The organism is Acinetobacter celticus (assembly GCF_001707755.1).
Taxonomy (GTDB): domain Bacteria; phylum Pseudomonadota; class Gammaproteobacteria; order Pseudomonadales; family Moraxellaceae; genus Acinetobacter; species Acinetobacter celticus.
The window spans coordinates 230,685-288,355 of record NZ_MBDL01000008.1 but is presented as its reverse complement, the minus strand read 5'-3'; the positions used below and the strand labels follow the sequence as shown (position 1 = coordinate 288,355).

At 39.3% G+C, this 57,671-nt stretch carries 42 protein-coding genes and 6 pseudogenes (2 of these 48 cut by a window edge); 34 read left to right on the top strand and 14 right to left on the bottom strand.

Annotated elements, in window-relative coordinates; translation table 11 throughout:
- The 3 genes from BBP83_RS05485 to BBP83_RS05475 form a co-directional block, all read right to left on the bottom strand.
- Positions 1-429 carry the 5' portion of a 2,4'-dihydroxyacetophenone dioxygenase family protein gene (locus BBP83_RS05485; protein WP_068886777.1) on the bottom strand. It extends 48 nt beyond the left edge of the window, so 429 of the gene's 477 nt are visible here — the first part of the coding sequence; it begins with the start codon at positions 427-429; its stop codon lies beyond the left edge, outside the window.
- Positions 430-483: 54 nt separating this feature from the next.
- Complete coding sequence (locus BBP83_RS05480; RefSeq protein WP_078055404.1) at positions 484-1,446, bottom strand: TauD/TfdA dioxygenase family protein; 963 nt, start codon at positions 1,444-1,446, stop codon at positions 484-486.
- Positions 1,447-1,723: 277 nt separating this feature from the next.
- Positions 1,724-2,770 carry an AraC family transcriptional regulator gene (locus BBP83_RS05475; RefSeq protein ID WP_068886396.1) on the bottom strand — a complete coding sequence of 349 codons (1,047 nt, stop codon included), beginning with the start codon at positions 2,768-2,770 and terminating at the stop codon, positions 1,724-1,726.
- A 102-nt stretch (positions 2,771-2,872) separates the two neighbouring features.
- On the opposite strand from BBP83_RS05475, the gene BBP83_RS05470 reads away from it, so the two are divergent.
- The 7 genes and pseudogenes from BBP83_RS05470 (at position 2,873) to BBP83_RS05435 (ending at position 10,195) form a co-directional block, all read left to right on the top strand.
- Entirely contained in the window at positions 2,873-3,913 is a 1,041-nt protein-coding gene (locus BBP83_RS05470) for an alpha/beta fold hydrolase (protein WP_078055403.1), read from the top strand.
- A 125-nt stretch (positions 3,914-4,038) separates the two neighbouring features.
- Positions 4,039-5,667, top strand: a complete 1,629-nt coding sequence (locus BBP83_RS05465; protein ID WP_068886395.1) for a long-chain fatty acid--CoA ligase — start codon at positions 4,039-4,041, stop codon at positions 5,665-5,667.
- Between the two features lie 149 nt (positions 5,668-5,816).
- The gene (locus BBP83_RS05460) at positions 5,817-7,115 is read left to right on the top strand and encodes an MFS transporter (RefSeq protein WP_068886394.1); all 1,299 of its coding nucleotides are present in this window, start codon (positions 5,817-5,819) and stop codon (positions 7,113-7,115) included.
- An 11-nt stretch (positions 7,116-7,126) separates the two neighbouring features.
- Positions 7,127-7,441 carry a Rieske (2Fe-2S) protein gene (locus tag BBP83_RS15450; protein WP_068886393.1) on the top strand — a complete coding sequence of 105 codons (315 nt, stop codon included), beginning with the start codon at positions 7,127-7,129 and terminating at the stop codon, positions 7,439-7,441.
- Positions 7,434-7,774: pseudogene (locus BBP83_RS14940) on the top strand (putative sulfate exporter family transporter); the annotation flags it as partial. The gene BBP83_RS15450 and the pseudogene BBP83_RS14940, both read left to right, overlap by 8 nt.
- Positions 7,775-7,874: 100 nt before the next feature.
- Positions 7,875-9,019: pseudogene (locus BBP83_RS05440) on the top strand (IS3 family transposase).
- A 252-nt stretch (positions 9,020-9,271) separates the two neighbouring features.
- Entirely contained in the window at positions 9,272-10,195 is a 924-nt protein-coding gene (locus tag BBP83_RS05435) for a LysR substrate-binding domain-containing protein (protein WP_068886390.1), read from the top strand.
- 131 nt (positions 10,196-10,326) lie between these two features.
- Here the strand turns inward: BBP83_RS05435 and BBP83_RS05430 are convergent, their stop codons facing one another.
- Positions 10,327-12,036, bottom strand: coding sequence for a BCCT family transporter (locus tag BBP83_RS05430; protein ID WP_078055402.1), 1,710 nt, complete (start codon positions 12,034-12,036; stop codon positions 10,327-10,329).
- A gap of 332 nt (positions 12,037-12,368) precedes the next feature.
- Between BBP83_RS05430 and BBP83_RS05425 the strand changes: the two genes are divergently transcribed.
- From BBP83_RS05425 to BBP83_RS05400, 6 genes are all read left to right on the top strand, one after another.
- Positions 12,369-13,559, top strand: a complete 1,191-nt coding sequence (locus BBP83_RS05425; protein ID WP_068886389.1) for an aromatic ring-hydroxylating oxygenase subunit alpha — start codon at positions 12,369-12,371, stop codon at positions 13,557-13,559.
- A 1-nt stretch (position 13,560) separates the two neighbouring features.
- Positions 13,561-14,991, top strand: coding sequence for an aldehyde dehydrogenase family protein (locus BBP83_RS05420; protein WP_068886388.1), 1,431 nt, complete (start codon positions 13,561-13,563; stop codon positions 14,989-14,991).
- A gap of 27 nt (positions 14,992-15,018) precedes the next feature.
- Complete coding sequence (locus tag BBP83_RS05415; protein ID WP_068886387.1) at positions 15,019-16,374, top strand: FAD-dependent oxidoreductase; 1,356 nt, start codon at positions 15,019-15,021, stop codon at positions 16,372-16,374.
- 11 nt (positions 16,375-16,385) lie between these two features.
- On the top strand, positions 16,386-17,702 hold the full coding sequence (locus BBP83_RS05410; RefSeq protein WP_068886386.1) for an NAD(P)/FAD-dependent oxidoreductase: 1,317 nt from the start codon (positions 16,386-16,388) through the stop codon (positions 17,700-17,702).
- Positions 17,703-17,715: 13 nt separating this feature from the next.
- On the top strand, positions 17,716-18,069 hold the full coding sequence (locus BBP83_RS05405) for an ethanolamine utilization protein EutQ (protein ID WP_068886385.1): 354 nt from the start codon (positions 17,716-17,718) through the stop codon (positions 18,067-18,069).
- A 206-nt stretch (positions 18,070-18,275) separates the two neighbouring features.
- On the top strand, positions 18,276-19,448 hold the full coding sequence (locus BBP83_RS05400) for a hypothetical protein (protein ID WP_068886384.1): 1,173 nt from the start codon (positions 18,276-18,278) through the stop codon (positions 19,446-19,448).
- Positions 19,449-19,571: 123 nt separating this feature from the next.
- On the opposite strand, the gene yddG is transcribed toward BBP83_RS05400, so the two are convergent.
- The 4 genes from yddG to BBP83_RS05380 form a co-directional block, all read right to left on the bottom strand.
- Complete coding sequence (gene yddG / locus BBP83_RS05395; RefSeq protein WP_068886383.1) at positions 19,572-20,474, bottom strand: aromatic amino acid DMT transporter YddG; 903 nt, start codon at positions 20,472-20,474, stop codon at positions 19,572-19,574.
- A 404-nt stretch (positions 20,475-20,878) separates the two neighbouring features.
- The gene (locus tag BBP83_RS05390) at positions 20,879-22,159 is read right to left on the bottom strand and encodes a tyrosine-type recombinase/integrase (protein ID WP_068886382.1); all 1,281 of its coding nucleotides are present in this window, start codon (positions 22,157-22,159) and stop codon (positions 20,879-20,881) included.
- A gap of 618 nt (positions 22,160-22,777) precedes the next feature.
- Positions 22,778-23,776 (bottom strand): ABC transporter substrate-binding protein, encoded by a 999-nt coding sequence (locus tag BBP83_RS05385; RefSeq protein ID WP_068886771.1) that lies wholly within the window; start codon positions 23,774-23,776, stop codon positions 22,778-22,780.
- A 3-nt stretch (positions 23,777-23,779) separates the two neighbouring features.
- Complete coding sequence (locus tag BBP83_RS05380) at positions 23,780-24,367, bottom strand: ANTAR domain-containing response regulator (RefSeq protein WP_068886381.1); 588 nt, start codon at positions 24,365-24,367, stop codon at positions 23,780-23,782.
- A gap of 511 nt (positions 24,368-24,878) precedes the next feature.
- Here BBP83_RS05380 and BBP83_RS05375 point away from each other — a divergent pair.
- The 14 genes from BBP83_RS05375 (at position 24,879) to cysG (ending at position 42,115) form a co-directional block, all read left to right on the top strand.
- A complete protein-coding gene (locus BBP83_RS05375; protein WP_068886380.1) occupies positions 24,879-26,258 on the top strand; it encodes an MFS transporter in 1,380 nt (459 codons plus the stop codon).
- Between the two features lie 35 nt (positions 26,259-26,293).
- The gene (nirB, locus tag BBP83_RS05370; protein WP_068886379.1) at positions 26,294-28,840 is read left to right on the top strand and encodes a nitrite reductase large subunit NirB; all 2,547 of its coding nucleotides are present in this window, start codon (positions 26,294-26,296) and stop codon (positions 28,838-28,840) included.
- Positions 28,841-28,889: 49 nt separating this feature from the next.
- A complete protein-coding gene (gene nirD, locus BBP83_RS05365; RefSeq protein ID WP_068886378.1) occupies positions 28,890-30,524 on the top strand; it encodes a nitrite reductase small subunit NirD in 1,635 nt (544 codons plus the stop codon).
- 70 nt (positions 30,525-30,594) lie between these two features.
- Entirely contained in the window at positions 30,595-33,387 is a 2,793-nt protein-coding gene (locus BBP83_RS05360; RefSeq protein ID WP_068886377.1) for a nitrate reductase, read from the top strand.
- Positions 33,388-33,434: 47 nt separating this feature from the next.
- Positions 33,435-34,115, top strand: coding sequence for a molybdenum cofactor guanylyltransferase (gene mobA / locus BBP83_RS05355; protein WP_068886376.1), 681 nt, complete (start codon positions 33,435-33,437; stop codon positions 34,113-34,115).
- Positions 34,116-34,261: 146 nt separating this feature from the next.
- Positions 34,262-35,374, top strand: a complete 1,113-nt coding sequence (moaA, locus tag BBP83_RS05350) for a GTP 3',8-cyclase MoaA (protein ID WP_068886375.1) — start codon at positions 34,262-34,264, stop codon at positions 35,372-35,374.
- Between the two features lie 2 nt (positions 35,375-35,376).
- Positions 35,377-35,628: a MoaD/ThiS family protein gene (locus BBP83_RS05345; protein WP_068886374.1), complete on the top strand. Its 252-nt coding sequence runs from the start codon at positions 35,377-35,379 to the stop codon at positions 35,626-35,628.
- 2 nt (positions 35,629-35,630) lie between these two features.
- The gene (locus BBP83_RS05340; protein ID WP_068886373.1) at positions 35,631-36,158 is read left to right on the top strand and encodes a molybdenum cofactor biosynthesis protein MoaE; all 528 of its coding nucleotides are present in this window, start codon (positions 35,631-35,633) and stop codon (positions 36,156-36,158) included.
- A 93-nt stretch (positions 36,159-36,251) separates the two neighbouring features.
- Positions 36,252-37,175, top strand: a complete 924-nt coding sequence (gene moaCB / locus BBP83_RS05335; RefSeq protein WP_068886372.1) for a bifunctional molybdenum cofactor biosynthesis protein MoaC/MoaB — start codon at positions 36,252-36,254, stop codon at positions 37,173-37,175.
- Complete coding sequence (locus tag BBP83_RS05330; protein ID WP_415502323.1) at positions 37,172-38,473, top strand: molybdopterin molybdotransferase MoeA; 1,302 nt, start codon at positions 37,172-37,174, stop codon at positions 38,471-38,473. Before moaCB ends, BBP83_RS05330 begins: the two co-directional genes overlap by 4 nt.
- A 50-nt stretch (positions 38,474-38,523) precedes the next feature.
- A complete protein-coding gene (modA, locus tag BBP83_RS05325) occupies positions 38,524-39,282 on the top strand; it encodes a molybdate ABC transporter substrate-binding protein (RefSeq protein ID WP_068886371.1) in 759 nt (252 codons plus the stop codon).
- Between the two features lie 46 nt (positions 39,283-39,328).
- Positions 39,329-40,012 (top strand): molybdate ABC transporter permease subunit, encoded by a 684-nt coding sequence (gene modB, locus BBP83_RS05320; protein ID WP_068886370.1) that lies wholly within the window; start codon positions 39,329-39,331, stop codon positions 40,010-40,012.
- 4 nt (positions 40,013-40,016) lie between these two features.
- Positions 40,017-40,676 carry an ATP-binding cassette domain-containing protein gene (locus BBP83_RS05315; RefSeq protein ID WP_068886369.1) on the top strand — a complete coding sequence of 220 codons (660 nt, stop codon included), beginning with the start codon at positions 40,017-40,019 and terminating at the stop codon, positions 40,674-40,676.
- Positions 40,677-40,693: 17 nt separating this feature from the next.
- A complete protein-coding gene (gene cysG / locus BBP83_RS05310; protein WP_068886368.1) occupies positions 40,694-42,115 on the top strand; it encodes a siroheme synthase CysG in 1,422 nt (473 codons plus the stop codon).
- 258 nt (positions 42,116-42,373) lie between these two features.
- Here the strand turns inward: cysG and BBP83_RS14935 are convergent.
- Positions 42,374-42,783: pseudogene (locus tag BBP83_RS14935) on the bottom strand (IS5 family transposase); the annotation flags it as partial.
- 6 nt (positions 42,784-42,789) lie between these two features.
- On the opposite strand from BBP83_RS14935, the pseudogene BBP83_RS15155 reads away from it, so the two are divergent.
- A pseudogene (locus tag BBP83_RS15155) lies at positions 42,790-42,918 on the top strand (IS256 family transposase); the annotation flags it as partial.
- 141 nt (positions 42,919-43,059) lie between these two features.
- On the opposite strand, the gene BBP83_RS05305 reads toward BBP83_RS15155, so the two are convergent.
- From BBP83_RS05305 to BBP83_RS05295, 3 genes and pseudogenes are all read right to left on the bottom strand, one after another.
- The gene (locus BBP83_RS05305) at positions 43,060-44,418 is read right to left on the bottom strand and encodes an amidohydrolase (RefSeq protein WP_171258049.1); all 1,359 of its coding nucleotides are present in this window, start codon (positions 44,416-44,418) and stop codon (positions 43,060-43,062) included.
- A gap of 284 nt (positions 44,419-44,702) precedes the next feature.
- Positions 44,703-44,981: pseudogene (locus BBP83_RS05300) on the bottom strand (tyrosine-type recombinase/integrase); the annotation flags it as partial.
- Positions 44,982-45,207: 226 nt separating this feature from the next.
- Positions 45,208-45,894 carry a Crp/Fnr family transcriptional regulator gene (locus BBP83_RS05295; protein WP_068886366.1) on the bottom strand — a complete coding sequence of 229 codons (687 nt, stop codon included), beginning with the start codon at positions 45,892-45,894 and terminating at the stop codon, positions 45,208-45,210.
- Positions 45,895-46,172: 278 nt separating this feature from the next.
- Between BBP83_RS05295 and BBP83_RS05290 the strand changes: the two genes are divergently transcribed.
- Positions 46,173-47,558 (top strand): hypothetical protein, encoded by a 1,386-nt coding sequence (locus tag BBP83_RS05290; protein WP_068886365.1) that lies wholly within the window; start codon positions 46,173-46,175, stop codon positions 47,556-47,558.
- A 52-nt stretch (positions 47,559-47,610) separates the two neighbouring features.
- The gene (locus tag BBP83_RS05285; protein ID WP_078055401.1) at positions 47,611-49,587 is read left to right on the top strand and encodes an alkyl/aryl-sulfatase; all 1,977 of its coding nucleotides are present in this window, start codon (positions 47,611-47,613) and stop codon (positions 49,585-49,587) included.
- Positions 49,588-50,434: 847 nt separating this feature from the next.
- On the opposite strand, the pseudogene BBP83_RS15640 reads toward BBP83_RS05285, so the two are convergent.
- Positions 50,435-50,613, bottom strand: a pseudogene (locus tag BBP83_RS15640) (IS982 family transposase); the annotation flags it as partial.
- Positions 50,614-50,721: 108 nt separating this feature from the next.
- On the bottom strand, positions 50,722-51,519 hold the full coding sequence (locus BBP83_RS05270) for an undecaprenyl-diphosphate phosphatase (protein WP_068886363.1): 798 nt from the start codon (positions 51,517-51,519) through the stop codon (positions 50,722-50,724).
- Positions 51,520-51,835: 316 nt separating this feature from the next.
- On the opposite strand from BBP83_RS05270, the gene kdpA reads away from it, so the two are divergent.
- The 4 genes from kdpA to BBP83_RS05250 all read left to right on the top strand — a co-directional run.
- Positions 51,836-53,560, top strand: coding sequence for a potassium-transporting ATPase subunit KdpA (gene kdpA / locus BBP83_RS05265; protein ID WP_068886362.1), 1,725 nt, complete (start codon positions 51,836-51,838; stop codon positions 53,558-53,560).
- An 11-nt stretch (positions 53,561-53,571) separates the two neighbouring features.
- Positions 53,572-55,614, top strand: coding sequence for a potassium-transporting ATPase subunit KdpB (gene kdpB / locus BBP83_RS05260; protein WP_068886361.1), 2,043 nt, complete (start codon positions 53,572-53,574; stop codon positions 55,612-55,614).
- A 20-nt stretch (positions 55,615-55,634) separates the two neighbouring features.
- On the top strand, positions 55,635-56,267 hold the full coding sequence (gene kdpC, locus BBP83_RS05255; protein ID WP_068886360.1) for a potassium-transporting ATPase subunit KdpC: 633 nt from the start codon (positions 55,635-55,637) through the stop codon (positions 56,265-56,267).
- Positions 56,268-56,515: 248 nt separating this feature from the next.
- Positions 56,516-57,671: the 5' end (the start) of a sensor histidine kinase gene (locus BBP83_RS05250; RefSeq protein WP_068886765.1), read on the top strand. Its footprint extends 1,496 nt past the window's final position; only the first 1,156 of its 2,652 coding nucleotides appear in the window; the start codon lies at positions 56,516-56,518; the stop codon falls past the right edge of the window.

The window sequence follows — 57,671 nt, the reverse complement described above, 5'->3', positions numbered from 1 at the left end:
GTAGGCAAGATAACGGTCTAGTGAAGTTTTCCAGTTTTCTGAGGCAACGATATTCTCATTGTCATCGAGGAACAAGAGTTCACCACTCACTTGAACCAATGTCGTTACATAGCCACTTTCACCTACTTCTAAGACTTCAAATGTATGACTTGATGCAGCCGTTTCATATACGAGGCTACCTGCCCCTGCGACCCAATCGTGTTCTATATATTTCCATTTACCTTCAGTCGTATAAACCACCACTGTTCCAGTATGATGATGCTTGGGCATGGATACGCCAAACGGCACTCGCATGAGTACGATCCATTCGCCTCGAATTGGATCGAGCTTGAAATATTTCAGTAATATTTTGTCTGAAAAGGGAATTAATGGTACCCAAGGCAGTGACTCACCATCGATAACGGCAGTTTCTATTTGTTGGTATAGCATATCTATCTCCATTGATTTGCTTAAGTTCTTTAGGTTGAAAGTGGTTAAATATGCTTAGACTAGTGGTTTACCTACAAGGGTAGCGCGTAACATTTTTCGAGGTGCATTGCCATAGTCCGCCACTGCGTAATGTTGAACTTGTAGGTTGTCCCACATAGCAACTGTATTGGGTCTCCATTTCAAGCGGACTTGGTATTCAGGAATCATGGCTTGTGAGGTCAGATAATTCATGAGTCGTTGTGCTTCAGGCATAAAATCCTGCCCATATCGAATATCCTCAAAATTGAAGAAATTCGAAAAATGGGTGGTGAATGCAGAATTGACGAATAATACCTTTTCGCCTGTTTCAGGGTGGGTAAGTACTACAGGATGCTCGGATGCTGGAGACTTTTCGGCCATTGCAAGGCGCTCTTCACGCGGTAATTGTGCACCAAAGGTTTGTTCAGCACCGTGTTTTGCATATAGACCATCGATGCGTTGTTTAATGGCTTGAGGGAGATTTTCATAGGCCATCACCATATTTGACCATATAGTATCCCCACCACTTTCTGGGCCCATTTCGCAGCGTAAGACTGCACCGCGTGGTGGTGCCTTTTTATAGGTCACATCAGCATGCCAGATATTTTCACGACTGGCTTTTTCGACATAATTTTTTGGTTTACTCGGATCAAGATTTCGGTACAACATCAATAATTTATCGGCCTCTGGATGGCTAGGAGCAAGTGGATGGGCTTCTAGTTCCGCAAATTGTGCAGCAAAATGTTGCTGTTCCATTGGAGTAATATCTTGGTCACGAAAAAATAATACTTTGTGTTTGAGCCAAAGTGCACGGATTTCAGCGATCAATGCTGGATCTTGCGCTGCATCAGCTAGACTGATGTTACTAAGTTCGGCACCAATGGTGGGGGTACAAATTTCGACTTTAAACGAGTGTTGAAGAACTGATGGTCGAATAATTGCTGGTGCCACAGATTTTGACTGTGGAATAGTATTTTGCATTACAGCGTTAGATGTCATGGATATCTCCGATTTGTTATTGTGCGCTGGCGAGCGATATGCGCGTCCTTTAAGGCCTTTAAGTGGGCTGAGTGGGCACCATTTCCTTGGCTATGAGCTTTAATATACGCATTACAATCGTATTTTATTTTGGTTTTTAGGACGTATTTTTAACATATTGGGACAATTGGTCTTGTAATTATGAAAAATAGCATTCACCTACTCTAGGAAGTATATAAATAGTCGGATGGCGAGTGAAGTTGGGAGTAGGTTCTTTAATGAGTTAAAGTTGATAATCTTACTTTGTATCTTCTAATTCATGTGAAAGAGGCTTTGCCTTATTTTTACGATATTGAGAGGCCCAACTCGAAGGCGTTTTACCGAATTGACTGCGGAACCAACGCGAAAAGTCTGCGGAAGATGAAAAACCGAGAAGCTCGGAAACTTCATATAATCGGCGTCTGCTGGTGGTCAGATATTCTTTGGCGAGATCAGCACGTACAGCATTAATGATAGTAGTGACATTTTCACCTTCTGCTGCTAGATGTCGGTTAAGAGTACGTCGATGCATGCCTAGATGCTGAGCAATTTGATCAACGGAGCACAGGCCACTTGGCAGCAGCATTTTTACAATCTGACGTGTCCGTAGCACAGGTTCGTTGTGGAGTTTAACCAGTTCCATGTCTAACCATCTCTTCACCTCACGATGCATTGTCGGATCGGCTTTAGGGATAGGTAGGTCCAAGTCAAGTTTACGGTAAACGATGGCATTGTATTCTTGTGAAAATTCAATATTAGTACCTAACACACGATGATGTACTTCAAAATTTGCGGGTGGTTCATGTGTGAAAGTCACTCTAACTGGTCGAAAGGTATTTCCGCTCAGTACATGGAAAATCTTCAATAGGATGCCGGTTGACATTTCTATTGTCTGCCGCCAAATGCCATACCCTCCTTGCATATTGGCATCCATATGTAGTAGTACGAAATCACCTACATCCTGAAGATGTAAGTGCACACCAGCATTATGCAATCGCATATAGCGGATGCCAGATTGCATCGCTGCGCGTAATGTGGACTCATCTCGTAATACCAGCGCCAACATTCCTAAGTTGGCTAAGCTTCTTGTTTCTGCGAGTAAGAGTCCGAAAGCTTCCTGAGAGGAAAGGCGTGCAGACTCTTCCAATAGCCACCCCACGGCATCTGCACTGATCATCTGATTTGGATCATCGAAGACAGTGGCTGGTAGCTGAGCCATTCGTAACATACGGAATGGATCAAGGCCTAATGAATGGGCCACGTGTTCAAAGTTAGTGAGACTGGCACTTCGCGTTAAGGTATACACAGGTCTGTCCTAATTTTACAAAATTATGTCCTATTAAACATAATATAAAATAGTCAATTCACGCTACCTTATATTCCATAAATTAAAAAATGGAGATAAATAATGAACACTAGCACCTTAATAGATATTGATCAGTCCCACGCCAAACTTGCTAGAACCAATGTGGATGATCCCGCTACATTCAAACATTGTTTTGCCGAAGTTAACGGCATCCGTCTTCATTATGTCGACGAAGGGCAAGGACCACTCGTTATTCTACTGCATGGTTTTCCGTATCTTTGGTACATGTGGCGCAATCAAATCAAGGTGTTGGCTGATGCTGGCTTTCGGGTAGTTGTTCCTGATCAACGAGGGTTTGGTCAAAGTGATCGGCCAGATTCCATTGATGCTTATGACATGAGCCAGTCAGTGGGTGATGTAGTTGGTTTAATGGCCGCGCTAGGGGAAGCATCAGCGGTGATTGTTGGACATGATTTAGGCGCGTGGGTCGCTCAAACAGCAGCGATGTTAAGACCTGATTTATTTCAGGGCTTAGTGATGTTCAATACGCCAGTGCCACCACGTGGAAAGGTTCAACCCACTATTGGCTTAAAGAAAATGGCAAATGGCAGGGTATTTCATCATTTATACTTTCAGCAAATTGATAAGCCTGATCGTGAATTTGCTCTTGATCCACGTAAGACATTGCGCAGTATTTATTATTCAGTTTCTGGTAGTGCTGTTGGCAATGAACGTTGGCGTCTATTTATCGAGGCAGGTGAGCCTATTCTTAATTCATTTACGGAGCCAAAGGAGTTCCCATCATGGTTAAGTGCACAAGCAATCGACTACTACGTTGAGGAATATACACGCACAGGATTTACAGGTGCTATTAATCATTACCGTTGTCGTGATCGTAATTGGGAAATCACTTCTTTTCTAGACGGTGCAGTGATTCGCCAACCAAGTATGTTTATCGGCGGCGCAGCAGATCCGTCTATCGAACCGATAGAGATACGCAATGTTTACGATGGATTAGAAACTTATATGCCTGAATTACAAAAGAAAGTACTGCTATCAGGAATAGGTCATGCCGTAGCGGAAGAAAGCGTTGAGACGGTGAATGAGTTGCTATTAGAGTTCTTGAAGCAGTTTAAGGACTAGTGTTTTAGAGTTGGACCTTTAATAGAGGTATGACAGGTTATTGGTACTTCCTCGTCTCAACTTAAAAATCATCATCTACTGATATTAAAAATGAATTTATAAAAATTGTAAGTAAGGATACAACCATGAACGGAAATATGATGTTTCAGCCACTTTTGATTAGTAGCTTAATTGAGCATGCTGAAATGTATCATGGAGATACTGCTGTTATTTCTAAAAATACAGACGGCAGTATGACGCACAGTAATTGGGCACAAGTTGCAAAAAACTCAAAACGATTTGCGAATGTTTTACAATCGTTTGGATTGTCATTAAGTGATCGCGTGGCAACCGTTGCATGGAATAACCATCGTCATTTAGAAGCATGGTATGCCATCTCAGGAAGCGGATTGATTTGTCATACCATTAATCCACGTCTTTTTCCTGAACAATTGATTTATATCATCAATGATGCGCATGATCGCGTGGTCTTGTTTGATAAAAATTTTGTTCATTTAATTGTGTCAATCAAAGAATATCTGCCGAATGTTGAACATTTTATTTGTTTGGATGCCTATGATTCAGCCATTGTAGATGCATTTCCAGAAGTGAAATTCTATGATCAATTGCTTGACACTCAATCTGACCAATATGTGTGGCCTGAGCTTGAAGAGTCATTGGCCAGTTCACTGTGTTATACCTCTGGCACCACTGGGCATCCAAAAGGCGTTCTTTATAGTCATCGTTCAACGGTATTGCATAGTTATGCGATTAGCATGCCAGATTCATTGAATTTTTCTGCGATGGATGTTGTCATGCCGGTGGTCCCGATGTTTCATGTCAATGCTTGGGGAGCACCGTACACAGCAGCGATGGTTGGCTGTAGTTTAGTTCTGCCGGGGCCGATGTTAGATGGCATCAGTTTAGTCAATTTGATTGATCAGTACCATGTAACGAATGCATTAGGTGTTCCAACGATCTGGCAAGGATTGTTAACCGCAGCACATCAGTTGGGCAGTCAGTTACACAGTTTAAAACGCAACGTTGTTGGCGGTGCCACGTGCCCACCATCCATGATTAAAACATTCCGAGACGTGTATCAATGTGAAACCATTCATGCTTGGGGAATGACTGAAACCAGTCCAATTGGTTCCGTGAACCAGCTTAAGGCCAAGCATGCGGAACTCTCAGAAGCCGAGCAGTTTAAGTTGCGTTTCTCACAAGGCCGTCCACCATTTGGTGTGACACTCCGCATTAGTGATGACGAAAAAAGTCAGCAGGAATTGCCACGTGATGGTCAAACTACAGGTCATTTACAAATCAAAGGGCATTGGATTGTTGACACGTATTTTGGCAAAAATAGCAATGCATTAACTGAAGATGGTTGGTTCGATACGGGCGATATTGCCACACTAGATGCAGATGGCTATTTATCCATTCGTGACCGTTCCAAAGACCTAATCAAATCAGGTGGTGAGTGGATTTCCTCAGTAGAACTTGAAAATATTGCCATTGCACATCCTGAAATTGAGAATGTCGCGGTGATTGCGGCCACCCACCTCAAGTGGGATGAACGTCCCATCTTAATCGCTAAAAAATCTGCTACGAGTCAAATAACTGAAACTGACCTTTTGAATTATTACACAGATAAAATTGCAAAATGGCAGATTCCAGACAAGGTTATTTTTGTAGATACGATTCCAATGGGGGGTACAGGTAAGGTGCTTAAGAAAGATTTACGTGAACAATTTGGAGCAATTTTGCTAGAGAGCTAAAAAGCTAATATCAAGATTTTTAAACGATATTAGGCAGTAAATGGAAAGGAATTCCTCTAAGTCTATAGTGTGCTTGAGCTAGAAAGAGTGAGTCCTAAAGAAGTGACTCTAGACATAGAATGAAGATGATAAAAATATAGGGAAGTCATATGGGCGTACAACAATATATACAAAATACAGCCAGTGTAGATACCTCGATCAGTATTCCACGTCGTTATGCATGGTTGGTTTTTGCTTTAACCTTTGGTTTACTGATTTCAGATTACATGTCGCGTCAGGTACTTAATGCTGTTTTCCCGTTGCTCAAAGCAGAATGGGTGCTCAGTGATAGTCAATTAGGTTTACTTAGTGGCATCGTGGCCTTAATGGTCGGCCTATTGAGTTTACCTCTGTCTTTATTGGCAGATCGTTTTGGTCGAATTAAAAGCTTAACGTTGATGGCGGTCTTGTGGAGTTTAGCGACCTTAGGTTGCGCAATCGCAGAAAGTTATCAACAAATGCTTGTTGCTCGTTTTATTGTGGGTGTTGGTGAAGCGGCCTATGGCAGTGTGGGTATGGCAGTTATCGTTGCCGTCTTCCCCCGAGAAATGCGTGCAACTTTGACAAGTGCTTTTATGGCAGGCGGCGTGTTTGGCGCTGTATTAGGTATGGCGTTAGGCGGCCTTATGGCTGAACATTTTGGCTGGCGTTGGGCATTTGGCGGTATGGCCATATTTGGTTTGATATTGGCAATTATTTATCCGCTGATTGTCAAAGAGAAGCGGGTAAGCCCAGCACGTTTAACAGATGTGGCTGATAAAGCAAGGATAAAGGCACAGCGTCCATTGCGTAGTTTATATTCAAGTCATTCCGTTATTTCAGCCTATATTGGCAGCGGATTGCAGTTGTTTGTTGGAGGAACTGTGATTGTTTGGATGCCAAGCTATTTGAATCGTTACTATGGCATGAGTACAGATAAGGCAGGTGCGATGGCTGCGGTCATTGTGTTGTGTGGTGCCGTTGGTACTATTTTGTGTGGCATGTTATGTGACCGTTTAGGACGTGAGCATCCAGATCGTAAAATTAGTTTGGCGATTGTTTATTGTCTAGTCAGTTGTGGACTATTGTTGCTGGCTTTTACTTTGCCAGTAGGTAGTGCACAACTGGTTTTAATTTGTTTAGGAGCTTTTATTGTATTTGGTAGTAATGGCCCAGCTACTGCGATGGTAGCTAATCTGACGCATTATTCAGTACATGCCACTGCCTTTGCAACACTGACATTAGCCAATAATTTACTGGGTTTGGCACTTGGACCACTGGTTATTGGTAAAGTTTCTGATGTGATTGGGTTACACAATGCATTTCAGTTAATGCCACTGGTTAGTATTATATCAGCAGCAGTATTCTTTTATGCAAAATCTCATTATCACCATGACATTAAAAGATTAAATGTCCAAAAAGTAGTATGAGGGCAGGTGTAATGACAGCTCGATTTCAGCCTCCAATTGAAAAAAATCTTACACTAAGCGCACGTGTCTTTCTCCAAATTGAGAATAAAATGCCTACTCTATTTCATGTGGCTCGACAATTTTATGCGATTGATGAGAGTTACCTACATAAGGGTACTTCATTAAGGTGCGGCAAGTTTGAAGGATGCGTGCTCCAATGCTGTGTGCATGGTTTAGCCAATGGGTATCTGTTGAACTCTACACAGCTTAAAGTTGCTTCATATCCTGTTAAGGTCATTGATGATCAAGTATTTATTATAATGGATGCTGGAGAGCAGCATGAATAGTCCGATGCTAATGAATTGGAATCAGCATACACGTGAGTTGCTGCCGGGTTTTGTGGTGAGTTTATTGTTGTCGCAGCAGCAGGTTTCTTATCGGAGCATTACAGCGCTCCAGTGATGTTATTTGCTTTATTGTTAGGGATGGGGCTGAATTTTCTCTCCTCAGAGAGTAAATGTAAGGCGGGTATTGAATTTACATCGCGTACTGTATTACGGATTGGTATTGCGTTACTCGGAATGAGAATTACCTTAGAGCAAATTGCGGCACTGGGTTGGAAGCCTGTGATTTTAGTGATTACCTTAGTGGTGGTGACCATTGCAGTTTCAGTCATAGCTGAATAGCCACCGATTTTGTAGACACTCTTTAGTTAGAAATGGACTGCCACCACTCTCCTAGACAAATTTAGTCTATTCTTTTTGCATAGGAGAGAACCTTATGAGTGGACAAAGATATACCCCAGAATTTAAAGATGAAGCTGTTAAATTGATTACTGAACGTGGATATTCTGTCACTGAAGTCGCAGAACGTTTAGGTATATCACAGCACAGCATTTATAAATGGCTAAAGGTCGTACAGCCTTTACGCAACAGTTCTGATGAACATGAACTTCTCGAAGCAAAGAAAGAAATCCTTCGCCTTAAAAGTCAGCTCAAACAAACTGAAGAGGAACGGGATATTTTAAAGTGAAAGCACGCCTTTCACGCCGCTTTGCAAGCCTGCCCGAGTAAAGTATCAGTTTATCCTTGAATACAGCCATCAGTTTAAGATTAAAATGATGTGCTGGGTTCTTAAGATTGCTCGTGCTGGCTATTACGCCTGGTTACATGAACCTGAATCAGGCAGAACCATTGAAGACAAACGGTTATTACAACTTATTCGCTCTTCTTATGAAGCTAGTTATGGTATCTATGGGTATCGTCGCATCATGCTGGATCTAAGAGTTAGGGGAAAGCTGTGGGCCTAATCGTGTGCTAAAGATCATGAAGAACAATGGCATTGCCGCTGTTCTAGGATATAAAAAGCATAAGAGTTATGGCTGTGGTCGTTCTCAAATCGTTCCACCAAATTACTTAAATCGAGAGTTTGTTGTAAACACGCCTGATACTTCTTGGGTGACTGATATAACTTACATTCGCACCTGGCAAGGCTGGTTATATCTGGCTGTGATTCTTGATTTATATTCAAGGAAAGTCATCGGTTGGTCAATGAAACCTACGCTTGCCAAGGATATCGTTTTGGATGCACTTCTCATGGTAGTGTGGCGACGTAGGCCAAATGAGCCTGTGATCATACACTCAGACCAAGGTTCACAATACAGCAGCGGAGATTGGCAAAGATTCTGTCAGAAGCATAACTTAGTTCCCAGTATGAGTCGTCGCGGAAACTGTTGGGATAATGCCGTTGCTGAATCCTTTTTTAGTAGCTTAAAGAAGGAAAAAATTAAAAAGAGGATCTATAAAACACGAGAAATGGCACGTGCAGATGTGTTTGATTATATCGAGATGTTTTACAATCGAATCAGGCGCCATTCGCATCTTGATGGGATGAGTCCAGAAGCATTTGAGGCAGCTTCAAAATGAGGCTGTCTCGTGTCTAGGATACTGGGGGCAGTCCAGTTAGCCATGATTAAAACTCATGGGTTAAGTACTTTTTCTCACTTTTTATTAATGTCACGATATGACACTTTATTGCGAAAAGGGTTTCCAGTAAAACTACGAATTTAGAAGTAGAAGGACTGTAAATTTAAGTAAGGACTAAAATTTGAAATGGATGATAATTTAATTACGCGTCAAATCTTAAAAATGGAAATGTAGGACAAATTAGGAGTGTCCATGAAAATTAAACCATTGCCGCCTATGAATAGCTTGATTGTATTTGAGGCGGCAGCGCGTCATCTTAGTTTTACTCAAGCAGCAAATGAATTAAGCGTTACGCAAGGGGCAATTAGTCGGCAAATACGACAGCTAGAAATATATTTAGGGAAGGAATTATTTGTTCGAGCCAATCGAAATATTTTTTTGACCCCGACAGGCTTACAATACTATAAAACAATTTATAGTGCTTTATTAGATGTTGCTCAAGCAACGGCTGATATAAAGAAATGGCAGGGAGAACATCAAGTTACAGTTGCAACAACGAATGCCATGGCCGCACTTTGGTTGCTACCTAAAATTTCAGCTTTTCAACAAAGTGAAGGAATTGATTTAAGGATATTAACCACAGAAAATATTAAAGATTTATATAAAATGGATTTTGATTTAGCTCTATTCTATTGTCGGGTACCGCCTACAGGCATGAAAGTAACGACTTTATTTCCTGAAGAGGTTTTTCCTGTTTGTAGTCCAAGCTATCTTTCACAGTTTGAGAAAGATAGTGATTCTGAAAATATATTCGCTAAAAGTTTACTTTATTTAGACGATTCACAGAAGGATTGGATTACTTGGGCAGAATGGTTTGAAGCGGTAAACTATCCAGTAATTAAGCCCAAAAATAGAGTAAATATCAATAACTATCCGATGTTATTGCAAGCTGCAATTAATGGTCAAGGTGTTGCATTGGCATGGGGTTCTTTAGTTGATGATTATTTAAAGAGTGGTGCTTTAGTTCGTCCAATAGAAACGGTATTAAGAACTGAGGCAAATTTTAGTATGCTCGAACCTATTGATAGAGGAATAATTCCTCCGAGTGTTAAACAGTTTCGTTGTTGGCTATTGGAGCAGTTACCTGGGAAAGTGGGAGAGAAAGGTTTAACTTAATGAGATTGCCTTTCGACTGTAAATGACATCATTGCGTTACTAATACTGCATTTATTTTCCATTTATGGAAAATATAAAAAAGGAGCAATTTGTAATTTCTCCTTTTTTATTACGATTAAATTCAACAACGACTAGGTTTTAGACTTTGTTTCTAGTGGTGTTTTAACTAAATTTATAGGATCTAAATCTTCTTTTACTTCTTCTACGGCTAAGGTTAAAACACCAATTGAAGTTTCTTTATGTAAGACTTTAAGAAGAGCCACACACATAATAGTTAACAGAATTAGGATTGGAAAACCAAACAAAATAACCGCTGTTTGAATCGCCTTTAATCCACCTACATAGAGTAGCCCTAAACTAATGGAGGTTACAAAGAAACACCAGATAAGTCGTGTACGAATAGGCGTCTCTTTTTCTGAACGAGTATCAAGGAAACATAATACGTGTGTACCGCCATCTTGTGAGGTGACTAAATAAGTAATCAGTAATAAGCATGTGGTAATACTCAGGATCATTCCAAATAAGCCATCATCAATCGCATCATACAAGGCAAAGATTGCCAGAGTGTTGTCCTTTTGGGTTGCTTTAACAATTGGGCCACCTGTAAATTCAGATGAGGCTTGTGTTGTGTCTATGGCTTTGCTTTGTAGATTTGGAGTAGCAGTTGACGGAGCTTTTTCTATTTGTGCAGTCTGTTGTTTCTCAAATGCGTGGCGAGCATTTTGCTCAACTTTAAGCGCAGAACCACCAAAGACGCTCATCCAAAGGAATGTTACCAACGTTGGAATAATTAAAACACCCGCGATAAGTTGACGAATCGTTCGGCCTTTGGAGATTTTAGCAATAAACATTCCTACAAAAGGTGCCCATGTTGACCACCATAACCAATAAAAGGCTGTCCACCAATTTTGCCATTCAGAATCTTTTTGTGCATCACTCCATAAGCTCATGCTGATAAAGTTTGAAGAATAGTTACTCAGGCCTTCCATATACGAATGGGTGATATAACGTGCAGGGCCAACACACATTAAAATAACAATAAGAATAATTGATAAAATAATGTTTAATTCAGAGATACGGCGCATTCCTGTACCAATACCTCGTACTACAGAGATTGTTGCGAGACTAGACAACAGTAATAAAATAATAAATTGGGAGGTGACATTGATGCCTAAACCAAATACTTTATTGAGGCCTGCATTAATTTGTAACACACCCAGCGCAAGGGTTTGAGAAATACCAAAGGTGGTGACTACAATGACAATAATATCAACTAAATTTCCAATAGGGCCATAAATACGATTTCCAATAAAAGGATGCAAAATAGAGCGCAAAGAAAAAGGGAGCCCTTTACGATATGAGAAATAACCAATGGCTAAAGCTGTAACACAGTAAACAGACCAAGCATGTAAACCCCAATGGAAAAAGGTGATTTGCATCGCCATACTGGCAGCTTCATCCGTTAAACCTTTGGTAAAAGGATTGCTTGCATAATGATTCATGGGCTCAGCAACACCCCAGAAAACCAGACCGACACCCATTGCACATGAGAATAACATTGACATCCATGCAAAGTAACTGTACTCGGGTTTGTCTGTGTCTTTACCTAATTTGATTAACCCATAACGGCTGAACATGAGATAGATAAGAAAGAAGCAGATACCTGTAGCAGCCAATAAGATAAACCATTTCATATTGTGCAGTAAGATACCGGATAAATAAGAAAAAATTTCAACTGCTTTATCTGCATAAATTGCACAAAATAAAATAAATATAATGACTAAAACTTTTGAAACCACAGATACGACTGTGTTGGATTCAGAGATCCCTGTTGTACGCATAATTCCTCCTTGGATGCGTGGCAAGCAGCTAACTATCTATTAACTGTTTGTGTAGATCGTAAAAGAGTAAAGATATCTTAGCGGGATGCTCAACCTATTTATTCTCATCTCTGAGTGAGTTTTTGTAATACGTATATTTTTGCAAGACACCAAATTTAATAAAAGTGTTATACAAAAAAATGCATGATTAAAACTCATGTGTACCGAGCAAAAAAGTCGTTTGTTTATCATCAAGATGTTTTCCACAATCTCCATAAGGCAGCAGATAGTGCAGCAATGTGAATAGCAACGCAGGGAGTACTGCGTGATTCAAAATAAATGGAGATTATTAGATGAATAGCCAAGTCAACCAAAAACTGATTACAGTTCAACAAGTCGACAATGTTTTAAATCCGATTACTGAATCCAATGGTATGCCAAATATCGCCTATACCAGTGATGAGTATTTTAATTTTGAACGTGACAATATTTTGAGTAAAACTTGGGTATGTGTTGGTTTTGCTTCTGATTTGCCGAAAAAAAGCTATGTCAAACCAAGCAACTTTATGGGTATGCCATTAGTCATGATGCGTAACCGTGAAGGTCAGGTTCAAGTTTTTCATAATGTATGTAGCCATCGTGGTATGCAACTGGTTCATGAAGAAGGCACCATTGAAGGTGTGATTCGTTGTCCATATCATTCTTGGAGTTATGACCTCAATGGTAACTTAAAGGGAACTCCGCACGTTGGTGGTATTAACCAACATAAGGATGATCGTTTTAAGTGTGAAAAACATGGCTTAAAAGCACTTCGTTCAGCGATTTGGATGGATATGGTGTTTATTAATATCTCTGGTGATGCACCAAGCTTTGAAGAGCATATTGCACCACTAGTTGAACGTTGGAAACCTTTCTTAGGTGAAGATGGATTAGATTTAATTCGCACCAGTAAAATAGGTTCAACTTTTGAGTTACCTGTAAAGAGTAATTGGAAGCTAACAGTTGAAAACTATTGTGAAGCCTATCATTTACCATGGGTACATCCTGCATTAAATACTTATTCAAAACTTGAAGATCATTACAACATCATGTTTGAAGGTCGTTTTGCAGGTCAAGGCAGTTATAAATATAATTTATCTGCAACTGCAGGTACACATTTACCAAAATTTCCACATTGGCCAGAAGAACAATTGCGTCATGCTGAATATGTGGCGGTTTTCCCAAATGTATTGTTAGGTATTCAGGCTGATCATGCATTTGCCATGATGATTGATCCGATTGCTCCTGAGAAAACACTTGAAAAACTACGTTTGTATTATGTTGGGGATGAGTCATTAAAGCCTGAATACGATGCTTGCCGTGAAGCAACTTTAGAATCATGGAAAGTTGTTTTTTCTGAAGATATTTTTGCAGTAGAAAATATGCAAAAAGGTCGACATTCTCCTGGTTTTGGTGGTGGTGTTTTCTCACCTGAAATGGATTTACCGACTCATTTCTTCCAACAATGGTTGGCAACTCAAGCCAAAGCAGCGTTGGAGGCATAATATGCAACATTACCTCAACTTTATTGATGGTCAATGGCGAGATTCTTCTAGCCAGTTGGATGTCATCAATCCCGCAACAGCACAAGCATTTGCTACGATGGCTCAAGCCAGTATTGAAGATGCTGATGCTGCTATGACCGCAGCTCATCGTTGTGCAAAAAGTGGTGTATTAACCGATGTTCGCCCTGCACAGCGTACAACATGGCTACTAAAAGCAGCGGATGCAATTCGTGAAATTGCTGCTGAGGGTGCATTAATTCTGTGCCGTGAAAATGGTAAAAATTTGGCAACAGCACGTGAAGAGTTTGATGAAGCCGCACGTTACTTCGAATATTACGCAGGAATGGCAGATAAAATTGAAGGAATTTCTGTGCCTTTAGGCAAAGATTACATTGATTTTACTTCTTATATTCCAATGGGCGTATCCGTGCAAATTGTACCTTGGAATTTCCCTGTGTCCATTTGTGCGCGCTCTTTAGCACCAGCTTTGGCCGCAGGTAATGCAGTCGTGGTGAAATCACCTGAAATTTCCCCACTGGGTATGATTTTATTATTTAAAGCGCTTGAAAAAGCTGGATTTCCACAAGGTGCGATCAATTTGCTTTGTGGTAAAGGTTCAGAAGTGGGGAGTTGTTTGGTTAAACACAAATATACCAACCAAATTGTATTCACGGGTTCTGTAGCAACTGGGCAGCGTATTTTAAAAGATGCTGCTGAACGTGCGACCCCATCAGTAATGGAGTTAGGTGGGAAATCAGCAGCAATTGCTTTTGCTGATGTCGACCTTGAACAATTATTGCGTAGCGTCAAAGTCGGAATTTTCTATAACTCTGGGCAAGTGTGTTCCGCAATGTCACGTTTACTTGTACATCGTAGTCGCTATGACGAAGTCAAAAATGCAGTGGTGGGTTTGGCTGAAAGCCTAACTGTGGGGATCGGTGAAAATAATGCTGAACTTACCCCCGTTATATCTCACGATCAGCAACAGCAAATCTTGGCAATGATTGCAAAAGCACGACAAGAAGGCGCCAATATTCTGACGGGTGGACATGCAGCAGATTTATCTGGCTATTTTGTGTTACCGACAATTATTGAAGCATCTCCTGAAATGTCGATTGCACAACAAGAAGTTTTTGGCCCTGTACTCGTGATAATGCCATTTGAAACTGAAGATGAAGCGGTGGCTATTGCCAATGGTACAGACTTTGGATTAGTCGCAGGTGTATTTGGTGAAAGTTTGAATCAAACATTACGTGTAGCCAATCGCTTGATTGCTGGACAAGTATTTATTAATGAATGGTTTGCAGGTGGTATTGAAACCCCATTTGGCGGTGTTGGATTATCTGGGTTTGGTCGTGAAAAAGGGCAGGAAGCCATCTTTAGTTATGTTCAAACACGCAATATTGGAATTCGTTTGCAACATAACGTGTAAATAGTAGAAAAAAGGGAAATAGACACGATGAGAAAGTGGTTATGTGTTGTCTGTGGCTGGATTTACGATGAAGCGAAAGGCTGGCCTGATGATGGAATTGCACCAGGTACAAAATGGGAAGACATTCCAGAGGATTGGATGTGCCCAGAATGTCAGGTAGGTAAAGCTGATTTTGAAATGCTTGATATCACAGATGATGTTCTTGAAGAACCTGCAATTGCTAGTTTGAATGTGATTGAACCTATTGTGATAATTGGAAGTGGTCATGCAGGCTATCAATTGGCTTCAGCACTGCGCCAGCAATCTAAAGATGTGTCTATTACCTTATTTACTGCGGATGATGGTGCAATTTATAGCAAACCATCGTTATCGAATGCCTTAGCCTTAGGTAAGGATGGTCCGAGTTTAGTTAGAGAGACCGCCTTAAGTTGGGAACAACGCTTAAATATTCGAGTTTATGCGCATACATTTGTTAAGAAAATTGATCGTGTGAATAAAAAAATTCACACCTCTATTGGTGAATATCCATATGGCCGCTTGGTTTTAGCCACTGGTGCAAGTCCGATTGTTATTCCAATTCAGGGCGATACTTCTCATGTCTATAGTGTGAATGATTTAGCTGATTATCGTCTTTTCCGAGAAAAGTTAGAGGCTAAACAACACGTTACTATTTTAGGTGATGGATTAATCGGATGTGAATTTGCCAATGATCTTGCTGCGCATGGTATTCAAGTGACCGTGGTCGGCTTAGGTCGATCAGCAATGGGACGTTTGATTCCAGAAGAATTAGGTCATGCATTACAAAATGCACTGAATCAAATTGGAGTTGAATGGAAATTACAAAATAGTATTCAGTCAATCCAGAGTGTTAATAACCGTTATCAAGTTCAGTTACAAGATGGGCAGTTATTAGAGACAGACTTGATTTTGAGTGCTGTTGGATTACGCCCAAATATTACATTGGCACAAATGGCGGGTTTAAATACAGCACATGGTATTTGTACAGGTCTTGATCATTGCACCAGTGATAACTCTATTTTTGCTTTAGGTGATTGTGCTGAAGTAGAAGGTCAATGGCTGCCTTACATTAGTCCGATTAATCAGGCAATTCCAGCCTTAGCGGACAATTTATTAGGCAAAATTCAAATGACTCAATTACAAAACAGCCCTGTCATTGTGAAAACACCAATTTTACCGCTTTCACTCCTTCCTGCAATGGGGGATGGAAAATGGCATGTTGAACAACATGAGGGAGAATGGAGTGCCGGTTTTTATGATGACACAGGAAAATTAACTGGTTTTGCCTTATTGGGACGTCAATTACAACAACATCGTAGTCAGTGGCTTGAGAAACTGAATACCCATCAACCATCGATAGTTTAAGGAAGAACAAGATGATTGCTTTACCAAATGATGATAGTACTTGTGGTTGGTACTCAGCCTTACCGCCAGCACCACCTTCTCAGAAGTTGCTTGGGACACAAAAAGCTGACTATGCAATTATTGGTGCGGGTTTTGCGGGATTGGCAGCAGCACGTAGGCTTGCTGAGTTAAAGCCAAATGCACGAATTATTTTAATTGATGCTCAACGTGTTGCAGAAGGTGCATCTGGTCGTAATTCGGGATTTGTGATTGATTTGCCACATAAATTTGCATTAAGTCATCCAGATCCAGCGCATAAGCAAAAATTATTAAGTTTGAACCGAGCAGCAATTGCCCAATTACAGGGTTTGGTCGAAAAATATAAGATCGAATGCCAATGGTCTGCGGCTGGTAAATATCAAGGGGCGATTGGTGAGCGAGGAGAAGCACATCTTAATCACTTTGAACACTTGATGAAAGATCTTGGAGAGCCGTTTCGCTGGGTGGAAAAAGCAGAGCTGAAAAAAGTTTTGGGGACAGATTATTATAGTCGAGCGATTTTTACGCCCAGTTCTTATTTAATGCAACCAGCCGCTTTAGTCCGAGGTATGGGAGATCATTTACCTGAAAACGTAGAATTATTGGAACAATCTCCTGTTCGAAGTTTGAAAAAGAAGAATGGTCAATGGATACTTCAAGGTGATCACGGCATTATAACGACACCAACCGTGTTATTGGCGACCAGTATTTTTACCAAAGAATTCGGTTATTTAAAAAACCGTCTATTACCCGTAATGACTTTTGCAAGTTGGACTCGACCTTTAACTGATGCTGAAATGTCACGTTATCATGGTGAGTTAGATTGGGGACTTACCCCAGCAGATCATGCAGGCACGACCTTACGCATGACGGCAGATCGCCGTATCTTAATTCGTAATACCTATAAACATGTGCCGAAATATGGTGCAAATGTGAGTGATGAAACTCGACGATGGATTCAACAAGACCATCGCAAAGCATATTTAGCTCGTTATCCTGATTTAGCAGATGTTCCATTCACCCACACGTGGGGTGGCGTTTATGCTATTTCTCGTAATTTCACCAATTTCTTTGGTCAGTTGGAAGATGGTGTTTATGCCAGCGCTTGTGACAATGGGGTTGGTGCTGCATGGGGAACAATTTCAGGAACATTACTGGCAGATTTAATTGTAGGTACAGACTCCGCAGCCTTAAAAGATATTCAGTATGTCACTGGTATGCCGAGTTTAAACCCACCAGAACCATTTTTAGGCATTGGGGTAAAAACCCGTATTGCATTTGAAAAGTGGCGAAGTCGTAGTGAATTATAAACAGGATAAAGACATGAAAGAAGTGAAGTTAGTAGATAGTGCCAAGCTTAATTTTAATTTACGTGGCGAAACTCCAGATGGTACTGCTTATGTAGCAAGAGCATTAGGCGAAGATGTTTCACCCAATATGGGAATTGGGTTTGCACGCTGGGAAGGGGCAGAAGTCACTTGGAAAGTTCTTTATGACGAAGTGGTCTTTGTGATTGAGGGATGTTTTGAACTCACAGCCAATGGTCATAAATATGAGGTACGCCCAGGGCAAATGTTGTGGATACCAGAAGGAACAGAACTGATCTATGGTGGACATGCCTTATTTGGTTATGTGGTACATCCTGGAAATTGGAAAGAATTACACGGCTTAGCCTAAATGCTAGGCAATTATTAGAGCCAATTAAAGAGTATCAATTTACATTTATATAATCTTTTTACGTTATAGGTCAAGCCAAGGCCTATAACAATCAATTTCAAAAAATCAAATTTGGGAATTTCTCCTGAAGGGAGAAGTGTTTCCTGAAAAAGTATGAGAAAGCAGGAATAGCTTTTATTCATCTTCATTTAAACAAGGATATGTAAATGAACAAAACGTATTTAAAAGTTGGATTCGGCCTAGTGAGTATTGTCATGACATTGCCTAGTTTTGCTGGTGTAACCTTTGGTGATCCACAAAGCGAATTAGGCGCATTGACAGTATCAGGGGCAGTCCGAGCAAACTATCAAGATAAGCATTATGGTGAACTAGCATCCGATGAGAAAGTGAAATTTGATGCGGCAATTTTACGTTTAGGTTATGAATCTCCTGATTGGTTTGGTCAAGCCGAATATCGTTGTTATCAGTATGATACCTTTTGTGACTTTTCAACTTTGGTTTCAGGTTCTATGGGATATCGCTTAAATTCTACAGATAATATCAGTGTAGGTTTACAACCGATTCCATTTGGGCCAGGGCGCTATTGGGATAGTAGTTTCTATGCAGGCATCAACAATACCATGGGATTACAGGATGCTTTGAATTTAGGCGTGAATTATCACTTTGAAATGCCTTCAGCAACCAAAGTAGACTTAGCTTATTTTGCTACAGACGGTGGAAATTATCACGGTGAAAGTAAAGATGCTGCACGTTATACAGGTAATATGGTGACATCCTCTGATCCACTTAAAACAGATTTAAATGAAAAAAATATGTGGATGGCTCGTGTTGATCAAGAGCTTAAGTTTTTAACTACAGATGATTTGAAAGTCTCGTTAGGTGGAAGTTATTGGCATTCAGATATTGAAAATAAGAAGGCTTCGGCGGATGGTACAAGAAATGCTTGGGTACTATTTAACCGAATTAACTATAAGAATTTGAATATAGTTCTTACAGGTGGGAAACAGTCGATTAGTAATAAAGATGCTTTGAGCCCGAATAGTTCAGCCTTTGGTTCTTTTGATACTGAATATGATATTGCCAATAAAGGCTACTTTTATACTCTAGATACAAGTTATGTCTTTAATAATGTCCGAGATTCTTTCAATATCACCCCATATATGGTGCTGAGTGGGTTTAATAAAAAAGAGCAGGGTTTTGATGACTCACAACGAAATATTGTGGGTGTCGCATGGGGCTATAAAAATGTCTCTTTATATACAGAGTATTTAATGAGTAAGAATGATCCATTTGTCGGTGGAACAACGACCTCTTTAGCAGCAGGTGATGATGGTAAATGGAACAAACTTTTGAATATTATGTTGATATATAATTTTTAGAAATAGACCTTTTTAAAGGGTTAAGCGATTATATTATTTTCAGGAAGCGATTTCGCTTCCTGAAGTTTTGAATAGGAATATCGTTAATATAGGATAAAAATAGTTTTCATTTATCTTTGTCAATCAAGTTGCTAATTTAGTTTGTTGAACTTGATTTTTACGAATAGAAAGCCAACATATCAGTGACCCAATCGTGACAATGATTGCACCATACCAGAAGTTTGTAGATAAACTTGAATGTAAAACAATGACTGAAAATGCTGATGAAAGCATTGGGGAAAAATAGGAAAGCATGACTAATATTGGCATATTACCTTTAATAATACCAACATTCCAAGCTAAATATCCCATTGCAAAAAAGAAAGCATTTAGAATAATTAAGAAATAACTCGTGATAGAGTTAACGTGAGGGAAAGAAAAACCTTGGGTATATAATGTTAAAACCCATAAAGCCACAGCTGTTAAAATAAAATACAACGAAATAGCATTCGTACCATTGCTCTGTTTTTTAGTATAAATACAGTATACCGCCCAGAGTATAGATGCTAATAAAATGAGTAAATAACTTGTTGGATTTTTATAGAAATTATCAATAAAATTCATGTTTGGGTGGTAATTGATCATGATAATGCCAGAAAAACTAATTAGTACACCAACAATAGTTAAAAAATTTACTTTTTCTTCTTTTAAAAAAGTGAGCATTAAAATTATTAATGTTGGCCATAGACTGAAAATAATATTCATTTCTATAGATTTTTCTGATGATTGAGCTAAAGTAATTGAAAATGCGAAACATAACTCAAAAATAACAAACAGTATGCTAGAAATAAATAAGAATTTTTTAGAAACTTTTTTAAAATCAGGTAGGCCGTAAGATAAATATAAAATGATGGCACTGAAAGTATAGACATAAGTAACTGTATATAGTGGGCCAAATTTTTCCGTCGAGAGTCGTAATAGACCAACTAAGGTAGACCATAGTAAAAGAGCTAAAATACCTATACTGGTTCCAATCTGACGATTCATTTTTGCTTGTCTGATTTAAATAAGATTCATGATAATTTTTTACTAGGATATTGAGAAGTTTTATTCACATGATATTTTTTCATATATCGGTGAGTTTTTGTTATGAGGCGCATATTTTTATTAAAAACTGAGTCCATTCTTAGAAAATAGTGATTATCATTACTTCTACTGTGTTGAGCCTACAACTAGCCCATTGTATTAATAAGTGTCCATTTAAAAAATAATATGGTTAAAAATGGTTAAGATAGGATTCATGGATGAAATGATGGGGGATTAAGAAGCATCCTAAATGCTGAGTATAAGTAACTTGAGTTCGTCGAACTCAAGTTAAATTAATCTTTGTTGCACTTCGTCTGAGAATTTAATTTATTTAATATAATATTTTGAATATGTAATCTAATCCATCATTGGACTACTTTTTTATCACAAAATCCAGACCAATCTGCCATCAGTCCCTTACGTTTTTCAAGATAAGCACCGCGTAAATAAGCTGCTTCAACTTCATCTGGTAATTTATGGGCAAGTACGTGTTCACAAACTTCACGAGGGTAATCTGTTTTATCGGCTGACCAGTCACGGAAAGTCGAGCGAAAACCATGTGTAGTAATCACACGATTTTGTTTTGGATCAATATAGCCTAAGCCATTTTCTTTTAACTTCTGTTCATGCATACGTTTGATCAATGTAGTTAAAGACATATCAGAAAGCATTGCACCACTGCGAGGGGCAGGGAATATGAACTCTTGTGGTTGAATATGGTCTTGAATGGATTGAAGTAAACTAATGGCTTGTTGTGATAAGGGAACACGATGTTCCTTTTCTGCTTTCATCCGTTCTTTGGGAATAATCCAAACCTTATTTTTAAAGTCAATTTCTTGCCAAGTGGCTCCAAAGATTTCACCCGACCGACAAGCCGTTAAAATTGCAAATTCTAGTGCTTTGGGTGAAATACCTTTTTTCTGCCTTAAATGCTGAATAAACTCTGTAACCTGTTCATAAGGCAAAGAAGGGTGAGGGCGTGAAACCTGTTTTAGATTACCTAAAATAGGCTCTAAGTTACCTTTCCATTCAGCAGGGTTATCACCTACAAAATATCCCATAGCCTTGGCATAATCAAAAATGGTTTCTATACGACCACGAATACGTTTAGCGGTTTCATTTTTTTCAACCCAGATAGGTTTTAAAACTTCAGCAATATCGACTTTGGTAATTGCGCTAATGCTAAGATTCCCCAAGGTTGGATAAATATAAGTTTCTAGTGTAGTCGTCCATTGCCCGATATGCTTTTGATTTTTAAGCTCACGCGTTTTATTGGCAATAACCACTTTTGCACATTCACTGAATGTTTTGTCACGTAGCTTTTGGATATGTAACTTTTCAAGCTTTTCTCGTTTATGAGCAATTGGATCAATGCCATTTCGAATTTGTAATCGTAGTTCTGTTGCTTTAGTACGAGCTTCAGATAAAGAAACCTCAGGGTAGGGGCCGATACCAATATCACGGCGATGAGGTTTTAGTTTACCTTCTTTATCTAGACGCTTGCCTACAATAGCGCGCAAAATCCAGACGCGAGAATTACCTTCGACATTTAGACATAAGCCATCCACGCCACCTACGGAATATCGACCGGTCTCTTTAATTTTTGCTACACTGAGTGCAGATAGTTCTTTAGACTTCTTTGGCATGTTCTTGCTTACCCCACAACCTACCCCTCATAAAATACTGGAATTGGCTGGATTGGTCAAGACGTCGTTGGATTTAATGTTTTGTATCTAATTGAATAATATATTTTTATAGTATTTGTTTGGACTGTATAGGACTACTGTTATGCGGACACCGCTTCCGCTAAATAGAAAAAAGCCCTTGTGATAACACAAGGGCTTTTTTCTTGCCTGTGATTTTACCCCTCATCAAATTTTGGATTGAAATAGATCAGAACAGACTAGATTGGATAAAGGTGGTGAGATATTTAATTGACTACTAATAAGAATAGCTAGAAATAAAATGAAAGACACAATAAAAGAATAGACAACTGTGAGATCAGATTTTTTGTAAATTTCATTCTAAATAGGTTCTTAAATTATTTTTTATTTCAAATTTATACTTTTGAATAGTCTCCTTATCAATTGGAGGATAAGCCATCCAGCAACCAACATCTTTAATGCCATAAAGAAATCCCATGCCAACCGACATGGGATTTTTTATGCATTTATTTTTTAGAAATTTAAGTCAACAGACTGAAAGAAAAGGATCAGATCATAATTAAAGGTTTATGCAACAAAGCCGTATTTAATACTCAAAGTTTATGTTTTATATAACAGCAAGTAGCAACTTTCAGCAATTCGTGCTATTTCAGCAGGTTTTAACGTAATGTTATCCCATTTGATCATTTGTTCAATAAGCCAATAAAAATCATCTATTTTAGGTGTTGCAGAATCTTTGACTAAATGACGAATGATATTTTGAATGGAATAATATTTCTCTACATGAAGACTTTCTGAGCATTGAAATTGAATAATATTAAATTCAATTAATAGCTCCCAGACTTCATCAAAATTAACCATATCTTTTAACTCTTGTTGAGCTTTAACAATTGCTTGAGTAATCGCTTTAAGCGTATTGGGATATTGTATGGCCCAGTCTTGAGTGAAAGCTAAAACTTTATCTGCGATGTCAGGGATAATCTCCTGACTTGAAGTGACGGGTTGGCTGATACCTGCTAATTCCCCTTGAGTGTTCCAAGGTTCTCCAACACAGAAACCATCAATTAAGTTTTTAGAAATGGCTTCGACCATATAGGGTGGGGGAAGTGTTAGGAGATTACATTGTTTAGCGGTTTCATGATCTGCAAGTGCGAGCCATTGTCGTAGACAATAGTGGTGTATAGATTGCTTAAATACATTTGCCAAACGTATTTTCTGCCCATTTTTTAGGGCGAGAACAATTTTTTGAGCAGATTGTTCAGCAGAATCTTGGTGAGAAATATTGAGTTGATGGCAAAGCTTTTGGCTGAGTGAAATAAAAGCACGATTTTGGCTCAAGACCAAATTGGTTTGTAGTGGAATACCGAGCTGATCCTCACCTAAAGCCGCTGCAGGAAGCATGGCTGATAAGCAATGAGCGACATCTAAAACACCAAAAGCCAAACGATCTCTTAGGCTCGCCCAAGAGGCTTCTTTGATTAAATTAACGTCTAGACCTTGTTCATCAAAAAAACCGCGCTGTTTTGCCCAAAGTATTGCAACGCAATCGAGTAAAGGAATATAGCCAATTTGGATTTTAGTTTTTTCTAAATCTGTCATCATCTAATCCTTCAATTGATTTTGTAAAAGTTGTTGAGCGTCTAGTAAACGACGAGCCATTTCACCAATGGTCATACGGTGGCTCATGGCATTTTTACGCAATAGCTGAAAAGCATGTTCTTCGTTTAAACTATGTAATTGCATCAGTAAAACTTTAGCTTTTTCTAAATCTTTGCGGTCAGCTAGTTTATTTTTAGTATCTTTAAGATCGGTCATTAATTTTTTATGTTTTTTGAATTGTTCGATGGAAATTTCTAAAATATTTTCCAGTTTACTTGGATCAATACCATCCACAATATACGCTGTGACTCCTGCATCTATAGCATTTTTAATTGTATCTTTATGGCTATTCTTAGTGAATAAGACAGTAGGTAAATCAAATTGACTGACACAGCTTTCAATGATGTCTCGATGTGGATGATCCATGTCCAGTAAAATCACATCTGCATGTAATTGTTGCAGATCGAACATAGTTAAATGATCAATCATTAGGCATGCCACGACTTCGAAGTCATGTTCGATCAGTGATTTTTTGATGTACTGCGCCCGATCCAGATCGTCATCAATTAAAGCTATTTTTAGTTTTGGCATTGGAAAATGGCTGAAACTTAAAAAATTATAGCTATAAACAAGCAAATAAGATGCCAGTCATACTGTTTCTTATAAACCTTAAGCACTTATTTGGATGGATAGATTATTCGTTATATATTTCAATAATATAAAGCTTAAATAAAAGATTTTATACAAAATTTATAAATATATAAAATTATGAAAAATAATGGCTTATGGGGTATGCATCATCATGATGCACTTGATTAGCGCAAGATGAACATTAACAAAGCATTTTTAAAGTCATCATTATTTTAATTTAGGTATCTTAAATAACAGTAAAATAGAGTTTAAAAAATAATAAATATATAAAAATCAAATAATTAAATTTTTATTTAAAGCATTGGCACACTAAGTGCATTATCTATTTCGAGTCAAAGACGACTCTCATAAGAAATTTGTAAGACGGCCAACGATGTCCGCTCTGATCGCTCTGAGATGCAATGTCTGCATCACAGAAAACCCACACGTTCAGTTCAGGTAGGAAAAGGTTATGTCTTCAAATTTAGATGCTAAGAAAGCTACAAAAATAAGTCTTTTAAATTTTAATAGCGCAGCGATGCGAGCCTTCCACATGAGTTGGCTCGCTTTTTTTGTCTGTTTCTTTGCATGGTTTGCCTGTGCACCACTCATGCCTGTGATTGCAGGTGAATTTCATCTGACTAAAGATCAAATTGCCAATATTAATATTGCAGCAGTTGCGATTACCATTTTAGTTCGTCTGATTGTTGGCCCACTTTGTGACAAATACGGGCCACGTAAAACTTATACCGCACTATTAATCATCGGCAGTATTCCTGTGTTTGGTGTGGCATCTGCCAACAGTTATGAATCCTTCTTATTTTTCCGCTTACTCATTGGTGCAATTGGTGCCAGTTTTGTAATTACGCAATATCACACCAGCATTATGTTTGCACCGAATGTCGTAGGAACAGCAAATGCAACCACAGCAGGTTGGGGAAATGCAGGTGGTGGTGCGACACAGGCTTTAATGCCCTTAATGTTAGCGGCTTTAGTGATGTTTGGTGTTGAACAGGCAATGGGTTGGAGAATTGCGCTGATTGTGCCGGGCGTATTGATGTTGCTTGTTGGTGTGATGTATTGGAAATTTACGCAAGATTGCCCACAAGGCGATTTTAAAGAATTACGTGCACAAGGTATTCAAGTCGGCAGTGATAAAAAAGGTGGCATTGCGATTTTAATGCACGCTGCACGTAACTATCGCGTTTGGATTCTCTTTGGGGCGTATGCGGCATGTTTTGGTATTGAAATTTTTATTCATAACATTATTGCTCTGTACTACGTCGATAATTTTCAGTTTGGTTTAAAAGAAGCAGGATTGGCAGCAGGAATTTTCGGTTTACTTGCTTTATTTGCTCGTGCTTTAGGTGGCATTGTTTCAGATAAAGTCGCAACAAAAAAAGGTTTGGATGGTCGTACTAAAGTACTTTTCCTGATGATCTTGATGGAAGGTGTATTTTTGGTGGTCTTCTCTCAAATGAATACTGCGGTTTTTGCCATCCTCGCAATGACAGTATTTGCACTATTTACGCATATGGCATGTGGTGCCACCTATGCACTTGTTCCATTTATTGACCGTGATGCTTTAGGTGGTGTGGCAGGCATTATTGGTGCAGGCGGTAATGTCGGAGCAGTGGCAGCAGGTTTCTTATTGAAAGGTATGCTTGATATTCAAACTACATTGATGGTGTTGGGTGGTTTGGTGGTGATCGCTGCAAGTTGTGTCTTGATGATTCGTTTCTCGGTTGAACATAAAGAAAAAGAACAAAAATTGTTTGAAGCCGCTGTTCTTGAGCGCCACGATCTTGAACAAAGCCTTGCACAAAGCACTAAACAAAATCACGCAGCTTAATCGCAAAAAAATAAGAAAATTTGAGGAGAATTGAAATGAAATTAGTCATGATTGGTCACGGTATGGTGGGTCACAAATTTATCGAATCGGTGCTTGAGCATGCAGGCGATGAAGTGGAAATCACCATCCTTGCTGAAGAATCTCGTTTAGCCTATGACCGTGTGCATTTAACTGAATATTTCTCAGGAAAATCTGTCAAAGATTTAACCTTATGCCGTAGTGATTTTGCAGATGCTTATGGAATAGATTTGCGTTTAAGCACCAAAGCGGTTGCCATTGATCGTATCAATAAAAGCATTACAACCAATCATGGTGATGTGATTGCCTATGATAAATTGATCTTAGCAACAGGTTCTTATGCTTTTGTTCCACCGATTCCGGGCAATGAACGTAAAAATTGCTTTGTATATCGGACAATTGATGACCTTGATGCCATTCGTGCTGCAAGTTTAAATGCTAAAACAGGTGTGGTCATTGGTGGTGGTCTGCTTGGATTAGAAGCAGCCAAAGCATTAAGAGATTTAGATTTAGACACCCATGTGGTGGAATTTGCACCCCGTTTAATGGCGGTACAAATTGATGATTTGGGCGGCAAAGTTTTACGTTCAAAAATCGAAAATTTAGGCGTGAAAGTCCATACCCAAAAAGCGACATCATCCATTGAAGAGGGTACATCAACCACACATGTGATGAAGTTTGGTGATGGTTCAGAGCTTGAAACAGACATCATTCTCTTCTCCGCAGGCATTCGCCCACGTGATGAATTGGCGCGTCAAAGTGGTTTGAACATGGGGGAGCGTGGCGGAATCAGTATTAATGATTATTGCCAAACCTCAGATGAAGACATTTACGCCATTGGTGAATGTGCATTATGGCAAAATAAAATTTATGGTTTGGTTGCACCTGGCTATGACATGGCACGTATTGCAGCCAAGCACGTGATGTCACAAACAAGCACTGCATTTTTAGGTGCAGACATGAGCACCAAGCTGAAACTAATGGGTGTTGATGTGGCATCAGTCGGTGATGCACACGCCATAACACCGAATGCACTCAGTTATTTTTATGCAGATGAAGATGCCATGATTTATAAAAAAATCGTGGTGAATGCTGAAAAAACTAAACTTTTGGGTGCAGTTTTGGTTGGTTGTGCCAAAGAATATAACGACCTTTTACAAATGATGCTGAATGGCTTGGCTGTTCCAGAAAGCCCTGAAAGTTTGATTATGCCAGGGTATACCAATGCACCTTCTAAAAGTGGCGGAAGTGGTGTTGATTTACTGCCCGACAGCGCAACGATTTGTTCATGTAATAATGTGTCTAAAGCAGATATTTGTTCGGCAATTGCAGAGGGTTCAACCTCATTGGGTGCACTAAAAAAATGCACCAAAGCCGCAACGGCGTGTGGCGGTTGTTCAGCCTTGGTGACACAGGTTTTAAAATCTGAATTACAGCGTCAAGGGGTAACGGTTAATAATCATCTATGTGAGCATTTTGCCTATTCACGTCAAGAGCTCTATCACTTGGTGCGAGTCAATGAAATTAAAACCTTTGGTGATTTAATCCATCAACATGGGCATGGTTTAGGTTGTGATATTTGTAAACCAACGGTAGCGAATATTTTAGCATCTTGTTGGAACGATTTTGTTTTAAAACCCACTCATGCAGGTCTACAGGACAGTAATGATTATTACTTGGGCAACATTCAAAAAGATGGCTCTTATTCGGTTGTGCCACGAATCGCAGGAGGGGAAATTACCCCTGAAGGTTTAATTGCCATTGGGCAAGTAGCGAAAGATTATGGCTTGTATACCAAAATAACAGGTGGGCAACGCATTGATTTATTTGGGGTGCAAGTGCATCAATTGCCTGATATTTGGGAAAAACTCATCAATGCAGGCTTTGAATCAGGTCATGCCTACGGTAAATCACTACGTACCGTTAAATCTTGCGTGGGTCGTACATGGTGTCGTTATGGCGTTGATGATTCTATGGCCTTAGCGATCTTTTTAGAGAATCGTTATAAGGGTTTACGTTCACCACATAAACTTAAAATGGCGGTTTCAGGCTGTACCCGTGAGTGTGCTGAAGCACAAAGTAAAGATGTCGGTGTGATTGCTACAGAACGAGGTTGGAATTTATACGTCTGTGGTAATGGTGGGATGAAACCTCGTCATGCAGAATTATTGGCTTCCGACTTGGATACGGAAACTTTAATTCGCTATATCGACCGTTTCTTTATGTTCTATGTGCAAACCGCAGACCGTTTACAACGAACTTCAGTATGGCGTGACAACATGGAAGGGGGCTTGGATTATCTAAAAGCCGTCGTGATTGATGATTCTTTAGACATAGCGGATGAATTGGAACGCCGTATGTCGCACGTGGTTGGCACTTATCAGGATGAATGGCGTACTGCAATTGAAGACCCTGAAGTACGTAAACGCTTTATCACCTTTATTAATGCAAAAGCTGAACAACAAAATGATCCACATATTCAGTTTGCCTCTGAACGTGGGCAAATCCGTCCAAAAACCACAGCAGAACGTGATGTGAGCCGTATTGCGATGGTTGAAGCTTAAGCGGTTGAAAGCTAAGTATTTGCACTGAATAAAATCAAGGAGAATTTGCATGACTATTTTAAAAAGCGTGAATCCAATCGCTGAATTAGATTGGATTAAAGTCTGCCAACTCGATGATATCACGCCGAATACAGGCGTTGGAGCAATCATCAATCAGCAACAAATTGCTTTATTCCGTGTCGGGAATGAAAAGCGAATATATGCTTTAAGCAACCAAGACCCTTTTAGCCAAGCTTTTGTGATGTCACGGGGAATTTTGGGTGATTTACAAGGTGAACGTGTAGTCGCATCGCCAATTTATAAGCAACATTTTAGTTTAGCGACGGGGCGTTGTTTAGAGGATAAAGAACAGAAACTATTGGTATTTCCAAGCAAAATTGAAAATGGCGATGTTTTTGTCTGCCCGATAGCACAAAAAACCTATATTACCAATAATGTGGCATCGCAAGAAAAAACCAAACTTGTTTTGGTTGGTAATGGTTTGGCAGGTATGCGTTGCTTGGAAGATTTATTAGATATGGCACCTGATCGTTATGATATTACCGTGATCGGTGAAGAACCATGGGGTAATTATAACCGCATTATGTTGTCGCCTGTTTTGTCAGGTGAAAAAACCATTGAAGATATTATGTTGCATCCATATTCATGGTATCAGTCGAAAAATATCAATTTTATTGCCGATGATCCTGCTGTGAAAATTGATCGCCCACGGAAGCAAGTCTATACCCAAAAAGGTCAGGTAGTGGATTATGACCGTTTGATTTTAGCCACAGGTTCAAAACCCTTTATTCCGCCTATTTCAGGTGCAGATTTAACAGGTGTAATCAGCTTCCGTGATATTTACGATGTGAAGACCATGCTTGATTATTGCAAAAACAAAAAAAATGCGGTGGTGATTGGTGGTGGATTGTTGGGGCTTGAAGCAGCCTATGGTTTAAAGCAACGAGGAATGAATGTCACCGTATTGCATTTGATGGATCGAATTATGGAGCGTCAGCTTGATAGTAGAGCAAGTGTAATGCTGCGTCACAGTATTGAAGCGAAAGGTATTTCGATCATCACTGAAGCCAATACCGCAGAATTGATGGGTCAGGATGGGCATGTCAGTCAGATTAAACTGAAAGATGGCACAATCATCGATGCAGATTTAGTCGTGTTTGCTGTCGGTATTCGCCCCAATATTACTTTGGCACAAAGTGCAGGCTTGCGTTGCAATCGTGGCGTGATGGTAAATGACACCATGCAGACTTTTGACCCAAGTATTTATGCGGTCGGTGAATGTATTGAACATCGTAATCAAACTTTTGGATTGGTTGAGCCATTGTGGGGGCAAGCTTTTATTTGCGCGACTCATTTGGCAGAGCATGGCAGTTTAACTTTTAAAGCGCCAACTGTACCCACGCAGTTAAAAGTCAGTGGCTGTGATGTGTTTTCTGCAGGTCGAATTGATTTGGAAAATAGTGAATCAGCCGAAGATTATGAAGACATTATTCTGAATGATGAAAAACGTCAGATTTACAAACGCATCATTATTCAAAAAGACAAAATGATTGGTGCTGTGTTGTTTGGTGATACCGAAGACGGTGCTTGGTATGCAGAATTGATTGCAGATCAAAGCTCAATTTCAAGTATTCGCAATAAATTACTGTTTGGTCGAGATTTTGCATTAAAACAAGCAGGGTGATGAGAACCTCCCCCAAACCCCTCCTAAAAGGAGGGGGAATTAAAAAAGCAATTTAGATTAAGGAGCATCCATGAAGAGTATCCCCATGATGGAACTGCACGGCTCCACAGAAAGTCATACTGACAATAATATTAAAACCACAGATTCTACGTGCCCATACTGTGGTGTGGGTTGTGGCGTGACGGCTACGGTACAAACGGGGACTTTGGGGCAAAAAGTCACGGTCACAGGGAATATTCATCATCCTGCCAATTTTGGGAAATTGTGTATTAAAGGCAGTAATTTAGCCGATACACTTGGTTTGGAAAGTCGTGTTTTACAGCCGATGATAGGGCGAAAAGAACAACGAGAAAAATCTGATTGGGATACAGTCACTACAAAAATTGCAGAGAAATTTCAGCATTGTATTGATCAGTATGGGCGTGAAAGTGTTGCTTTTTATGTGTCGGGGCAATTGTTGACTGAAGATTATTATGTCGTCAATAAATTTGTGAAAGGTTATTTGGGTACAGCTAATATCGACACCAATTCACGACTGTGCATGTCTTCTGCTGTCGCAGCACATAAACGTGCTTTCGGGGAAGATATTGTCCCTGCAAGTTATGAAGATTTTGAACATACCAATATGGTGGTTTTGGTTGGTTCAAACACAGCTTGGTGTCATCCTGTTTTATATCAACGGATTATGAAAGCCAAAGAAGAGCGGGATTTATTCGTGGTGGTGATAGACCCACGTTTTACTGCAACCTGTGAAGCCGCAGACTTACACTTACCGATTTTACCCAGACAGGATGTCGCACTGTTTAATGGTCTATTGCAATATTTGCATCAAAATGATGCAACCGATGCCGATTTTGTCACAGCACATACCCAAGGTTTAACAGCTGCTTTGGACAGTAGCCACAGTGAATCCTCTATTTACGACGTGGCAAAAAAAACAGGAATTTCTCTCGAAAAATTAGAATTGTTTTATCAAAAGTTTGCTCAGACTGAAAAAGTCATGACTTTATTTTCGATGGGGGTTAATCAATCTTCACAAGGCGTAAATAAAGCCAACAGTATTATCAACTGTCATCTGTTAACAGGGAAAATTGGCAAACTTGGTGCTGCACCATTTTCAATGACAGGACAGCCAAATGCGATGGGTGGTCGTGAGGTTGGCGGGCTTGCCAATATGTTGGCGGCGCATATGGAGATTGAAAATCCTAAACATCAACAATTGGTTCAGGAATTTTGGAATAGTCCATACATTGCACAAAAAGCAGGTTTAAAGGCAGTTGATTTATTTGAAGCTGTTGAAGCAGGTGAAATTAAAGCGATTTGGATTATGGCGACCAATCCTGTGGTGAGTTTACCCAATGCTGATCAAGTAAAGCGTGCTTTAGAAAAGTGTGAGTTTGTGGTGGTATCTGATATTTGTGCAGAAACAGATACGACACAATATGCAGATGTGCTTTTACCTGCACTGGCATGGGGCGAAAAAGAAGGTACGGTCACGAATTCAGAACGACGTATTTCTCGTCAGAATGCTTTTTTAGATGCACCTGAGCAAACTAAGCCAGATTGGTGGGCAATTGCGCAAGTGGCAAAAAAAATGGGTTTTGATGGCTTTGATTTCACCAGTAGCCATGACATTTTTACAGAACATGCACAATTATCGGCCTATCAAAATGTAGAACTGACCAACAGAACGGATGAAACTATTTTTCGATATTTTAATTTAAAGGGATTAACAAATTTAAGCATCACTGATTATCAAAATTTAGCACCGATTCAATGGCCTGTATGGTCAAGCGAACAAAAAGAAGATGCTGTGGCGCGTTTGTATGCTGATGGACATTTCAGTCATGCCGATGGGAAAGCCAAATTTATTGCCACGTCCGTCGTTCATCCTGTACATCAAACCGACAGTGAATACCCCTTGATTTTAAATACAGGTCGAATTCGGGACCAATGGCATACTATGACCCGTACAGGTTTATCCGCCAATTTAAGTACCCATAAAGCTGAACCCTATTGCGAGATTCATCCTCAGGATGCTTTGAAGTTTGGTTTAAAAGACACTGAATTGGTTGAAGTAAAATCGAAATGGGGCAGTTGTATCTTACGTGTCGTGCTGAGCGATAAAATCCGCCGTGGACAGGTTTTTGCCCCCATTCATTGGACAGAGCAAACAGCATCCGATGCGAGAATTGGTAAAGTGGTCAATCCTGTGGTGGATGCAATTTCGGGCGAGCCTGAATTTAAACATACACCTGTCATTATTCAGCCTTTTTATACACAGTGGCAAGGCGTGTTATATGTTCGTCAAGGTTTTGAACATTATACAAAAAATGCAGTGGATAAAATGGTGTGGTGGACCAAAATTACCACAGCAAAAGCCACCCGTTATGAGTTGGCAGATCGTCGAAAAATGTCTGCGACCACTGAAAAGCTCAAAGAACTTTTAGCTTTTGAGGATGAAAGTTTTGAGTGGCTGAATGTAGAAGATCCATCGGCATATATCAGTCATAACATTGTGCTTAGAAATGGCATTTTAATTGCAAGTTTATATATTGCACCTAAAGCTTTATTGCCTGATCGGGATTGGGTTGCAAGTTTGTTTAAGCGGGAACGCTTGAGTGCGATGCACCGTAAAGCCTTACTTGCAGGGCAACCGATGTCGATGGGGAACAGTGAGGGGGCTTTGGTTTGTAGTTGTTTTAAAGTCGGGAAAAACCGCATGATTGAAACCATCAAAGCCAAAAATATCACCGATGAAAAACAAGTCACAGCGTGTTTAAAAGCTGGTGGAAATTGTGGTTCATGTCTACCTGAAATTCGTGGTTTGATTAAAATCTGTCAGATGGAGGCACGGTTATGAACATGAAAATAAAGGCGTTTAATCTAAAATCAATGAATATAAAGGCTATGAAAGAAGACACATTGAAAAAAATAGACTTGCGTAACACAGTAAAAAGAATCTATCGGAAAGTGAGTTTGAAGGTGGATTATCCTGCCACTGATTTGGTCATTCTTGCAGGTGGTCAGGCTCGGCGTATGAATGGCATGAATAAACTTTTGCAGAAATTTGATGATCAAATTCAATTAATTAAAATCCATCAACAACTTAAATCTACTGTAACGACTGTGTGGATTAACAGCCATCGGGATGATTCAATTTATCAGAAAATTATTCCGGGTTTGCATTGTTATCAGGATGATGAACGTGGCTTTTTAGGCCCTGTGATGGGGATGAAAAGTGCATGGTCACATGTGCAATCTGATTATGTGCTTTTTGTACCTTGTGATGTAACCTATATTCCGTCCAATGTCGTGGCAATGTTGCATCAGACTTTGGCTAAAAATCCGAAGGCAGAAGTGGCTTATGTGGAAATCAATCAAACTGCTTTATATCCATTTTGTTTGTTAAAGCGCAGCAGTTTTCCCACATTAGTGGCACAGCTTGAGCAAAAACAGCGCAGTTTAAAGCAATGTTTTGAATCTTTGCACGCTCAGGTGGCATGTTTTAAAAATCATGCACTCTTTTTTCACAGTATTAATTCATTGGATGAGTTGCAACAGTATCAACAACTGAAATTCCTCCATTAATTCAGGCAAATTTCTACTTTGGCACAAAGTTGGAACACTTATTGCTACCTCTCATAACAACAAGTCATCAGGATGGATTGGGCCGTTTTAAGTTGAAGCATAAATAGAGTGCAACATTTAAATACCCAAAGAGGTGAGTGCTCAGAATGAATGCGATGATGCCATTGGAAACACAAGCCGTATTTGCTGATCAATTTGGTCGTCAAAAGCGCAAACTCAGAATTTCAGTGACTGATCGCTGTAATTTTAAGTGTGTCTATTGTATGCCTGAACATCCTGAGTGGGTAAAAAAACAGGATTTACTCAGCTTTGAGGAACTTTATCAATTTTGCCATTTTATGGTGCAACAAGGTATCGAACATATTCGCATTACAGGTGGTGAACCTTTAATGCGCCAAGGAGTGGTGCATTTTATTGAACAATTACAACAATTCAAAAAAATTGGTCTAAAACGTATTTCGATGACCACCAATGCGCATTATTTAAAAAAATATGCTGAAGCACTGAAGAATGCAGGTTTGGATGATCTGAATATCAGTTTGGATAGTTTGGATGCTAAACAATTTAAACAGCTGACCCAAAAAGAGTTGGCACCTGTATTGGCAGGGATTTCTGCGGCACAAGAAGTTGGATTGCCGATTAAAATTAATACGGTTTTAATGAAAGGTATGAATGACAATCAGATTTTACCTTTGGCAAAATGGTCGATTCAGCAGGATATTGTGCTACGTTTTATTGAGTTTATGCCACTTGATGGTGATCAAAAATGGTCGGTTGCGGATGTGGTGAGTGAGCAACAGATTCTAGCGACATTGGCGACTGAATTTGATGTACAAATTCAGGAACAACCATCGGCTCAATATCGGGCCAATCCTGCACGGCAATATTTAATCAACAGCTATTTAGGCGACAGTCATCTCATCAAAAAACATTCGATTGGTATTATTTCCACTATCAGTCATTCATTTTGCAGTGATTGTGATCGGATTCGTTTAACGGCACAGGGCGAATTGTATAACTGTTTGTTTGCGCCAAAAGGCTTAGCGCTGAAAACAGAAATTAAAGCGCTATTGTCAGCTTCACGACAATTTGCATTATCAACCGTTGAAAAAATGCCTGAAAACACCTCTGAGAAGTTAGCATTATTGCAAAAAGTTGGTGCTTATATTTGGAAAAAAGAACAAGGCTATGATGCTATTCAAGCCCGAACAGCGCAGCAGGCATCCCGAAAAATCAGTATGCATATGCTTGGAGGTTAAAGATGTCAAATATTCTAGTTAAAATTGAAGCCTTTGGTGCAATTGAACGGCAATTACCGAGTGATTTAATCCTACAGTGTGATGCTTCAAGCTGCATTGCAGATGTTTTAGCACAAGTGGAACTGTTATATCCACATGCGCAAAAAATGCTTGAACGCTGTGCCTGCGCTATTGGTGAAGATATTGTGTCACGGCAAATGCTACTCAATCATGACAGTACCCTTGTCATGCTGTCACCTGTCGCAGGAGGTTGATTATGCAAGCACTAAAACATTTTGCACGGATTCAGACCCATGCATTTACACAGGATATTTTTGATGGCATTCAACATTTTCCTGAATGTGGGGGCATTGGCGTATTTATTGGCACGGTGCGCAATCATCATGAAGGTAAAGCCGTTCAAGCCTTGAAATATACCGCTTATGCACCTGTAGCGGAAAAAATGATTCGTCAGATTGAACAGGATATTCAACAAAAATACGGCGTGTCTTATGTACGGGTGATTCACAGAATTGGCGCTTTGGATATTGGTGAAACGGCGATTATTGCCATTGCCTATGCAGCGCATCGCCGTGAAGCATTTCAGGCGTGTGAAGAAGCGGTGGAACGGGTCAAACATGAAGTGCCTGTGTGGAAAGAAGAATTTTACTGTGATGGGACAAGCCAATATGTGGAAGGCTGTTGTATTCGGCAGGATTTAGATCAAAGCTTAGATCAGGATAAGCATCACTCAAATAGTCATCGTCATAAGCATGAACTTTGTCATGATAAAGCACATCAATAAAGTGATGAATCGCATCAACAGCATTCATTTCAATCCTGATTTAAATGAATGCTCTAAACCTATAAAGTTGTATCAGCACTGAAGGATATTGTCATGAAAAATGTAGGTATGAAGGCGGAAAGCTATCGGACTGCAATTGCATCGGGTATTTTATACGCACCGCCACATTGCATTGAATTGCTTCGCAATGGTAATACCGAAAAAGGCGATGCGCTTAAAACTGCACGTATTGCAGGCATTTTAGCGGCAAAACGTACCGATGAGCTGATTCCATTGTGTCATCCATTGCCAATTTATCGTGCAGACGTGGATTTCGAACTATTTGAAAATTATGTAAAAATTATTGCAACTGTTGAAACGATTGGCCCAACGGGCGTAGAAATGGAGGCATTGACAGCAGTCAGCCTTGCAGGTCTAACCCTCTATGACATGCTGAAACCACATTGTGAGCCTGAAGATTTAAGTTTGGATCAGTGCAAATTAGACAAGAAAAAAGGCGGTAAGTCGCATTTTACCCGTGCGCTGAAAGAGGCGTTATCTGCATCGGTGATTGTGCTGTCAGATACAGTCGCTGCGGGAAAAAAGCCCGATACCGCAGGGAAAAATGTTTTGGAAATTTTACAGGAAGCGAATTTTAGCAATATCAGCTATCAAGTGATTGCAGATAGCCCTGAACAATTATTGGCTTTAATTGAACAACAAAAAAATCAATATCCGCTAATTTTAACCGTGGGTGGTACAGGTTTAGGGCCAAAAGATTTAACCGTGGAAACTATTCAACCCTTATTGAAGCGTGAAATTCCCGGTTTAATGGAAGCTTCCCGTAGTTTTGGGCAGAAACGCACGCCTTATGCGGCACTCAGCCGTGGAGTTGCAGGTTATATCGACAACAGTTTAGTGATTACTTTGCCGGGAAGTCGTCAGGGTGCCAAAGAATCCTTAATCGCAATTTTACCTGCATTGGTTCATTTGTTTGATGTGCAAAAAAATATTCCACATCAAGGCGGTTATCAATGAGTGAAAGCATCAATGAAATGATCCCGCCTCAAGTAGAATCGGCTACATATTTAGGTTGTGGAACGGAATCAGGATTGATTTCGATTGATCAGGCTTTAGCTTTGATTTTAGAAAAAATCCAACTTTCAGGTACTGAAACACTTGAATTGAATGCTGCTTTAAACCGTTATTTAGCCGAAGATATTTTTTCAGCCATTCAATTGCCTTTATTTTCACAAAGTGCAGTGGATGGTTATGCGATCAATCCAACTGATTCTGTAGAACATCATTTCGAAGATGTTATACAAGCGCATAGCCAATTTACTTTAATCGGTGAAATTCGTGCAGGGCAAAGCGCAGAATTAACTTTACAGGCAGGGCAGGCGCTACGGATTTTCACAGGTGCTGAAATTCCACAGGGCACAACGACTGTGGCAAGGCAGGAAATTGTCCAAATTATTAACGCTGAATCCATCGAAATAACAGAACATTTAAAAATTCATGCGGATATTCGGGATGCAGGCGAAGAAATTACTGTTGGGCAACTTTTAGCACAAGCAGGACAACAATTATCAGTCGGTGCCATCGCTTCACTGAGTATGGCAGGCGTGCAACAGGTTCAAGTTTATCAATATCCTAAAATCGCAGTGGTGATTACAGGGGATGAAGTCGCAAAAAGCAGTGCAGATTTTGAAGCAGGGAAAATTTTTGATGCCAATGCACCGCTTATTCAGGCATGGTTTCAACAACAAAACCAAAAAGTTGATATTTTTCATGTCGCAGATACAGCCGAGGCCGTAAACAGTTTATTAGCTGATTTAAATCAAAAATACGATCTGATTCTAACCACAGGTGGTGTATCTGTCGGTGACTATGATTTTATTCGACCTGTCGCTTTGGATTTAGGTTTTCAGCAAATATTCTGGAAAGTAAAACAAAAACCCGGTAAGCCGATGTTGTTTGCAGAATTTATCAGAACAGATGGATCCGTTTGTTATTTATTAGGTTTACCCGGAAACCCTGCTGCGGTCTATGTTGGAATGCACATTTATACTCAAACCGTTTTAAATGCTTTGCAGGGACATCGACATATTCCCAATGGCTTTAAAGCAGCATTGACCCACGACTTAAAAGCCGATGCACGAGAACGCATTTTACGCATGAGCATCAGTTTTGATCAGGCAACATTAAAAGTCAGTAGTTTGTCCAATCAACAATCACATATGCTGAGCAATTTGATGCACGCCAATGCTTTGGTTCGTATTCCTGCTGGGGAGAAAATACACGCAGGGCAAAGTGTAGATGGATTTTTCATCTAATTAAAATCATTTATTGCGCTAAATATCAATAATTCGTACTTGGAGAAAGCATGAAAAATTTAATGATTGGAGTAGTATTATTCAGTCTATGCAATTTAACCCAAGCTGAAACTGTCAAGGTATATGCCGCTGCGAGTTTAACCAATGCCATCTCAGATATTGCTGTAATTTATGAAAAGCAACATCCTCAGACCGATATTGTACCTGTTTTTGGGGCATCTTCTGCTTTGGCTAAACAGATTGAAGCAGGGGCAAAGAGTGATCTTTTCTTTTCTGCGGATGTTGATTGGATGAATTATTTAATCAAAAAACAAATAATTGATGAAAATAAAAGCAAAGCTTTATTGTTAAATCAATTGGTGCTGATTAGTCCAAAGAATTTAAATATCGCATTTAAAGCACAACCCAATTTTAATTTTGCACAATCCTTTAAAGGACATTTGTGTACAGGTCAAATGGAATCTGTTCCTGCGGGGAAATACGCCAAACAAAGTTTAATCAAACTCAATTGGCTCGGTAGTTTAAAAGGGCGAATTGTCGGTACAGATGATGTCCGTTCCGCCTTGGCATTTGTAGAGCGTGGTGAATGTGATGTCGGTATCGTTTATAAAACCGATGCACTCATCAGCAAAAAGGTAAAAGTGATTGGGACATTCCCTGAAAACTCACATCATCCGATTCTTTATCCTTTGGCTTTAACCCAACAGGGTGAAAAAAATAGGGATGCAGTACAGTTTGAAAAATTTGTAAAAAGTAGTCCACAAGCTAAAATTATTTTTCAAAAATATGGTTTTAGCATTAATCAATAAGGTTTAAGAAATTAATAAAACAGGCAAAGAGTGAGAAGGATGATGGATGCTAAGCCCTGAAGAACTGAGTGCACTCTACCTTTCGGCAAAAGTTGCCTGCTTTGCAACGCTGTTTTGCATTCCTTTTGCAATTGTATTGGCGTGGTGTTTAGCTCGTTATGAATTCAAACTTAAATTCTTAGTTGAGGCGATTTTACAATTACCCATGGTATTGCCACCTGTGGTTCTAGGTTATTTGCTTTTGGTTTTATTTGGCAATAAAGGTTGGATTGGACAATATTTACATCAAATGGGTGTTGAATTGGCATTTAATTGGAAAGGTGCAGTATTGGCCTCCATGATTGTGGCTTTTCCTTTAATGGTGCAACCCATCAGACTGTCTTTTCAAATGATGAATCAACAGCTTGAACACATTGCAGGCTCTTTGGGCGCTAGTCCGATGAAAGTATTTTTCAGTATTAATTTGCCTTTGGCACTGCCAGGGATTTTGATTGGCAGTATTTTATGTTTTAGTCGTAGTCTAGGCGAGTTTGGTGCAACTATGACATTTGTCGGCAATATTCCTGATGAAACCCGGACCATTCCCATCGCCATTTATTCCTTTTTACAACAACCCGATGGCGAACAGATGGCGATACGTCTAGTCACTCTTTCTTTAATTCTTGCTTTTTCTGCACTGATAGCTAATTACTTTATCTTGCAGAAATATCAACGGAAATTAACAGGATAACCTCATGCTATGTTGTGATTTTCAATATCTGAGGGCAGATTTTAAGTTAAATATACAGTTTGAAATGCAAGATCAGCTATTGGGCATCGTCGGTGCATCGGGTAGTGGTAAGAGTACATTTTTAAAGAATCTTGTCGGTTTATTACATCCAACACAGGGCTCCATTCAGTTTAATCAACAGGTTTTATTTGACCAGCAAAAAAACATTCATGTGCCCATGCATCAACGGAAAATTGCGCTGATTTTTCAAAATGCACTATTGTTCCCGCACATGAATGTACAACAAAATTTAATGTATGCAGAAAAACAGGTTAATCACGCAGATCGTAAATTTCATTTTAATGAGATTGTTGATTTACTCGAATTAAAGCCTTTAATTCATCGTAAAGCGCATCAGCTTTCTGGTGGAGAAGCACAGCGCGTGTCTATCGGTCGTGCTTTATTGTCTTCACCCCATTTATTGCTGTTGGATGAACCCCTGACAGGGCTTGACCATCAATTAAAACAGCAAATTTTGCCATTCTTAAAAAGATTAAAAGAGGAAATTGATTTGCCGATGATTTATGTGACGCATCATGTAGATGAGTTAGTATTTTTACACGCTGAAATATTGATGTTAGAACAAGGAAAATTAATGCCTGCAACCTATCAATTTTCATCATAAACAAGGGGGCTTTGAATATGGATATTTTTCCAATCTCTTTAAAATTGCAACAGCAACCTTGTCTGGTTGTCGGTGGTGGACACATTGCCTATCGTAAAGCTGTGCTCTTAGCTAAAGCAGGCGCAGTGATTAGTGTGATTGCACCTGAAGTTGATGCGAATCTATTAGAGATTGTCGTGCAAAGCCAAGGGCAATATGTTCAAGCCACATTTGAACAGCAATTAAATCTACACAATTCTAAATCTTTAGATCTACGTCAATATCGCTTGGTCATTGCAGCAACAGACAGTAAATTCACCAATCAACAGATTTTTGAAGTCTGTGAGGCTGAAAATGTCTTAGTGAATAGTGTCGATGATCCACCGCATTGTCGTTTTATGGTGCCTGCAATTGTTGATCGTTCACCTTTGGTTATTTCAATTGCAACCAATGGTACATCTCCTGTTTTATCCCGCCAGATTCGTACCCAACTTGAAGCAACTATTCCTCAAAGTATGGGAAAGCTTGCTGATTTTTCTGGAAAATGGCGTGCAGTTGTTAAAGGAAAAATTAGCAACCCTGATGAGCGCCGTATTTTTTGGGAAGACTTATATGCAAGCCCCCTAAAAGAACAAGTTTTTAATGACAATATTGCTGTAGCAGATCAGTTGATTGAACAGGCTTTACAAGAGTGGAAAACACCGAAAGGTGAGGTTTATTTGGTCGGTGCAGGCCCGGGTGATCCTGAGCTACTGACACTGAAAGCTTTACGTTTAATGCAACAAGCCGATGTGGTGATTTATGATCGCTTGGTATCTGCGCCGATTTTAGAACTGTGTCGCCGTGATGCGGAAAAGGTCTATGTCGGTAAAGCGCGTTCCAATCATGCTGTGCCACAAGAAGGTATCAATGATTTATTGGTGAAATATGCACAACAAGGTAAACGAGTGTGTCGCTTAAAGGGGGGCGATCCGTTTATTTTTGGACGCGGTGGCGAAGAAATTCAAGAATTATTCGCTTCTGATGTTAGTTTTCAAGTTGTACCCGGAATTACCGCAGCATCAGGCTGTTCCGCTTACGCAGGTATTCCATTAACTCATCGTGATTATGCACAAAGTGTACGCTTTCTGACAGGACATTTAAAAGAAGGCTCGCCTGAGTTGCCTTGGAATGAATTGGTCTATGAGCATCAGACTTTAGTTCTTTATATGGGTTTGGTGGGATTGGAAAAAATCTGTCAGAAATTGATTGAACATGGTCAACGTCCCAATATGCCTGTTGCACTGATTTCCAAAGGTACAACACCTGAGCAGAAAGTTGTGGTTGGAACTTTGGCGGATATTGCATCTAAAGTCGCAGAACATCAAATACAGGCACCGACTTTAACCATTATTGGTGAAGTGGTTGAATTAAGAGAAAAGTTTTTTGGTTCACTAGAGCCTTATTGCAAAAACATTTAATTTTATCCAAGTTGCTCAAATTTAAGTGACAACTTGGACGTGAGGTCTGCCTAATTTTGTAAGCTTATTCAGTACCGCAGTTCTCGTATTGATGTGTGATGAATTAGCAGTAGACTTTCACATGGGTGATTCTAGATGGTGAATATTTAAAAGCTCTACGCTATATTTGATCTTGGGCTAGTCAATGATGATCTGACTTTAAGCCGACTTTGTTGCACAAAGATTTATAAGTTGAAGTTGTCTAGGGATTACTCAAGTTTAGGTTACAACTTGGGTGTGAGGTTGGCCTAACTTTGTAAATTTGTTGAGTACCGCCACGCGTGCGTGAATCTCATTGACTTGGCTTTGAAAATTTCTTGCACTTAGCTTATCGCCCAATAATTTGATGCAATACATCTTAGTTTCTATCCAGCTTCGGCGATGATAGCCAGACCACTTTTTCCAAATTTTTCTACCTAAATGTTTGACCGTTTTAAATAATTCATTTCTCTACATAGACCTTAGGGTTTTATCTTTCCAAGGTTGCGCATTTTTTCTCGGTGGAATCACCGCATGTGCTTGTCGATCTGAAATTACTTTTCTACAGTATTTTTTGTCATAACCCCATCTGTATAGACAGAATCGATCTGCTCATCTGGTGGAATTTGATCAAGTAAATCTCCAAGTACGAATTAGTCAGAAAAGTTGTATATTTAGCCACTGCAAACGCCTCTAAAAAATGGACAATGCCCATCCAAAATTGGCGTTTGGCGATGAACTGGTTTACGATTCACTTTGATGATCGATTAAAAGGTCATTTATAAAAACTGAATTTACACAAAATAATTTACAGGCTCATCTCACTTTACTTATTTGATTCTCTACTTTTAACCTCTATTAATTTCAGGGAGCATTACCTACACACATTGGTTCTCTTCAATGTAAAAAGAATAGACGATATTTGTCTAGGAGAGTGGCGGTAGTCCAACTTGTATCTTTTTCCAAACGGTCTGAACTTGTTCAGCAACTTTAGGATAATCCATAATGAAGCGTACGTGGCTTTCTACCCCAGTTTTTAAAGTCGCATCATCAACAATAAACAGTGGATTATGGTTCGGTGCCGCTTTGGACATATCTTGGTCGGCTGGTGTAGCACCAACGAACACAAATAAAGACGGCATTAACTCACCATAATAGGCAAAGTCTTCACTGGCACTAGAGTTATTTTCAAGCACATGCAGTTTAGAGTCACCTACAACTTTGGCTAGAGTGGGTTGCATCAGTTTCGTTAATATTTTGTCATTCATCGTCACAGGTGCATAAGGTGCAATTTCAACCTTAGCCGTAACATCATTGGCCAGTGCATTATATTCAATCATTTTCGGTAAATCTTTGAGAATATTTTGACGAATATTTTCACTATTTGAGCGAATGGTGCCGGTCATATTCACTTGTTCAGGAATGACATTGCCCGCTGTACCACCTTGAATGCTCCCAATACTCACCACACCCATACCTTTGCTTAAGTCGGCTTTACGGCTAATCAAGCTTTGTATGTTGTTAATCATTTGTGATGACGCATAAATTGGGTCGCGGCCCAACCAAGGCATAGAACCATGCACTTGCTTACCATTCACTTGAATGCGCAGATGATCGCCACTATTTAAGATAGCACCGTCTTTATATGAAATAGTGCCGCTTGGCATACCTGCCATTACATGCATGCCAAAAATCACTTCAGGCTTTGGATTCTTTAATGCACCATCAGCAATCATTTTGCGTGAACCAATCAAGTGCCCTTGAGTAAAGTTGTCCACATCTGCACCGCCTTCTTCTGCAGGTTGGAAGACAAAGACCACTGTACCTGAAATTTTATCTTTATTGGCTGCAAGTGCTTTGGCTGCGCCCAATAACATGGCTGTATGAGCATCATGTCCACAGCCATGCATGACATGGGTTTCTTTACCTTGATACATAGCTTTAACTTTGCTAGCAAAAGGAAGTCCTGTTTTTTCTTCAATTGCTAAAGCGTCCATATCGGCACGTAATGCCATGACTGGGCCAGGTTTAGCTCCCTTTAAAACACCAATAACACCTGTTTTGGCATATCCTTTACGCACTTCAATCCCATAAGATTTTAACTCTTTTTGTACCAACTCAGAGGTTTTGAATTCCATATTGCCTAGTTCAGGATGCTGATGAATATGTTGGCGCAGCTTGATGGTATGCGCCTCAACATTTTGAGCTGAATCATTAATCCAATCTGCAAGGCTGAGTTGGCTGCAAAAAAGGAAAGGAAGAGAAAGCGCGATCTGCTTATACATGTGCATAAATGGAAGAACCTTAAGGTTTTGAGATAGTTAAAGTGATTCTCTAGAATTGCATACTGTTTTAAAATTAACCAAAACTATCGAAGTGTTTTTTTATACTTTTAAGGTATTTTAAGCGTTAAAGCTTGGTATTAAAGGAATTTATATGGATGTACATATTTTAAAACCACCTATTCTTATTCCAGTTTTATAAAGTTGATACGAATCTATATTTTCAGACCAGTGTAACCAAAGCCTATCTATGCAAATTTATTACTGTATCTAAAAATTGATTCAAGTTATTTTTGATATACATATTGTGCCCAATCAGCCATCAATCCTTTACGCTTTTCGAGATATGCACCACGTAAATAAGCAGCCTCGACTTCATCTGGTAATTTATGTGCTAGTACATGTTCACAAACTTCACGAGGATAATCGGTCATATCAGCAGACCAGTCACGAAATGTCGACCTAAAACCATGTGTAGTAATGACTCAATTTTGTTTAAGATCAATATAGCCTAAGCCATTTTCCTTAAGTTTCTGTTCATGCATACGCTTGATCAACGCAATTAAACCAAGTATTGAGGATAATAAGTACGTAATTATTTTTCAGCTAGCATCAAGTTTTTTTGTTTAACTGTAATGAGAATTGGGCATTCATCTCCCATTTTTGGATGATGTGTTGCAATTGCTACCACCATATAAACTTCAGAATGATCGATTGCAACATTTTAAAGAAGCTCTTGAAGATAGATTTTTGAAACAAAGCCGTTATGAGATTAATTATAAATCGACTCAACTAAATTTTTGAAATAGCTTTTAATTTATTTAAATCATTAATTTTAATTGATTTAAATTCAATGGATATGATTTTTTCCTGCTCTAACTCTTTTAATAGGCCGTTGATAGTTTGTCTCGATGTCGGCAAAACAAGTGCAAGTTTTTCCTGAGAGAAATTGATTCGATCATCATTTATATGATTTTCATCCTTATAGCGCTGTGAGATCATCAAGATATGCCATGCTAACCTTTGTTTTAAAGAACTATATTTATGATGTTCTAAACCTTTTAGAAGTGGTCGAATTTTCTGTGCCATAAGCAGGCAAATATAATACCAACATTCAGGATATGCTGTTAAAAATGTTTGAAGTGCTTGATCATTGATATGAAGTACTTGTGATTGAGTTGCAGCGATCGCATCCAGTGTATGTTTTTTTTGATCGATTAATGGAATTTCCCCTAACCAAAATAAAGGTTCAGCAACCATCATCAACATTTCATGACCGTCCTGATCTGTGTAGCCTAAATTAATGCGCCCTGCCAAGACGGCATACATCCCATTAAATTTTTCACCTTTATAGAAAATACGATTACCTGTTTTTAGCGTAATAATTCGGCTATTTTTAAAAATAAATTGTTGGAAATAGTTAGGGAGTTGTTGAAACCATAAATCCTGTTCAATTAAATCTCTATACTTTATATGCACAAAAAACTCCTTTTTATCTCAACATGTCGTCTATCTGACAACTATAGTGCTTTTAAATTTCTTACACTGAAAAAGTTATTTTATTCGACGCTAAAACATAATGGATAAATAAGCACAATACTAGCTCTATGTAATGTGTATTTATTTGATGAGGAGAGTGGGTATTGCTATTTATTTTCCAAATACTCACCCAAAAAAAATCATTGAATAATCGTTCAAGACCTGCATAGGATTTGTAGGAAAAATAACATAAAAATCAATAAAATTAAGGATGCAAAATGCGCTTGAATAAAGTGGTTGTTTCAATAGGTATTATTCTATTTTCATCGAACCAAGTTTCAGCAGCGGCCTTAGATCGTTCAGGGCAATCGATTTCTGCATTTCTACAACCAAATCATTATTTTGAGTTTGGCCTATCTACTTTAGATCCTGATATTTCAGGACAAGAAGCAGGGATTGCACGACAACAGCGAGCGTTAAGTGATATGGCGCAGAGCTATTTAACTGTTTCAACAGCCCTTAAGTTGCAACTGACAGAAAAAAATTCATTTGGAATAATTTATGATCAACCCTTTGGTGCAAAATCTGGGTATCAGGGGAATAATCAATTTGTTTCTGAATCCAAAGATCCGATCTTATCACCTTTACCTTTAACAATCGGAGAGTTGGCGGGAAAATTAGGTGAACAAGCACCAAGTGGTCAATCCGGTGTAGATATAAACATAGAAAACATAAGTTTATTGTGGGGATATCAGCCGACAAAAAACTGGAATTTATATACAGGCGTGGCTTATCAAAGTCTTAAAGGGCATACCCAGTTAAGAGGTTCAGCATTTAGTATATATAATGGTTATGACCTTGATATTCCTGAAAACGCTGAATTGGGTTGGATCGCAGGGGTGAGCTTTCAGCGACCTGAAATTGGACTAAAAACAGCATTAACCTACCGCTCTGAAATTGAACATACCTTTAATGCACGAGAAGATTTTACTTTGGTGAATTTAATTCGGAACCCAGAGGGGGAAGAAATGATTCAACAAAATCTTAACGACCTACTTGAGCAAAAACTGATTAACCAACAACAACATCAAGCACTTCAAAGTACTATTCGTAAAATAGCCGACTCAGATTTTGATTCAGGTAAAAGTAAACTCACGACACCCAAATCGGTTAATTTTGATGCTCAAATTGGACTGAGTCGGCAGACGGTAACTTTTGCAAATATACGCTGGGTAAATTGGAAAAACTTTGCGAAAGAGCCATATCAATTTAAACAACTCTCAGAAATTATTGGAAATTTAGCGACACCAAAGCGTGCTGAAGGATTTGATATTGTTAAATATTCAAAAGATCAATGGGCAGTAAATCTAGGTTTAGGACATAAAATAAATTCACAATGGAGCGCCACAACATCGTTTGGTTGGGATTCTGGCGCAGGTGATCCCGTTTCAGTACTTGGTCCAACTAAAGGCTATTGGAATTTTGGATTAGCGATGCAATTTAACCCTACGGCACAGAGTTTTATTTCAGGAGGCGTTAAATATTTTTGGATTGGCGATGTCAAAGGGCAAACAGGTGCGCAAGCAGGGAGCGATATTTATATTGCAGATTTTAAAGATAATAATGCACTAGGTTATGGCCTAAAGATGGGCTACCGATTTTAATTTTTTACATCAATACGATATTTAAATGGAAAGGTTGAATCAAGGAAATTAAATGATGATTAAAAGTGCTAAAAATAATTTAACCATATTAATGTTTGGTTTGTCGGCATTATGTGTAAGTGAGAGTCTGCTTGCTAAGGTAGCAACTGAAGTAACGCGACAAGAGAATAAAAGTGTCTATGCAAAGTTACCTTTTAATAATAAGCAAGATTTTATGGATGCAAAAAAGGGGTTATTGCTTAAACCAGATACTTTAACCATTAAAAATGCGACAACAGGGCAAGTCGTGTGGGATTTAGAGTCATTTAAAAAAGTGATCAGTCTTGAACAGGATGCACCGGATACCGTCAATCCGAGTTTATGGCGTAATGCACAATTAAATCTGCAATATGGTTTATTTGAAGTAAAGAAGGATATTTATCAGGTTCGTGGTTATGACTTATCGAATATCACTTTTATCCGTTCTAAGCAGGGATGGATTGTTTTTGATGTTGGTACGACGACAGAAACATCAAAAGCAGCCTATGAATTATTGAGCCAAAAGTTTGGTCAATTGCCTATTATAGCGGTTGTGATTAGTCATTCACATATTGATCATTACGGTGGTATTAAAGGTTTAGTGAATGAAGCTGATGTCCGTTCAGGAAAAGTTAAGCTAATTGCCCCTGAAGGATTTATGCATCATGCTGTGAGTGAGAACGTTATTGCTGGCAACGTGATGAGCCGCAGAGCAACTTATATGTATGGCGCTTTATTGGAACGTAATGTAGAAGGTAATGTCGGCGCTGGACTTGGACTGGCTATACCATCTGGTACCATGACTATTATTGAACCTAATATCAATATTCAAAAAACAGGTGGAAAGTTGAATGTTGATGGGGTCGAAATGGTGTTTCAAATGACACCAGGAGCGGAAGCACCTGCCGAAATGAACATTTTTTTACCACAGCTCAAAGCGATGTGGATGGCTGAGAATACCACTAATACGTTGCATAATATTTTAACTTTGCGTGGTGCAGAAGTCAGGGATGCCAAAAAATGGGCGGCATATATTAATGAAACAATTGAACTATACGGTGATAATGTTGAGGTTAAATTTCAAAGTCATCACTGGCCAGTTTGGGGTAAAGTTCAGGTCAATGACTATTTAAATAAACAGAGAGATCTTTATAAATATATTCATGATCAATCTGTCTATTTAATGAACCAAGGTTATACTGGTGTGGAGATTGCTAATCAAATTAAGCTACCAAGCAGCTTGGCACAAATATGGTCTAACCGTGATTACTATGGAACACTTAGTCATAATGCTAAAGCAGTTTATCAGCGTTATGTGGGATGGTACGATGGTCATCCATCTAGTTTAAATGAACTTTCGCCTGTAGATACTGCAAAAAAATATGTGCAATATATGGGGGGTGAGCAAGCGATTTTAGAGAAGACTCAAGCCGATTTTTCCCGTGGAGAATATCGATGGTTGGCGATGGTTTTAAAACAAGTCGTATTTGCAAATCCAAATAATCTTCAGGCAAAAAACTTATTGGCAGACTCGTATGAGCAAATGGCTTATCAAAGTGAATCAGGCCCATGGCGTTTAATTTATTTACAAGGTGCTACTGAACTTCGTAAAGGTATACCGAATGCGCGTGCTAGAAAATCAGCTAGTCGTGATATTTTACAAGCAATGTCACCTGATTTAATCTTTGATTATTGGTCTGTACGTTTAAATGCAGAAAAAGCAGAAAATAAGAAGTTAAAGATTAATTTTAATTTTACTGATTTGGCTCAGCAATATACAGTAAGTGTAGAAAATTCTGTTCTAAATTATAGTCAGCATGTACATCCTAAAGCTGATGCACAGGTCATCTTAACTAAAGATACTTTTAATCAATTACAGCTGGGTACAGTCACTTGGCAAGAAAAAATTAAATCTGGAGATATCAAAATAGTGGGTAATGCTGAGGTTCTAACGCAGTTAAAACTAATGATTGATGAATACAATTTTTGGTTTAATATCGTGACGCCATAATTAAAAATTAAGAATCCATATAGCGATATGGGTTCTTAATTTTATTAAGATCAATATTACTTTAAAGTGGCATATTTCCACTTTAAGATTCTTGCAAAGTGAGATTGAAATACGAGGGAGAGGACTTGGGGTGACAGTCAATTTTATTGCTGAGATCAGAGCGTATCCTCATTTGGCTTTGCACCAAATAAATCAGCATGCTAAGAACAACATGGACTTACAATTCCGAGCTAATTTTTAAAAACGTGTGGCAATGCCACGAAAATGCTTTAAACAAGTCAATGTATTTTCAACAAGATGCCTTAAGCGATAACGGTAGTGATTAAACTCTCTGTTCTATTTTCTACTGTTAGACTTTCTTAGAATAATGGGAATCATCTTACGATATCGAGCAACTTCACGAATATGCTCTGAATCATGATTTTATCTGCTGTCGAGTAATCTGCCTCACCGACTAATTGAATCAATTGACTTGCAACTTGACTGTCGCGGACTTCACCTCCAGTGATTTCAAAATTAATCGGATACCCATTTGCATCGATGGCAAGACGAATCTTTGTAGTTACTGCACCATATCGGGAGTGAGAATGTTGAAGAGTTAAGTTTTGATACATAAAATAAAATTTACGCCAAAATTACATCATAGATTTCATAAAAACATATATGGTATTGATATTTATGTGTTATTTAAATTTTAGTGTCTAATCCATCATTGGACTACTTTTTTATCACAAAACTCAGCCTAATCTGCCATCAGTCCCTTACGTTTTTCAAAGTAAGCACCACGTAAATAAGTTGCATCAAAAATGGTTTTTATACGGCCACGAATACGTTTGGCTATCACAATTTTGGCGCACTTACTACCTGACTGATCGAATAAGATAACAATGGTCATGACTTCAGAGAGGCTTAAAGCTGATTTTGGTGTGGATCGATTTTGATTAGCAATTAGTGATTTTTCTAAGGATTCATTCAATATTTTGCAAAATCATCAAGAATACAAAATAATTCGGTAATATGATCCATAGAAAGCCTTGTTTTGTAATTTTTTGTATTTAATATCAATATATTACAAATACCAAGGCTTTTTCTACTCTTTTTAAAGTCAAACTCAGGTTAATTTTTTGGTATTTTTTAAAATACCATCAATATAAGTATACCCAATACAATCCGATACCAAGCAAATACTCTTAAGGTGTGTTTTTCTACAAATTTAACCAAAGCCTTGACCACAAGTAAGGCAGCAATAAATGCGGCGACAAAACCGACCGCAATATTCATCATATTGTCTGAGGTTAATACACTTGCATTGCGAATGAGGTCATAGGTTGCTGCACCCAGCATGGTTGGCATGGCTAGAAAAAAAGAAAACTCGGTGGCGGCTTTACGTGATAAACCTGAAAGCATGCCACCAATAATGGTTGCACCTGAACGAGATGTACCTGGAATCATGGCAAGGCATTGTGCAAAGCCAACAAGGATGGCTTGCTTTAAGCTAATGTCCGTGGCTTCAATGGTTTTGGGTTTGAACGCTTTGGCTTCAACTGCAAAAATAATTAGCCCCCCAATAATTAAAGCAAAAGCAACCACCAGTGGGCTAAACAAAACTTGCTTAATAAAATCGACAGCTAAGACCCCAATAACCACAGCAGGAAGAAAGGCTACAAATACATTGATGGCAAAGCGTCGAGCATGTACATCACCTGAAAAAAAGCCTTTAACCAATTCTATAATTTTTTGTCGATACAGCCAGCAAACGGCAAGAATGGCACCCAATTGAATAACGACTTCGAAAGCACGTCCGGCATCTGAGTGAAAATCGATGATATGACCAAAGAGAATTAAATGTCCCGTACTGGAAATAGGTAGAAACTCGGTTAACCCTTCAATCAGCCCTAAAAACAGGGCTTTTAGCAGTTCAAAATTTTCCATAAATAAAAGAATTAAATGATTAAAAATTGGAGTCTTTTTTAAGGTATTTCACATGTTTTATAAATGGTAAAAGACAAATTTTTACGTAATTTTTACGCCAGATGCTTTTTCATGAATAGAGAGTTTACGCATCATTTTCACATACTAAGCCGTGGAATATCCCAATGTTTAGGATGAAAAAGATGAGTGCTACATTCATCGCGTATCAGCAAGTACAGCATCTAAAAAAATGCTTTGTACAAACACTTAAAAAATATAGATCTACCAATATTAAAAATAGCTCTATTACTCGCTGTTTAAAGGGGAGTGAGATGCCGTGTTAGCGTTTATTTTACTTTTGGTCATTGTGACCATTTTGGCATATCCCTTAGGTAAATATCTTGCGGTAATTATGCAAAATCGTGAGATGAAAATTGACCCTGTATTCAATTGGATTGAAAAACCGATTTATGCAGTGTTGGGGACGAACCCTAAACTGGGTATGAACGTAAAGACTTATACACTGAGTTTTGTACTGAGTTGTTTGGTACTTGGCTTGGTGACTTGGGTTTTATTTATGACACAAGCCAGTTTGCCACTAAACCCGAATAACGCACCCAATATGTCATGGGATTTGGCATTACATACCATGATTTCATTTTTGACTAATACCAATCAGCAACATTATTCAGGACAGGCTCAACTGTCTTATTTGTCGCAAATGGTCGCTATTGTGGGAATGCAAATTATTACCCCAATGATGGGTTTAGCCATGGTGGTTGCAACGGTTCGGGCATTGTTCTATAGGCAATCGAATGAATTATCAGAAGAAGATCAGAATGCCAGTTTTAGTAGCAAAGTTCAGAAGATTAATATCGGGAACTATTGGGCAGATGTCATACGCCCAACATTCCGTTTTTTAATTCCATTGTGCATGGTGTGGTCGTTATTGCTCAATAGCCAAGGTGTGCCGTCTACATTTCAAGGTGGTCCTGAAGTGCAAGTCATTGACCAAACTGCCGAATTACACACGCAAAAAATTCCATTAGGTCCAGTTGCACCCATGGTCGCGATTAAACAACTCGGCAGTAACGGTGGCGGTTGGTATGGTCCGAATAGTAGTGTGCCATTAGAGAATCCAACACCGTTATCTAACTTTTTAGAGATGATCGCAATTCTACTGATTCCAGTTTCTGTCATTTTTATGTTGGGTTTTTTCACCAAACGCGCAAAATTTGCAGGCTTTGTTTTTGGTTCAATGTTGCTGATGTCAGTTATTTCAGCGAGTACTGCGATTTGGTCTGAAAGCCTTTCATCTACAGCAACACAGCTGTATTCCATGGAAGGGAAAGAAGTCCGTTTTGGTGAAGCATCTTCTGCACTTTGGGCGGCCATTACCACACAAGTGAATAATGGTTCTGTCAACATGATGCATGATTCATCTGCGCCATTAACCAGTTTTGTGGCTTTGGCCAATATGCTCATTAATGCCATTTGGGGCGGTATTGGTTGTGGTCTACAGCAATTCATTATCTATCTGTTTTTGGCTGTATTCATTGCAGGTTTAATGACAGGGCGTACGCCTGAATTGTTTGGTCGAAAAATTGAAGCGGGTGAAATTAAATTATTGGCGGTGGTTATTCTCATACAGCCGATTGTGATTTTAAGTTTAACTGCGGTGACTTTATTTTTTCCCGAATTGACAGGCAATAGTAATCCGCAATATCACGCTGTTTCGCAAGTGCTGTATGAATATGTGTCTGCATTTGCCAATAACGGTTCAGGTTTTGAAGGTCTGGCAGATAACACCGTGTGGTGGAATGTGACCTGTAGTCTGGCTTTATTATTGGGGCGTTTCCCGACGCTCATTATTCCACTCATGATTGCGACACGTTTAGCCGCCAAACGCCAGGCACCTGAAAGTAGCGGAAGTCTAAAAGTTGAAACGCCAACCTTTGCGTTCACGCTGATTGCCATTGTGGTGATGTTAACTTTATTACAATTTATGCCAGTCCTCGTCTTGGGGCCAATCGCTGACCATCTGTTATTGGTTCAAGGTTAAGGGTGAGTACAATGAATCATTCAAAACAATCTATTGAAGCACAACAAAACACATTATCTTCGACTTTATTTCAAGCTGAAGCGTGGAGAAATGCATGTATTAAATTGCTTCCACAACACATGATTAAAAATCCTGTGATGGCGATTGTGTGGCTGGGTACCATTATTACCTTGGTCAGTACTTTGTTGGGTAAAGCCAACTTGGTTTTTGGCTTATCGGTCACTTTTATTTTATTTATCACGGTTTTATTCGCCAATTATGCAGAAGCGGTTGCAGAAGCCAAAGGTCGTGGCCAAGCGTTATCTTTAAGACAAGCCCGCCAAAATTTAACGGCACGTCGTATTCAACATAAAGATGATGTGAATGGCGTGCAAATTTCAGCAACTGAATTGAAAATGTCTGACCTGATTGAAGTGCGTGCAGGCGAATTGATTCCTGCTGATGGTGAAATTGTTTATGGTTTCGCCACCATTAATGAGGCAGCCGTTACAGGTGAATCTGCACCTGTATTACGTGAAGCAGGCACTGACAAGTCAGGTGTGATTGGCGGTACCAAAGTATTGACGGATCGTATTGTGGTACAAGTCACTGCCGAAGCAGGCAATAGTTTCTTAGACCGCATGATTGCTTTGGTTGAAGGCTCAAATCGTCAAAAAACCCCCAATGAAATTGCATTGGGTATTTTGCTGACGGTGATGACCGTGACGTTTATTGTTGTGGTGGTGAGCCTGCCATTTATTGGGCATTTCCTGAATATTGAAATAAGCCCCATTTTATTGGTGGCGCTGTTGGTGTGTCTCATTCCAACTACCATTGGAGGATTACTTCCTGCAATTGGGATTGCGGGTATGAACAGAGCCTTAAAAGCCAATGTCATTGCTAAGTCGGGTAAAGCAGTTGAAGTGGCAGGGGATGTCGATGTATTGTTGCTCGATAAAACAGGAACCATTACCTATGGTGACCGTCAGGCAACTGCATTTTATCCGCTCGCAGGTGTGACAGAATCTGAACTTCGTCAGGCTGCGATGCTGACCTCACTTGCAGATCCGACTCCTGAAGGTAAGTCCGTGGTGGCTTTGGCAAAAGAATTGGGTGAGCGTATTGTTGACCCAGATCAGGCAGAATTTATTGCTTTTAATGCGTCAACCCGTATTTCAGGAGTCAATTTGCCAGATGGTCATCAAGTGCGTAAAGGTGCATTTGATGCGATTTTGAAATTTACATTGCAGAACCTTGAGAATCATAGCGAACTCAAAGCCCGTGTAGAGCAAGTGGCATCTAAAGGTGCAACACCATTGGTCGTAGTGAAAGACCAAAATCTACTTGGTGTGATTGAGCTATCCGATGTGATTAAACCAGGCATTAAAGAAAAGTTTGCACGCTTACGCGAAATGGGCATTAAAACCGTCATGGTCACAGGGGATAATCCGTTAACTGCAGCAGCAATTGCAGCGGAAGCAGGGGTAGATGACTACATTGCTGAAGCAAGACCTGAAGATAAATTAAATTGTATTCGTGTAGCGCAAAATAAAGGGCATTTGGTGGCCATGGTGGGTGATGGTACCAACGATGCCCCCGCTTTGGCACAGGCCGATATCGGGCTTGCTATGAATTCGGGTACGCAAGCGGCCAAAGAAGCCGGTAATATGGTGGATTTAGACTCAGACCCAACCAAATTACTGGCCGTGGTGGAAATTGGCAAACAGCAGTTGATTACCCGAGGTGCATTAACCACGTTCTCCTTAGCCAACGACGTGTCGAAGTACTTTGCAATTTTACCAGCCTTATTCGTGGCTGCCATTCCACAAATGAGTGTGTTGAATGTCATGCAATTGGGCAGCTCTGAAAGTGCGATTCTTTCAGCCCTTATTTTTAACGCCATGATCATTCCCTTACTGATTCCAATTGCTTTACGTGGTGTGAAATTTAAACCGTCTACTTCTACCCAATTGTTGCGACGTAATATGTTGATTTATGGTGTGGGTGGGGTGTTGTTGCCTTTCGTTGCAATCAAAGTGATTGATCTGATGATTAGTCCACTGTTGTCACTTTAAAATTTGTAAGGATGATAAAAATGAACATTGAACATAATCCCTTGGAAAATGATTCACTGAAAAATCAGCAACTCACTGATTCATCGTTGGTTGGTTTAACACGTGCATCTGTGGGCTTAACGATTATCGCTTTGGGTCTCTGTGGCTTTGTATACAGTTCAGTGGCAACAGGGCTTGGGCAAGTGATTTTTCCGCATCAAGCCAATGGCAGTTTAATTATGGAAAATGATCAAGTTTTAGGTTCAAGTTTGGTTGCACAACCTTTTGTTCAAGCACAGTATTTTTATCCACGGCCATCGGCTTCGAACTATGACCCGATGGCAATGGCAGGGAGTAATTTGGCCAGAACCAACCCAGTTTTACACCAAGCCGTAGAGGAGCGTTTAAATAAAATTGCAGCGCAGGAACAGATTGAAAAATCAAAAATTCCAGCAGATTTGGTGACGGCTTCTGGGAGTGGCATAGACCCTGAAATTAGTATGCAGTCTGCATTCATTCAAGTGAAACGTGTTGCGAACGCAAGACAGATCTCTGAGCAAGAGGTGGTTCAATTGGTACAGCAATATACGGTGCAACCCACTTTTGGAATATTGGGTGAAGCACGGGTAAATGTATTGGAGTTAAATTTGGCTTTGGATCAAATTGGAAAGTGATTTTGATGTTTGATTAGAATTCTTGTATAAGTCGAGCTTCTAGTAATATTTATATTGTCGGAAGTTCCCTCTCCTTAAAAAGGAGAGGGTTAGGGAGAGGTCTTAATATAAAAATTCCCCTCATCCTAACCTTCTCCCAAAGGGAGAAGGGACTACTTAGTTTTGTTGAATAGTTTTCAATTAAAAAATGATATGTTTAAGCACATATTTGATTTTTGAAATATAATTTCTTTAAAGATATTAATGGTATGGATAAAAATAGAACGAATAAAGCAGATGTTTTGCTGCAACACACACAGCGCTATCAATCTGGGCGCTTAACCATATTTTTAGGGGCGGCACCCGGTGTTGGAAAGACTTTTGCCATGCTGGTTCGTGCACATGAATTGGCTTTGCAAGGCAACAATATTGCCATTGGCTATGTCGAAACCCATGGTCGTGCAGAAACCGAAAACTTGGTTGCTGGCCTTGCTATTATTCCTCGTAAAATGATTGCATACCAAGGGCATCAACTGGAAGAAATGGACTTAGATGCAGTGCTGGATAAAAAGCCAAGCATCGTTCTTGTTGATGAATTTGCCCATACCAATATGCCCAGCAGTCGCCATGAAAAACGTTGGCAAGACATCAATGAATTATTAGATGCAGGGATTGACGTTTTTACCACCATGAACATTCAACATTTAGAAAGTTTGAATGATGTGGTTTTTCAAATTACCGGTATTCGTGTTGCTGAAACGGTGCCAGATCGGGTGTTTGAGCGCATTCGTGATATTCGCTTAATTGACTTGCCTGTCAATGAATTGCTAGAACGCTTAAATCAAGGCAAAGTTTATGTGCCAGAGCAAGCAGAGCAGGCTTTACAGCGGTTTTTTAATCATTCTAATTTAACTGCTTTACGTGAATTGGCGATGCAAACGGTTGCCAGCTATGTTGATAGCGATGTGCGAGAAAATTTTGCCATTCAAGGACTTACCCCCGTTCCTTTAAAAAATCATATTTTAATTATGGTGGATGGACAAGGGCATTCTGAAGCATTGGTGCGTGCAGGTTGTCGGATTGCAGAAAACCGTTTGGCAAATTGGACTGTGGTGGCTTTTTCTCAAGATTCAAAAATAACAACTAAACAAGAAAATTCACAAAGCCGTGAAATTGAGACCGCTTTAAATTTGACCCGTCAATTGGGCGGAATGACTGAAACCCTGTACGGAAAGCAACATGCCAAAACATTATTTGATTATGTGATGGATCATGGCATATCCACCTTAGTCTTGGCACAACCTGCTCAAAGCAATTTTCAGTTGCGTTTTAAGCCAAACGTTGTTGACCAATTGTTGCAATTAAAGCCTCGTTTTGAATTAAGCATAGTTCCTGTTGTGGCTCAGCAAAAATATTATTCTATTT

Coding starts and splice junctions, on each gene's coding strand:
- nirB (WP_068886379.1), top strand. CDS start 26,294: ATGAAATTAGTCATGATTGGTCACGGTATGGTGGGTCACAAATTTATC.
- BBP83_RS05400 (WP_068886384.1), top strand. CDS start 18,276: ATGAACAAAACGTATTTAAAAGTTGGATTCGGCCTAGTGAGTATTGTC.
- BBP83_RS05435 (WP_068886390.1), top strand. CDS start 9,272: ATGAAAATTAAACCATTGCCGCCTATGAATAGCTTGATTGTATTTGAG.
- BBP83_RS05425 (WP_068886389.1), top strand. CDS start 12,369: ATGAATAGCCAAGTCAACCAAAAACTGATTACAGTTCAACAAGTCGAC.
- mobA (WP_068886376.1), top strand. CDS start 33,435: ATGAAAGAAGACACATTGAAAAAAATAGACTTGCGTAACACAGTAAAA.
- BBP83_RS05345 (WP_068886374.1), top strand. CDS start 35,377: ATGTCAAATATTCTAGTTAAAATTGAAGCCTTTGGTGCAATTGAACGG.
- BBP83_RS05360 (WP_068886377.1), top strand. CDS start 30,595: ATGAAGAGTATCCCCATGATGGAACTGCACGGCTCCACAGAAAGTCAT.
- moaA (WP_068886375.1), top strand. CDS start 34,262: ATGAATGCGATGATGCCATTGGAAACACAAGCCGTATTTGCTGATCAA.
- BBP83_RS05340 (WP_068886373.1), top strand. CDS start 35,631: ATGCAAGCACTAAAACATTTTGCACGGATTCAGACCCATGCATTTACA.
- BBP83_RS05420 (WP_068886388.1), top strand. CDS start 13,561: ATGCAACATTACCTCAACTTTATTGATGGTCAATGGCGAGATTCTTCT.
- BBP83_RS05305 (WP_171258049.1), bottom strand. CDS start 44,418: ATGTATAAGCAGATCGCGCTTTCTCTTCCTTTCCTTTTTTGCAGCCAA.
- BBP83_RS05270 (WP_068886363.1), bottom strand. CDS start 51,519: ATGGAAAATTTTGAACTGCTAAAAGCCCTGTTTTTAGGGCTGATTGAA.
- cysG (WP_068886368.1), top strand. CDS start 40,694: ATGGATATTTTTCCAATCTCTTTAAAATTGCAACAGCAACCTTGTCTG.
- BBP83_RS05430 (WP_078055402.1), bottom strand. CDS start 12,036: ATGCGTACAACAGGGATCTCTGAATCCAACACAGTCGTATCTGTGGTT.
- BBP83_RS05465 (WP_068886395.1), top strand. CDS start 4,039: ATGAACGGAAATATGATGTTTCAGCCACTTTTGATTAGTAGCTTAATT.
- BBP83_RS05285 (WP_078055401.1), top strand. CDS start 47,611: ATGATGATTAAAAGTGCTAAAAATAATTTAACCATATTAATGTTTGGT.
- BBP83_RS05470 (WP_078055403.1), top strand. CDS start 2,873: ATGAACACTAGCACCTTAATAGATATTGATCAGTCCCACGCCAAACTT.
- BBP83_RS05380 (WP_068886381.1), bottom strand. CDS start 24,367: ATGCCAAAACTAAAAATAGCTTTAATTGATGACGATCTGGATCGGGCG.
- BBP83_RS15450 (WP_068886393.1), top strand. CDS start 7,127: ATGACAGCTCGATTTCAGCCTCCAATTGAAAAAAATCTTACACTAAGC.
- modB (WP_068886370.1), top strand. CDS start 39,329: ATGCTAAGCCCTGAAGAACTGAGTGCACTCTACCTTTCGGCAAAAGTT.
- moaCB (WP_068886372.1), top strand. CDS start 36,252: ATGAAAAATGTAGGTATGAAGGCGGAAAGCTATCGGACTGCAATTGCA.
- BBP83_RS05315 (WP_068886369.1), top strand. CDS start 40,017: ATGCTATGTTGTGATTTTCAATATCTGAGGGCAGATTTTAAGTTAAAT.
- yddG (WP_068886383.1), bottom strand. CDS start 20,474: ATGAATCGTCAGATTGGAACCAGTATAGGTATTTTAGCTCTTTTACTA.
- BBP83_RS05385 (WP_068886771.1), bottom strand. CDS start 23,776: ATGACAGATTTAGAAAAAACTAAAATCCAAATTGGCTATATTCCTTTA.
- BBP83_RS05330 (WP_415502323.1), top strand. CDS start 37,172: ATGAGTGAAAGCATCAATGAAATGATCCCGCCTCAAGTAGAATCGGCT.
- nirD (WP_068886378.1), top strand. CDS start 28,890: ATGACTATTTTAAAAAGCGTGAATCCAATCGCTGAATTAGATTGGATT.
- kdpB (WP_068886361.1), top strand. CDS start 53,572: ATGAATCATTCAAAACAATCTATTGAAGCACAACAAAACACATTATCT.
- kdpC (WP_068886360.1), top strand. CDS start 55,635: ATGAACATTGAACATAATCCCTTGGAAAATGATTCACTGAAAAATCAG.
- BBP83_RS05410 (WP_068886386.1), top strand. CDS start 16,386: ATGATTGCTTTACCAAATGATGATAGTACTTGTGGTTGGTACTCAGCC.
- BBP83_RS05390 (WP_068886382.1), bottom strand. CDS start 22,159: ATGCCAAAGAAGTCTAAAGAACTATCTGCACTCAGTGTAGCAAAAATT.
- BBP83_RS05460 (WP_068886394.1), top strand. CDS start 5,817: ATGGGCGTACAACAATATATACAAAATACAGCCAGTGTAGATACCTCG.
- BBP83_RS05415 (WP_068886387.1), top strand. CDS start 15,019: ATGAGAAAGTGGTTATGTGTTGTCTGTGGCTGGATTTACGATGAAGCG.
- BBP83_RS05290 (WP_068886365.1), top strand. CDS start 46,173: ATGCGCTTGAATAAAGTGGTTGTTTCAATAGGTATTATTCTATTTTCA.
- BBP83_RS05375 (WP_068886380.1), top strand. CDS start 24,879: ATGTCTTCAAATTTAGATGCTAAGAAAGCTACAAAAATAAGTCTTTTA.
- modA (WP_068886371.1), top strand. CDS start 38,524: ATGAAAAATTTAATGATTGGAGTAGTATTATTCAGTCTATGCAATTTA.
- BBP83_RS05480 (WP_078055404.1), bottom strand. CDS start 1,446: ATGACATCTAACGCTGTAATGCAAAATACTATTCCACAGTCAAAATCT.
- BBP83_RS05405 (WP_068886385.1), top strand. CDS start 17,716: ATGAAAGAAGTGAAGTTAGTAGATAGTGCCAAGCTTAATTTTAATTTA.